Annotated in this window: 58 protein-coding genes and 1 riboswitch; of the genes, 14 read left to right on the top strand and 44 right to left on the bottom strand. The window is 58.8% G+C overall.

The annotated features are described in order from the left end of the window. The 3 genes from FHT29_RS05405 to FHT29_RS05395 all read left to right on the top strand — a co-directional run. Positions 1-270, top strand: a 270-nt coding sequence (locus tag FHT29_RS05405; RefSeq protein ID WP_168599277.1) for a TOBE domain-containing protein, incomplete at its 5' end; no start/stop codon positions are given. Positions 271-376: 106 nt separating this feature from the next. Then, a riboswitch (FMN riboswitch) is annotated at positions 377-521 on the top strand. A gap of 87 nt (positions 522-608) precedes the next feature. After that, entirely contained in the window at positions 609-1085 is a 477-nt protein-coding gene (locus tag FHT29_RS05400; RefSeq protein WP_047562899.1) for a 6,7-dimethyl-8-ribityllumazine synthase, read from the top strand. Between the two features lie 59 nt (positions 1086-1144). Next, positions 1145-1495 (top strand): VOC family protein, encoded by a 351-nt coding sequence (locus tag FHT29_RS05395; protein ID WP_047562897.1) that lies wholly within the window; start codon positions 1145-1147, stop codon positions 1493-1495. Positions 1496-1500: 5 nt separating this feature from the next. Here the strand turns inward: FHT29_RS05395 and phnF are convergent, their stop codons facing one another. The 4 genes from phnF to FHT29_RS05375 all read right to left on the bottom strand — a co-directional run bounded on the left by phnF (position 1501) and on the right by FHT29_RS05375 (position 3954). Further along, on the bottom strand, positions 1501-2229 hold the full coding sequence (phnF, locus tag FHT29_RS05390; protein WP_168599276.1) for a phosphonate metabolism transcriptional regulator PhnF: 729 nt from the start codon (positions 2227-2229) through the stop codon (positions 1501-1503). A gap of 4 nt (positions 2230-2233) precedes the next feature. Next, the gene (locus tag FHT29_RS05385) at positions 2234-2917 is read right to left on the bottom strand and encodes a methyltransferase domain-containing protein (protein ID WP_037200706.1); all 684 of its coding nucleotides are present in this window, start codon (positions 2915-2917) and stop codon (positions 2234-2236) included. 111 nt (positions 2918-3028) lie between these two features. After that, the gene (locus FHT29_RS05380; protein ID WP_047562892.1) at positions 3029-3427 is read right to left on the bottom strand and encodes a VOC family protein; all 399 of its coding nucleotides are present in this window, start codon (positions 3425-3427) and stop codon (positions 3029-3031) included. A gap of 101 nt (positions 3428-3528) precedes the next feature. Further along, entirely contained in the window at positions 3529-3954 is a 426-nt protein-coding gene (locus tag FHT29_RS05375) for a tautomerase family protein (protein ID WP_168599275.1), read from the bottom strand. 120 nt (positions 3955-4074) lie between these two features. Between FHT29_RS05375 and FHT29_RS05370 the strand changes: the two genes are divergently transcribed. Then, complete coding sequence (locus FHT29_RS05370) at positions 4075-4677, top strand: TetR/AcrR family transcriptional regulator (protein WP_047562890.1); 603 nt, start codon at positions 4075-4077, stop codon at positions 4675-4677. 79 nt (positions 4678-4756) lie between these two features. On the opposite strand, the gene FHT29_RS05365 is transcribed toward FHT29_RS05370, so the two are convergent. The 5 genes from FHT29_RS05365 to FHT29_RS05345 all read right to left on the bottom strand — a co-directional run bounded on the left by FHT29_RS05365 (position 4757) and on the right by FHT29_RS05345 (position 10090). Further along, complete coding sequence (locus FHT29_RS05365) at positions 4757-5761, bottom strand: ABC transporter ATP-binding protein (protein WP_037200700.1); 1005 nt, start codon at positions 5759-5761, stop codon at positions 4757-4759. Between the two features lie 12 nt (positions 5762-5773). Then, entirely contained in the window at positions 5774-6838 is a 1065-nt protein-coding gene (locus FHT29_RS05360) for a Gfo/Idh/MocA family oxidoreductase (RefSeq protein ID WP_047562889.1), read from the bottom strand. Continuing rightward, positions 6835-7674 carry a carbohydrate ABC transporter permease gene (locus FHT29_RS05355; RefSeq protein WP_047562887.1) on the bottom strand — a complete coding sequence of 280 codons (840 nt, stop codon included), beginning with the start codon at positions 7672-7674 and terminating at the stop codon, positions 6835-6837. Before FHT29_RS05355 ends, FHT29_RS05360 begins: the two co-directional genes overlap by 4 nt. Positions 7675-7686: 12 nt before the next feature. Further along, a complete protein-coding gene (locus FHT29_RS05350) occupies positions 7687-8640 on the bottom strand; it encodes a sugar ABC transporter permease (protein WP_168599274.1) in 954 nt (317 codons plus the stop codon). A 190-nt stretch (positions 8641-8830) separates the two neighbouring features. Then, positions 8831-10090 carry an ABC transporter substrate-binding protein gene (locus FHT29_RS05345; protein ID WP_047562882.1) on the bottom strand — a complete coding sequence of 420 codons (1260 nt, stop codon included), beginning with the start codon at positions 10088-10090 and terminating at the stop codon, positions 8831-8833. 546 nt (positions 10091-10636) lie between these two features. Here FHT29_RS05345 and FHT29_RS05340 point away from each other — a divergent pair. After that, positions 10637-11521, top strand: a complete 885-nt coding sequence (locus FHT29_RS05340) for a BadF/BadG/BcrA/BcrD ATPase family protein (protein ID WP_047562880.1) — start codon at positions 10637-10639, stop codon at positions 11519-11521. Then, entirely contained in the window at positions 11518-12282 is a 765-nt protein-coding gene (locus FHT29_RS05335; protein WP_037200687.1) for a GntR family transcriptional regulator, read from the top strand. The genes FHT29_RS05340 and FHT29_RS05335 overlap by 4 nt, the downstream gene beginning before the upstream one ends. 137 nt (positions 12283-12419) lie before the next feature. On the opposite strand, the gene metH is transcribed toward FHT29_RS05335, so the two are convergent. Beyond that, positions 12420-16196 (bottom strand): methionine synthase, encoded by a 3777-nt coding sequence (metH, locus tag FHT29_RS05330; RefSeq protein ID WP_047562878.1) that lies wholly within the window; start codon positions 16194-16196, stop codon positions 12420-12422. A gap of 264 nt (positions 16197-16460) precedes the next feature. Here metH and FHT29_RS05325 point away from each other — a divergent pair, with 264 nt between their 5' ends. Continuing rightward, entirely contained in the window at positions 16461-17717 is a 1257-nt protein-coding gene (locus FHT29_RS05325; protein WP_047562876.1) for an AGE family epimerase/isomerase, read from the top strand. 46 nt (positions 17718-17763) lie between these two features. On the opposite strand, the gene FHT29_RS05320 is transcribed toward FHT29_RS05325, so the two are convergent. Together FHT29_RS05320 and FHT29_RS05315 are read right to left on the bottom strand one after the other, a co-directional pair. Beyond that, positions 17764-18252 carry a heme-degrading domain-containing protein gene (locus FHT29_RS05320; protein WP_034504181.1) on the bottom strand — a complete coding sequence of 163 codons (489 nt, stop codon included), beginning with the start codon at positions 18250-18252 and terminating at the stop codon, positions 17764-17766. Positions 18253-18311: 59 nt separating this feature from the next. After that, positions 18312-19250 (bottom strand): ATP-grasp fold amidoligase family protein, encoded by a 939-nt coding sequence (locus FHT29_RS05315; RefSeq protein ID WP_047562986.1) that lies wholly within the window; start codon positions 19248-19250, stop codon positions 18312-18314. Between the two features lie 93 nt (positions 19251-19343). Between FHT29_RS05315 and FHT29_RS05310 the strand changes: the two genes are divergently transcribed. Next, entirely contained in the window at positions 19344-20852 is a 1509-nt protein-coding gene (locus FHT29_RS05310) for an oligosaccharide flippase family protein (protein ID WP_047562873.1), read from the top strand. 6 nt (positions 20853-20858) lie between these two features. On the opposite strand, the gene FHT29_RS05305 is transcribed toward FHT29_RS05310, so the two are convergent. Continuing rightward, positions 20859-22019 carry a polysaccharide biosynthesis protein GumK gene (locus tag FHT29_RS05305; RefSeq protein ID WP_112440432.1) on the bottom strand — a complete coding sequence of 387 codons (1161 nt, stop codon included), beginning with the start codon at positions 22017-22019 and terminating at the stop codon, positions 20859-20861. Between the two features lie 331 nt (positions 22020-22350). Between FHT29_RS05305 and FHT29_RS05300 the strand changes: the two genes are divergently transcribed. From FHT29_RS05300 to FHT29_RS05290, 3 genes are all read left to right on the top strand, one after another. Next, positions 22351-23328: a polysaccharide lyase gene (locus tag FHT29_RS05300; RefSeq protein ID WP_047562868.1), complete on the top strand. Its 978-nt coding sequence runs from the start codon at positions 22351-22353 to the stop codon at positions 23326-23328. Positions 23329-23465: 137 nt separating this feature from the next. Next, positions 23466-23762 carry a hypothetical protein gene (locus FHT29_RS05295; protein ID WP_037200679.1) on the top strand — a complete coding sequence of 99 codons (297 nt, stop codon included), beginning with the start codon at positions 23466-23468 and terminating at the stop codon, positions 23760-23762. Positions 23763-24071: 309 nt separating this feature from the next. Then, positions 24072-24278: a hypothetical protein gene (locus tag FHT29_RS05290; RefSeq protein ID WP_168599273.1), complete on the top strand. Its 207-nt coding sequence runs from the start codon at positions 24072-24074 to the stop codon at positions 24276-24278. A 111-nt stretch (positions 24279-24389) separates the two neighbouring features. Here the strand turns inward: FHT29_RS05290 and FHT29_RS05285 are convergent, their stop codons facing one another. The 12 genes from FHT29_RS05285 to FHT29_RS05230 form a co-directional block, all read right to left on the bottom strand. Beyond that, positions 24390-25247 carry a TIM barrel protein gene (locus tag FHT29_RS05285; RefSeq protein WP_168599272.1) on the bottom strand — a complete coding sequence of 286 codons (858 nt, stop codon included), beginning with the start codon at positions 25245-25247 and terminating at the stop codon, positions 24390-24392. Between the two features lie 155 nt (positions 25248-25402). Next, on the bottom strand, positions 25403-25732 hold the full coding sequence (locus tag FHT29_RS05280; RefSeq protein ID WP_037200675.1) for a hypothetical protein: 330 nt from the start codon (positions 25730-25732) through the stop codon (positions 25403-25405). Between the two features lie 59 nt (positions 25733-25791). Then, on the bottom strand, positions 25792-26043 hold the full coding sequence (locus tag FHT29_RS05275; RefSeq protein WP_168597940.1) for a hypothetical protein: 252 nt from the start codon (positions 26041-26043) through the stop codon (positions 25792-25794). 305 nt (positions 26044-26348) lie between these two features. Continuing rightward, entirely contained in the window at positions 26349-26981 is a 633-nt protein-coding gene (locus FHT29_RS05270) for a hypothetical protein (protein WP_037200672.1), read from the bottom strand. Between the two features lie 297 nt (positions 26982-27278). Beyond that, on the bottom strand, positions 27279-27935 hold the full coding sequence (locus tag FHT29_RS05265) for a DUF4376 domain-containing protein (protein WP_047562864.1): 657 nt from the start codon (positions 27933-27935) through the stop codon (positions 27279-27281). 18 nt (positions 27936-27953) lie between these two features. After that, positions 27954-28373, bottom strand: a complete 420-nt coding sequence (locus FHT29_RS05260; protein ID WP_047562862.1) for a hypothetical protein — start codon at positions 28371-28373, stop codon at positions 27954-27956. Continuing rightward, on the bottom strand, positions 28363-28794 hold the full coding sequence (locus tag FHT29_RS05255; RefSeq protein ID WP_131512312.1) for a hypothetical protein: 432 nt from the start codon (positions 28792-28794) through the stop codon (positions 28363-28365). Before FHT29_RS05255 ends, FHT29_RS05260 begins: the two co-directional genes overlap by 11 nt. A gap of 4 nt (positions 28795-28798) precedes the next feature. Then, positions 28799-34882 carry a phage tail protein gene (locus tag FHT29_RS05250; RefSeq protein ID WP_168599271.1) on the bottom strand — a complete coding sequence of 2028 codons (6084 nt, stop codon included), beginning with the start codon at positions 34880-34882 and terminating at the stop codon, positions 28799-28801. A 101-nt stretch (positions 34883-34983) separates the two neighbouring features. Beyond that, complete coding sequence (locus FHT29_RS05245; protein WP_168599270.1) at positions 34984-35412, bottom strand: hypothetical protein; 429 nt, start codon at positions 35410-35412, stop codon at positions 34984-34986. Beyond that, entirely contained in the window at positions 35409-36029 is a 621-nt protein-coding gene (locus FHT29_RS05240) for a hypothetical protein (protein WP_168599269.1), read from the bottom strand. Before FHT29_RS05240 ends, FHT29_RS05245 begins: the two co-directional genes overlap by 4 nt. 3 nt (positions 36030-36032) lie before the next feature. After that, complete coding sequence (locus FHT29_RS05235; RefSeq protein WP_168599268.1) at positions 36033-36677, bottom strand: hypothetical protein; 645 nt, start codon at positions 36675-36677, stop codon at positions 36033-36035. Continuing rightward, positions 36677-39088, bottom strand: a complete 2412-nt coding sequence (locus FHT29_RS05230; protein ID WP_131512308.1) for a hypothetical protein — start codon at positions 39086-39088, stop codon at positions 36677-36679. The genes FHT29_RS05235 and FHT29_RS05230 overlap by 1 nt, the downstream gene beginning before the upstream one ends. A 12-nt stretch (positions 39089-39100) precedes the next feature. On the opposite strand from FHT29_RS05230, the gene FHT29_RS05225 reads away from it, so the two are divergent. Together FHT29_RS05225 and FHT29_RS05220 are read left to right on the top strand one after the other, a co-directional pair. Then, positions 39101-39640, top strand: a complete 540-nt coding sequence (locus tag FHT29_RS05225) for a hypothetical protein (protein WP_047562850.1) — start codon at positions 39101-39103, stop codon at positions 39638-39640. Between the two features lie 30 nt (positions 39641-39670). Then, positions 39671-40213, top strand: a complete 543-nt coding sequence (locus FHT29_RS05220; protein ID WP_131512306.1) for a hypothetical protein — start codon at positions 39671-39673, stop codon at positions 40211-40213. Positions 40214-40238: 25 nt separating this feature from the next. Here FHT29_RS05220 and FHT29_RS34380 read toward each other — a convergent pair whose 3' ends face one another. The 14 genes from FHT29_RS34380 to FHT29_RS05150 all read right to left on the bottom strand — a co-directional run bounded on the left by FHT29_RS34380 (position 40239) and on the right by FHT29_RS05150 (position 49445). Further along, complete coding sequence (locus FHT29_RS34380; RefSeq protein WP_168597915.1) at positions 40239-40544, bottom strand: hypothetical protein; 306 nt, start codon at positions 40542-40544, stop codon at positions 40239-40241. Between the two features lie 23 nt (positions 40545-40567). Further along, on the bottom strand, positions 40568-40969 hold the full coding sequence (locus tag FHT29_RS05210; RefSeq protein ID WP_092577516.1) for a hypothetical protein: 402 nt from the start codon (positions 40967-40969) through the stop codon (positions 40568-40570). An 83-nt stretch (positions 40970-41052) separates the two neighbouring features. Then, complete coding sequence (locus tag FHT29_RS05205; RefSeq protein ID WP_068398185.1) at positions 41053-41538, bottom strand: hypothetical protein; 486 nt, start codon at positions 41536-41538, stop codon at positions 41053-41055. A 3-nt stretch (positions 41539-41541) separates the two neighbouring features. Next, complete coding sequence (locus tag FHT29_RS05200; protein WP_015340443.1) at positions 41542-41973, bottom strand: phage tail terminator-like protein; 432 nt, start codon at positions 41971-41973, stop codon at positions 41542-41544. Between the two features lie 37 nt (positions 41974-42010). After that, the gene (locus FHT29_RS05195; RefSeq protein ID WP_168599267.1) at positions 42011-42403 is read right to left on the bottom strand and encodes an HK97 gp10 family phage protein; all 393 of its coding nucleotides are present in this window, start codon (positions 42401-42403) and stop codon (positions 42011-42013) included. A gap of 21 nt (positions 42404-42424) precedes the next feature. Next, positions 42425-42652, bottom strand: coding sequence for a hypothetical protein (locus FHT29_RS05190; RefSeq protein ID WP_037194498.1), 228 nt, complete (start codon positions 42650-42652; stop codon positions 42425-42427). Further along, positions 42649-43005 (bottom strand): hypothetical protein, encoded by a 357-nt coding sequence (locus FHT29_RS05185; RefSeq protein ID WP_168599266.1) that lies wholly within the window; start codon positions 43003-43005, stop codon positions 42649-42651. Before FHT29_RS05185 ends, FHT29_RS05190 begins: the two co-directional genes overlap by 4 nt. Continuing rightward, entirely contained in the window at positions 43005-43502 is a 498-nt protein-coding gene (locus FHT29_RS05180; RefSeq protein ID WP_168599265.1) for a DnaT-like ssDNA-binding protein, read from the bottom strand. Before FHT29_RS05180 ends, FHT29_RS05185 begins: the two co-directional genes overlap by 1 nt. A gap of 72 nt (positions 43503-43574) precedes the next feature. Continuing rightward, a complete protein-coding gene (locus FHT29_RS05175; RefSeq protein ID WP_168599264.1) occupies positions 43575-44546 on the bottom strand; it encodes a DUF2184 domain-containing protein in 972 nt (323 codons plus the stop codon). A 3-nt stretch (positions 44547-44549) separates the two neighbouring features. Then, on the bottom strand, positions 44550-45020 hold the full coding sequence (locus FHT29_RS05170) for a DUF2190 family protein (protein WP_168597908.1): 471 nt from the start codon (positions 45018-45020) through the stop codon (positions 44550-44552). A gap of 27 nt (positions 45021-45047) precedes the next feature. Next, positions 45048-46163 carry a DUF2213 domain-containing protein gene (locus FHT29_RS05165; RefSeq protein ID WP_168599263.1) on the bottom strand — a complete coding sequence of 372 codons (1116 nt, stop codon included), beginning with the start codon at positions 46161-46163 and terminating at the stop codon, positions 45048-45050. Between the two features lie 81 nt (positions 46164-46244). Further along, positions 46245-47609, bottom strand: coding sequence for a phage portal protein (locus FHT29_RS05160; RefSeq protein ID WP_168599262.1), 1365 nt, complete (start codon positions 47607-47609; stop codon positions 46245-46247). Positions 47610-47656: 47 nt separating this feature from the next. Beyond that, complete coding sequence (gene terL, locus FHT29_RS05155) at positions 47657-49141, bottom strand: phage terminase large subunit (RefSeq protein ID WP_210255364.1); 1485 nt, start codon at positions 49139-49141, stop codon at positions 47657-47659. After that, positions 49098-49445, bottom strand: coding sequence for a hypothetical protein (locus FHT29_RS05150; protein WP_037194511.1), 348 nt, complete (start codon positions 49443-49445; stop codon positions 49098-49100). The genes terL and FHT29_RS05150 overlap by 44 nt, the downstream gene beginning before the upstream one ends. A gap of 296 nt (positions 49446-49741) precedes the next feature. Here FHT29_RS05150 and FHT29_RS05145 point away from each other — a divergent pair, with 296 nt between their 5' ends. Further along, a complete protein-coding gene (locus tag FHT29_RS05145; RefSeq protein ID WP_168599261.1) occupies positions 49742-50419 on the top strand; it encodes a 50S ribosomal protein L11 methyltransferase in 678 nt (225 codons plus the stop codon). A gap of 65 nt (positions 50420-50484) precedes the next feature. Here FHT29_RS05145 and FHT29_RS05140 read toward each other — a convergent pair whose 3' ends face one another. From FHT29_RS05140 to FHT29_RS05120, 5 genes are all read right to left on the bottom strand, one after another. Beyond that, on the bottom strand, positions 50485-51150 hold the full coding sequence (locus tag FHT29_RS05140) for a DUF6362 family protein (protein WP_037194513.1): 666 nt from the start codon (positions 51148-51150) through the stop codon (positions 50485-50487). Further along, positions 51125-51541 carry a hypothetical protein gene (locus FHT29_RS05135; protein WP_168599260.1) on the bottom strand — a complete coding sequence of 139 codons (417 nt, stop codon included), beginning with the start codon at positions 51539-51541 and terminating at the stop codon, positions 51125-51127. Before FHT29_RS05135 ends, FHT29_RS05140 begins: the two co-directional genes overlap by 26 nt. A 57-nt stretch (positions 51542-51598) precedes the next feature. Then, complete coding sequence (locus FHT29_RS05130) at positions 51599-51877, bottom strand: hypothetical protein (protein ID WP_092577543.1); 279 nt, start codon at positions 51875-51877, stop codon at positions 51599-51601. Positions 51878-51954: 77 nt separating this feature from the next. Next, a complete protein-coding gene (locus FHT29_RS05125; protein WP_168599259.1) occupies positions 51955-52173 on the bottom strand; it encodes a hypothetical protein in 219 nt (72 codons plus the stop codon). Beyond that, positions 52170-52343 (bottom strand): hypothetical protein, encoded by a 174-nt coding sequence (locus FHT29_RS05120; protein WP_168599258.1) that lies wholly within the window; start codon positions 52341-52343, stop codon positions 52170-52172. The genes FHT29_RS05125 and FHT29_RS05120 overlap by 4 nt, the downstream gene beginning before the upstream one ends. Positions 52344-52510: the final 167 nt, after the last annotated feature.

Raw genomic sequence — 52510 nt, 5'->3', positions numbered from 1 at the left:
GTCACCGCCTACAAGCCTGGTGACACGGTATCGCTGGCTTTGCGCCCGGAGGCAGGCTCACTGGCCGAATCGGCCAAGGGCGACACGGCCCTGACAGGCGAAGTTTCCTCGGCGCACTTCCTGGGTTCGGTCATCCGCACCCGCATGAACGTCGCCGGCAACACGATTTCCTTCGATATGTTCAACAGCCCGGGCATGCTGCCCCCGAGCGTCGGCGAAAAGGTCACGCTGCGTTTTGCATCATCCGATCTGCTGGTCATTCAGGATTGAGAATCTGCCCTGTGCTACAGGGCAATTTTGGAAAATTATTCGCAAACGCCGGGTCGAAAGCCCGGCGTTTTTCTTTGATTTCCTTGCTGAAATGCATTTATAGTCCATCCGTTCTCAGGGCGGGGTGCAATTCCCCACCGGCGGTATGGGGGTTTTCCCCGAGCCCGCGAGCGCCTTCCGGTTTCGGAAGGGTCAGCAGATCCGGTGCGAGGCCGGAGCCGACGGTATAGTCCGGATGGAAGAGAGCAAGCAGGTCGCCCCTCCTCGGCGAGAGGAGTGTCGCGTTCATGCATGTTCGCCCAAGGGATATTTGTACCAACCCTTGAAAGGCAGAATTCATGACCATTTCTATCTCCTCCCAACCGAGCCGCATCGCGATCATTCGGGCTCGCTGGCATGCCGATATCGTCGATCGCTCGGTTGATTCCTTCATTGCTGAATGGCAGACGACAGAAGGAGCATCGCCCATCGACATATTCGACGTGCCGGGCGCACTCGAAATTCCGCTCCATGCGCAGACGCTTGCCCGTAACGGCCGCTATTCCGCAATCGTCGCCACCGCTTTCGTTGTCGACGGCGGCATTTATCGCCATGAATTCGTTGCCAATACCGTTCTCGATGCAATGATGCGCGTGCAGCTCGACACTGGCGTGCCGGTCCTCTCGGCCGTTCTGACACCCCATCACTTTCAGGAATCGGAAGCCCATATCCAATTCTTCAAGGAGCATTTCATCATCAAGGGCCGCGAAGTGGCGAGCGCCTGCCGGCATATATTGACCGAGCGCGCCAAACTCCTGCCGTCGGTAACGGTCTGAGCGGGAGTATCCTGGAGGCGCGGCGCAAGCCCGCCTCCATTTCTCAAGGGAGGAAGTCGGTGACCGTTCTACGCATCATCTCTAACCTGCCCGCCGCCGATCCCGCCAGCGCTCGTCTGTTCTACAGTGAGTTGCTCGGCCTTGACATCGTCATGGATCACGGCTGGATTCTCACCTTCGCCTCCAAAGCCGCAACGGTCCCGCAGATCAGCGTTGCCAGCGAAGGCGGTTCGGGAACGATTGTCCCCGACCTCTCGATCGAAGTTGATGATGTCGAAGAGCTTTATCGGCGAGCCACGTCAATGGGCTTCGGCATCCTGTACGACCTGACGGACGAGCCCTGGGGCGTTCGTCGTTTCTACGTCCGCGACCCGTTCGGCAAGGTCGTCAACATCCTCTCGCATCGCTAATCCAGCTACCGCAATTCGACATTGAAAGTAATGCGCTCCGCCGGCCAAATCGATTCCGCGTAGGCTATAGGCACGCCATCGGTATCGACATCCACCTTGCGGGTCACGAGCAGCGGCGCTGATTTGGGCTGTCGCAACAGTCGCGCTTCCTCGGCCGTCGGCATGCGCGCATCGATCTCGGTCGACAACCGTTCATAGTCGGAGATGCCATAGCTGGCGAGTGCCGCCGTGATCGTCGGATATTGCAGCCGGACCTTGTCGAAATCGGGAAAGCGCTCCGCTGGATAATAGGTGTCACCCAGTTCGACCGGAACGCCATCGGCCGTCATCACGCCGCGGCGATGGATGACAGGCACGCCCGCCGCAAGTTTCAATTGCACGGCAACACGTTCCGTCGCCGGCACGACTTCATGAACCAGCAGTTCGCCGCCTGGCTCGAAGCCCTGCTCGATCAGGTTCTTGGAAAAGCGCGTTCGCTTCGAGAGCGTGTAGTCGAGCACACCCTTGTGTACGAAGGTCCCCCGTCCCTGCTCAGCGCGAACCAGCCCGCGCTGCTCCAAATGCCCAAGCGCCTGGCGAACGGTGAAACGGCTGACGCCGAAACGCTCCATCAGTTCAGGCTCGGTCGGCAATCTCGCCCCGGGGGCAAAGGTCCCGGCAGCGATATCAGCCGCCAGGATCTCGCCGATCCGATGCCAGAGGGTGCTGCCTCCGTTGCGATTGATCGTCTCCATATCATCAGCGCTTTTCGAGCCGGAACAGCAGCTTGTATTCGGCCGGATAGCTCAGCGCATCGAGAATGCTCGGATAATATTTCCGATCCTTGGTCGCCCGCACGAAGCCGTCATAACCGAAGCGCCTGACGGAAACATCGAAGCCGGCCGCCGCGAAGGCGTCGATATAATCCTGCGGCGAGCGATCCTGCACCGGCGCATTGCTGTTGCCGCCGATCAGCTCGCGCCATTTTGGCCAGAGCGGCATTTCATTGTGGCATCCGGTAACGGCATAGTAGACGCCGCCATTGCGCATGACCTGGAACATCTGTTCGGCATGCTGTCGCAGCTCCGGCAGCAGGTAGACGACCTCATAGCTGAAAGCCACGTCGAAGCTATCAACAAAGGGCGACAGGTCGGTCGTGACGTGAAACTGCAGCGGCATGTTGCCCACCGCAGCGACAGCTGCAGCCACCGATTCCGAGGCAATGTCGATGCCGACACCGCGACGAAACGGCCGCAGGGCATGAAGCAGTCGCAGGAAGCCGCCTCGATTGCAGCCGAAATCCAGCACTGTCTTCGATGAAAAATCCCGCTCCGGGACCGTTTCGATGAAATGCCGCCAGTAAGGACTATGCGATTCCGCCATCGCGATATCGCCCTGCGGCTCTGTATGCCAGGTTGCATAAATGGATGCTGCGTTTGTCATGATGCGCTCGCTGCTGGAGTGGACTGAGCCCGTGATAGCCCAGCTTCATGACAGTGGAGTGAATTCATCCGGACGACCGGACTATTTGATTCAAACCCGTACTATTCGAGATCACGATCGCACGCAGTCCACCATCCATTGAACGCCAAACCGATCCGTGAGCTTGCCGTAGTAGCTGCCCCATGGCTGGATGGCGAGCGGCGTCGTCACCGTGCCGCCTTCGGCCAGCAGAGAAAAAATCCTGTCGGTGCTGTCGCGGTCATCCATGACAAGCATATGGGCGGAGCCGCGCATCGGCTCGGCATCGTGATTGTCGGATGCGAAGAACAGCACGCCTGGCCCCTCGAAACGCGCGTGCATCACCCTGCCCCGCATCGCATCCGCAGCAAGCGGTATCCCATCGGCACCATGATGGATCAATAGCGTAACGCGGCCAAGCCCGCAGGCGGCATAGAAGGCAAGCGCCTCCTCGCAATGCGTTGTGAAGAACAGATAATTGGCCAGTTGCATGTCCTGTTTTCCTCTTGCGTCGGACCACGATGGCTCGGCACACGCCGGTCCGACACCCCTACGAACTCTGCCGATTCAGGCGGTATTGAGCCGAGGGTTACCTAGGACCCTGCGGCATTTTGAATAGCGCCGACCAAATCGGCATTGCTGTAGCTATGCCCTGCAATGCCCCAGGCTCCTTCCGGCGCGTAGACTATGTTCGACCAGATGTGCTCGCGCTTGATCCGCCCTCCGGCGGCCTGTTCGACGATATCGGTCGCCTTCTCGATGAAAGCCCGTTTGGCTTCCGGCGTCGCAAGCGCGATCTCGGGCAGCTTGAGCTCGATGAAGGCCGCCGCAACGGGCTTTCCCGCCGCCAATACATGTTCGGCCGGAAGCACGTTAATCGTGCCAATGACATTGGCCGTCATGAAGGCATTTCCGGTCAAGCCGGCAACATCGAGAACCGCTTCGGTCAAGCGGGCAAGAGCCTGCGCTTGCGCTTCAGGCGAAAGCAAACGTTCGGGGAGTGTAAGCGTAATAGGCATGTGACATCTCCTTGTTGGACCTGCGACGGCAATTAATATATACCGATCACTCTTTATCAATACACACAGATCGCTCTCTATGCAATCAATAAAGAGAGATCACTCTTAATGGGGGCACCAATGCGCTATAGCGCCGAACACAAGCAGGAGACCCGGGCGCGGGTGATCGCGGCCGCCGGGCAAGTATTTCGAAAGGAGGGTTATGGCGGGGCGGGCATCGATGCCCTGACGAAAGCCGCCGGCGTCACCAACGGCGCCTTCTACGGGCACTTCAAGTCCAAGGGCGAGGCATTTCGCACGGCTGTCGTGGAAGGGCTGGAAGAGCTCCGTCAAGGGATCGCGGCACTCAAGGAAAGCCAGCCGAAGAACTGGCTGAAGGCCTTCGCCAGCTACTATCTCGGCTACAAACGCACCTGCGATCTCGGCGATAGCTGCGCCCTGCCAAGTCTTTCACCCGATGTCATGCGTGCTGACGATGAAACGCGCAACATCTATACGGTGGAATTGAAAAAACTCATTGCGGCCGTGGCCACCGGCCTGCCGGAGAACAAGGGAGCGAACCTAACCAAAACGGCGGCCGAGGATCAGGCGATCCTTCTGCTCGCTATGCTCAGCGGCGGTGTCACGATTGCGCGGGCCGTTTCCGATCCCGCGCTTTCCGAGCGTATCGCAGAGGTCATCGAGAAGGCCGCGCTGACAATAGGCAGCCCCTCGAACCCCTGAGGCGAATGATCGACCACCACGCTCCCTGGGCAAGGGACGTCCGAAACGAAACACCCTGCTTCGCCTCGAGTGCAGCAGATTACGTGCGGATCGCTTTGTCGTTTGCATCGAAGCGATGCATGTGGGTCGCATCCGGCGTCGCATAAACCATTTCGTCCGGCTCGTATTGATGCTCGCCGAAAAGACGAACGGTCAAAAGACCGGTGACATCGGATTCGAGATAGATAATCGTGTCGGCACCGAGGTGTTCGACATGGATGACCTTGGCCGACCAGGTGCCCTGATCACGCGACAGAGTAATGTGCTCCGGGCGAATGCCAACGGTTTTTGCGCCGCTTTGCCCCAGTTTCTCGGCCGGAACGAAATTCATCTGTGGCGAACCGATGAAGCCGGCGACGAAGACATTGGCCGGACGGTTATAGAGCTCCATCGGCGAGCCGATCTGCTCGATCGCGCCGGCATTGAGCACGACGATCTTGTCGGCAAGGGTCATCGCCTCGACCTGGTCGTGGGTGACGTAGATCATCGTCGCCTTGAGGCTGCGGTGCAGACGAGCGATCTCCAGGCGCGTCTGTACGCGCAAGGCCGCATCGAGGTTCGACAGCGGTTCGTCGAAGAGAAAGAGCTCCGGCTCACGCACGATGGCGCGGCCGATGGCAACGCGCTGGCGCTGGCCGCCGGAAAGTTCGGCCGGCCGACGCGCGAGATAAGGCTCGAGCGACAGCATGCCGGAGGCCTTCCCGACGCGGCTTTCGATCTCGTCCTTCGCAGTGCCGGCCTGCTTCAGGCCCAATCCCATATTGTCCTTCACCGTCAGGTGCGGATAGAGCGCATAGGACTGGAAGACCATGGCGATGCCGCGCTTGGCGGGCGGCGTTACCGTCACATCCTGGCCGTTGATCAGGACAGCACCAGCAGTCACGTCTTCGAGGCCGGCGATGCTGCGCAGAAGGGTCGACTTGCCACAGCCAGAAGGGCCCACGAAGATGACGAACTCGCCGTCCTTCACCTCGAGATCGATGCCCTTCAGCACATCATGCGTGCCGTAGGCCTTGCGGATGGATTTCAGTTGAAGCGATCCCACAGTCTCTTATCCTTACAAATAAACGGGCTTGCCGGTGCGCACGCTCTCGTCGGCGGCGAGGCAGATGCGCAGCGATTGAACGGCGTCTGCCATGTGGCGGTCGAGGTCGATGTCTTCGCGGATGGCCTTCAGCATGAAGGCCTGTTCAAGATCGCAGAGCTCCTGATGGCCTGGCTCCCCGTCCATATGCAGATCCTGATCTGGTCGGATGAACTGGCCATTTGGCCCGGTTTCGGCATTATGCAACCGGATGACGGAGGTCTTGGTGTGCGTGTCGATGTCGTCGGACTTGGCGTTCGGATCCATGACGATCGACACCGCGCCATTTGGCGACATCACATCCTTCACGAAGAAGGCGGTCTCGGAAATCATCGGTCCCCAGCCGGCCTCATACCAGCCGACAGAACCATCCTCGAAGATCACCTGCAGATGGCCGTAATTATACATATCCGGCTTGATCTCGCTCGACAGGCGAAGGCCCATGCCGCGCACCTCGACAGGTTTGGCATCGGTGATCTGGCACATGACGTCGACATAGTGCACGCCGCAATCGACGATGGGCGATGTCGTGCGCATCAGCGCCTTGTGCGTCTCCCAGGTCGGGCCGCTCGACTGCTGATTGAGGTTCATGCGGAAGACATAGGGACCGCCAAGCTTGCGGGCCTCGGCAATCAAACGTTGCCATGATGGATGTTGACGCAGGATGTAGCCGATGACCAGCTTCTTGCCCGCCTTCTTCGCCGCTGTAACGACGCGCTCGGCATCGCCGACCGTCGTTGCCAATGGCTTCTCGACGAAAACATGGCAACCCGCCTCGAAGGCCATCACTGCGTAATCGGCATGGCTGTCGGAATAGGTATTGATGGAGCACAGATCCGGCTTCAATTCCTTCAACGCCGTTTCGAAATCCGGGTGGATCGCGTAGCCGCGCAACTCTTCCGCCAACTCCGGCTTGGAGCGATTGACGAGGCCGACAATCTCGAACCCAGGATTGTTATGATAGGCGAGCGCATGGCTGCGGCCCATATTGCCAAGGCCGGCGACGAGAACGCGGATCGGCTTTTCGGATACGCTCACTTGACTGCTCCGGAGGTGATGCCACGAATGAGTTGGCGCGAAAAGATGACGTAGAGGATAAGGATCGGCAGGATGGCAAGCGTCAGCGCCGCCAGCACGGCGTTCCAGTTTGTGACGAACTGACCGATAAAGATCTGCGACCCGAGCGTCACGGTTTTCGTCGCCTCGCTCGGTGCCAGGATCAGCGGGAACCAGAGGTCGTTCCAGATCGGTATCATCGTGAAAACGGCGACCGTCGCCATGGCCGGGCGAACCAGCGGCAAGACAAGGCGAAAGAAGATGGCATATTCGCTGAGGCCATCGATACGACCGGCATTTTTCAGGTCATCGGAAACGGTCCGCATGAACTCTGAGAGAATGAAGATCGCCAGAGGCAGGCCTTGAGCGGTATAAACGAGGATCAGCGCCGTCAACGTGTTGACGAGGCCGGCGGCAACCATCCCCTGCAGGATGGCGACCGTGCCGAGGCGGATCGGGATCATGATACCGATCGCCATATACAGACCCAGCATCATATTGCCACGGAAACGGTACTCCGACAGGGCGAAAGCGGACATCGCGCCGAACAGCAGCGTAAGGATGATCGAGACGATCGTCACCACGAAGCTGTTCTGGAAATAGGTCAGGAAATCGCCCTGCCTGAGGACGGTATCATAACCTATCATGCTGAATGAGGATGGCGTTGGAAGGCTTAACGGCGCACGGAAGATCGATGCGCGATCCTTGAACGAATTGATGATGGTCAGGAACACCGGGAAAAGGGCGACAAGCGTATACGCGATCAGCGCCAGATGCACGAAGCCGGTGCGGACAAGGGAAGTGCGGGCCTTGGACATGGTCGCCTCTCCTCAGAACTGGTAGCGGCGAATGCGCCGCTGGACGATGAAAAGATAGAACGAGACACCGGTCAGGATGATCAGGAACATGACAGTCGCGATCGTCGCCCCCATGGAACGGTCTCCGAGCTGAAGCTGGAAGCCGAAGAAGACGCGATAGAGAAGTGTGCCGAGAATATCGGTCGAGCCATCCGGCCCGGCCAGTGCACCCTGCACGGTGTAAACCAGATCGAACGCGTTGAAATTGCCGACGAATGTCAGGATCGAGATGATACCGATTGCGGGCAGCACCAGAGGCAGCTTGATCTTCCAGAATTGGCTCCACCCGGTAATACCGTCGCATTCGGCCGCTTCGATGACCTCTTCGGGAATGTTGAGCAAGGCCGCATAGATCAGCATCATCGGAATGCCGACATATTGCCAGACGGAAATGAGCGCGACGGTGATCAGCGCCGTGCTCGGCCTGCCGAGCCAAGGCGCGAAGAACGACTTGAGGCCGATCATGCTCAGCAATTCGGGCGCTACACCCCAGAGAGGGGACAGGATCAGCTTCCAGATGAAGCCGACGACGACAAAGGAAAGCAGCGTCGGCAGGAAAATAGCGGTACGATAGAAGGCAACAAAACGCAGCTTCGGCAGAGACAGGAGCGCTGCGAGTGCGACGCCGATCGGATTCTGCACGCACATATGGATGGCAAAGAAGATCAGATTGTTGCGTAGCGCATTCCAGAAATCATGCGCCCAACGTTCGTCGCCGAACAATATCTTGAAATTGTTCAGACCGACGAAAGCCGGTTGATTGTCGACGACATTGTAAAGCGACAGCCGCAGCGTCTCGATCAGAGGCAGGATCATGACCGCCGTATAGACGACAAAGGCCGGGAAAAGGAAAACGAGGATGTGCCAGCGTCTGGAGCGCCTGATCGGCGCAACCTCAAGGGCGTCTGATATCTCGGCGTCGCTCATGGCTTTCTGCCTGTTTTTGTTGGCTGCCCGGCGAAGCGGCAGCTCTGAGGTTCAAATTCACCCGCCATTCCGGCTCTAAACGACGTCGGGCGTGTCGCAATGCAATGGCGAGGCGATCGCCAATCCAATTATCCATGATCAAGAAAAAGGGAGAGGAGCCCGAAGGCCCCTCGCCCGTTTTATGCAATGATTACTTGCCAGGCTTGTACCAGCTGTCGAGGCCCTTCTGCAGCTTTGCAGCAGCCTGTTCCGGCGTATCCGTAGCATTGATCACGTTTGCGGATTCCGTCCAGGTTTCGTTTTCCAGGTTCGGCGTGCCGCGCGACAGGATCTGATACGTGGAGCGAACGGTCGACTTGTGATCCTTACGCCAGGAGACGAACTCCTGAGCAAGCGGATCGCTCATCTTCACCGGATGCGAATTCAGGCTGAAGAAGCCCGGCAGCGAATTGGCGTAGATGGTGGCGAACTCGTCGGAAGCGACCCAGCTCAGGAACTTCTTGGCTTCTTCCTGGTGCGTGCTCTTCGTATTCAGGCCGACGCCGATATCCGGATGGTCCGAGATATAGGCGGTGTCACCAGCCTTGGCGACCGGCGGCGGGAAGGCGCCCATCTTGAACTGCGCCTGGGTGTTGAAAAGAGCGATTTCCCAGGAGCCGGCCGGATAGATCGCAGCCTTGCCGAGCGTGAAGAGGTTCTGGCTGTCAGCGTAGCCCTGGGCCTCGAAACCGTCGCCGAGATAGGGCTTCCACTTGGCAAGTTCCTTGTAGGGATCGACCCACGGAGCGTCCGTCAGCTTTTCCTTGCCGGCGATAAGAGCCTCGCGGCCGTCCTCACCCTTCCAGTAGTTCGGGCCGATGTTCTGATAACCCATGGTTGCGGCCTCCCACAGGTCCTTGGTGCCCATGGCCATCGGAATATAAGTGCCGTCAGCCTTGATCTTGTCGAGAAGAGCAAAGAACTCGTCGCGGGTCGCCGGCACCTTCAGGCCGAGCTTGTCGAAGGCGTCTTTGTTGTAGATGAAGCCATGGATGACCGAAGCCATCGGCACGCAGAAGGTCGACTTGCCGTCATCGGTCGACCATGCGGCCTTGGCGACTGCCGAGAAGTTCTCCATGCCCTTCAAGCTCGTCAGATCAGCGAGATGCTTCTTGTTGAAGAGGTCGAGCGAGGCATCGAAAGGACGGCAGGTGATGATGTCACCCGCAGAGCCGGCGTCGAGCTTGGCGTTCAGCGATGCGTTGTATTCGGTGGGAGCCGTCGGCGAAAAAACGATTTTGATGCCGGGGTTCTTCGCTTCGAAAGCCGGGATGATCTTGTCCTGCCAAATCTGCAGGTCGTCGTTACGCCAGCTTTCGACCGTCAGCGTTACATCAGCCGCATGCGCGAAGCTGACCGAGGTCAGCAGGCTGGATGCAAGAAGCAAGCCTTTCAGAACATTATTTTTCATTTCCCTCTCCTGTTTTCGACGCCCGTAGCGAGGCGCTGTTTTCGATCTGAAAATCCGCTGGCCTGTCTGAAGAAACGGTCAGCGCTCCATAGGGACCGCCAATGCTGCCGGCCCCCAATACAAAGGGCTTCAGAGGCACTTCGCCTGATCGGCCCGTTCAATCGCCGTCTGCCGCCAACAGGGCAGAGACGCTGTAAACACCATGCGGGAAATTCATGACAAACGCCGAAGGACGGACCCTCCTGATCCAAACGGCTTGGGACAACGATGGAGGTTCAGCCTTCTGCTTAGCCCGCCGGCTGTTATTGTTCTGCCGGTTCCGCCGATGTCTGTTTGTATTGTTCCCTTGGCAAGAATTAAGGCCAAAAAAATACCAATTGTCCAGCCGAATTTAACCTTTGGACACAAAAAGAGCGGGCAAAAGAAATTTTACAATATATTTCAATAGGATATTGACGCGCAAAAATGGACACGTTGCCTATTGGTAAATGGTATTTTTTTGGTATTGTATAGGAAAATGGGGAACAGGTGGCATCCGGAGGCATGATGGGGCAGTTTGCAATAGGCATCGACGGCGGAGGAACGAGCTGCCGCGCTGCCGTGATAAACGGAACGGGCCAAGTTCTCGGCACGGGCAAAGCCGGCGCTGCAAACATTCTCTCCGACCTGGAAAACTCGCTGATCAATATCGTCGCTTCGGCCCGACATGCACTGACAAGCGCAGGGCTCGATCCCGAACAGGTTTACAAGTTGCCTGCGGTTATCGGCACGGCCGGCGCCAATGTCGGCAGCTATGGAAAACGGGTGGAAGGCGCCCTTCCCTTCGCGAGTTCTCGCGTGGTCACCGATGCGACGATCGCACTTCAGGGTGCGCTCGGTGATGCCGATGGAATCATCGGCGCTTTTGGCACCGGCTCCGTCTACAATGCCCGCCGTGACGGTGTGAGCTGGGGCATCGGCGGCTGGGGGTTTGTCATCGGCGATCAGGCCAGCGGCGCCCGCCTCGGCCGCGATCTCCTCGAACGCGCCCTTCTGGCGCATGACCGGGTGGCGGCAACGTCACCGCTGACGAATGCGATCATGGCCGAATATGGCAACGATCCGGAGCGGGTCGTCGAATTTGCCCATGCGTCCAAGCCAAAGGATTTCGGGCGCTATGCACCAATCGTGTTCGACTATGCCGGGATGAATGACCCCGTCGCCATCGATATCATCAAGACGGCTGCGAAGGCCATAACCGAAAGCCTGGATGCCCTGCTTTGGCCCGAATGCCCGTCGATCTGCCTCCTCGGCGGCCTTGCCCAGGCTTATCGCCCCTGGCTCGACGCACGCCACAAAGCACTCCTGGCCGAGCCCAAGGGCGACGTGCTGCGCGGAGCGGTGGAATTGGCGGCAAAATTGCTACGGGATGGGAAGGGAAGCTGGGCATGACCGAGGATTTGAGTGCCATCTTCTCGCCAGAACGCCTGTCAGGAGGCGGACCCGGCCCGCTCTACGTCAAGCTGCGACGCACACTCGAAGAAGCCGTAAAGATCGGAAGGTTGAAGCAGGGCGATGCGCTTCCACCCGAGCGCGATATTGCCGAATTTGCCGCCGTCAGCCGCGTCACCGTGCGCAAGGCGATCGACGACCTTGTCGCCGAAGGTATTCTCGTGCGCCGCCACGGGTCCGGCACCTTTGTCACAAAGCCCGTATCCAAGGTGGAACAACGGCTATCTCAGCTCACCTCCTTCACCGAGGACATGGCCCGACGCGGCATGACCGCACGTTCCGAATGGCTGCACAAAGGCATCCATACGCCGTCTCCCGATGAAATGATGATCCTCGGCCTTGCCGCCGGCACTAAGGTTTCCCGGCTCAGCCGCTTGCGCATCGCCGACGATCAGCCACTGGCGATCGAGCATGCCAGTGTCTCCGGCGAATTCCTGCCGGATCCAGCAGTCGTGACGACATCGCTTTATGCGGAACTCGAAAAGCGACAGGTCCGCCCCGTGCGCGCCGTACAGCGCATATCGGCAACCAACATGAAAGAGTCCGATGCGGGGTTGCTTGGCGTTCCCGTCGGAGCCGCCGGCCTTTCGATCGAACGCATTTCCTATCTCGGCTCGGGCCGGGCCGTGGAATTCACCAGGTCGCTTTATCGGGGAGATGCCTACGATTTCGTCGCGGAGCTAACGATCGGCGCAACTTAGGTTCACCCCGGTAGCGATCGAAGATTTATATTATTAATCAAATAGATATCGCCGCAAGATGAATCAAATTGCGGCGATGGCGGCGTGCGGAATCTGCCTATGAGCAAAACGCCCCAAGGCGTTGAAACGACTCATGATCAGGCTGCGTCATCGACCGCTGCTTCGGCCTTCGCCGGCACATAGTTCAGCACCGGACCCAACCAACGCTCCACCTCCGCAACGGGCATATCCTTGCGGGTCGCATAGTCCTCAACCTGATCGCGCTCGACTTTGGCGACGCCGAAATAATAAGCGTCGGGATGCGCGATATAAATGCCCGAGACGGAGGAACCGGGCCACATTGCATAGCTTTCCGTGAGCTTGACACCCGCTACCGCTTCGGCATCGAGCAGCCGGAACAGCGTTTCCTTTTCGGTATGGTCAGGTTGTGCCGGATAGCCGGGCGCTGGACGAATACCGGCGTAAGCTTCAGAAAGAAGCTCGTCGCTGGAAAGATGCTCATCTGTGGCGTAGCCCCAGAACTCGCGTCGCACCTGCTCATGCATCCGTTCGGCAAAGGCTTCGGCAAAACGGTCGGCAAGCGCCTTCACCAGGATCGACGAGTAGTCGTCATTCGCACGTTCGAAGCGCTCGGCAATAGCGATTTCCTCGATACCGGCAGTGACGACGAAGCCGCCGACATAGTCGGCCACACCGCTTGAAACCGGCGCAACGAAGTCCGAGAGGGCGACATTCGGACGGCCATCACGCTTCGACAGCTGCTGGCGCAAGGTGTAGAAGGTCGCAAGCTCGCGATCACGGCCTTCATCCGTGAACAGCCTGATATCGTCGCCAACGGCGCCCGCCGGCCAGAAGCCGATGACGGCGCGAGGGCGGAACCAGTTTTCCGCGATGATCTTTTCCAACATCGATTGAGCATCGGCGTAAAGCTGCCGTGCCGCCTCACCCTGCTTTTCATCTTCGAGGATCGCCGGGAAACGGCCCTTCAGCTCCCAGGTCTGGAAGAACGGCGTCCAGTCGATGTACCTGGCAAGCTCGGCCAGATCGTAGTTCTCGAACACCTTTGTCCCGAAGAACTGCGGCTTCACAGGCTTATAGCTCGCCCAATCGACCTTCTGGGCGTTCTCTCGAGCTCTCGCAATCGGCAGGCGCACTTTCTCAGCCTCACTACGGGCGTGAGCGGCCGCGACCTTGGCATATTCTGCCCTGATGGTGTCGACATAGCCCTGCTTGGCATCCGGCGACAGCAGCGCCGAAACGACGCCGACGGCGCGGCTGGCGTCGGTGACGTAGACCGTCTGCCCCTTCTCGTAGCGCGGATGGATCTTCACCGCAGTATGCACACGGCTGGTGGTCGCACCGCCGATCAACAGCGGAATATCAAAACCCTGCCGCTCCATTTCCGAGGCAACATGCACCATTTCGTCCAGGGAAGGCGTGATCAGGCCGGAAAGACCGATTATATCCACCTTCTGGGCGATGGCCGTTTCGAGAATCTTCGTCGCCGGCACCATGACGCCGAGATCGATGATTTCGTAGTTGTTGCAGGCAAGCACGACGCCGACGATGTTCTTGCCGATATCATGCACATCGCCCTTGACGGTCGCCATCAACACCTTGCCGGCAGCCTGACGCTCGCCGCTGCCGCCATTGGCCAGCTTCTCGGCCTCCATGTAAGGCAGCAGCACGGCAACGGCCTGTTTCATGACGCGAGCGGACTTCACCACCTGCGGCAGGAACATCTTGCCTGCACCGAAGAGATCGCCGACAACGTTCATGCCCGCCATCAGCGGACCTTCGATGACGTGCAGTGGCCGTTCGACGGTCTGACGCGCCTCCTCGGTATCCGCCTCGATATAGTCGGTGATGCCGTTGACCAGCGCATGCTCCAGCCGCTTTGCCACTGGCCATTCGCGCCAGGAAAGATCCTGCGCCTTGGCCTCCCTGCCGCCGGTTCCACGGAAGCGCTCTGCAACCTCAAGCAACCGTTCCGTGCCATCCGATCGACGATTGAGAACGACATCCTCGCAGGCCTCCCGCAATTCGGGATCGATATTGTCATAGACCGCGAGCTGACCCGCATTGACGATGCCCATGTCCATACCCGCCTGAATGGCGTGATAGAGGAAGACGGCATGCATGGCCTCGCGGACCGGTTCGTTGCCGCGGAAGGAGAAAGACAGGTTCGACACGCCACCGGAGATATGAACCAGCGGCATGGTCTGTCGGATCGTCCGCGTCGCTTCGATGAAGTCGACACCGTAATTGTTGTGCTCTTCGATGCCGGTCGCAACAGCGAAGATATTAGGATCGAAGATGATATCTTCCGGCTGCAAACCTGCCGTTTCCGTCAGCAGCTTGTAGGCGCGCGAGCAGATCTCGACCTTGCGTTCATAGCTGTCTGCCTGGCCCTGTTCATCGAAGGCCATCACGACGACGGCGGCGCCGTACATGCGCATCAATCGAGCTTGCTTGAGAAAATTCTCCTCGCCTTCCTTGAGCGAGATCGAATTGACGATCGGCTTGCCCTGCACGCATTTCAGGCCGGCTTCGATGATCGAGAATTTCGAGCTGTCGATCATCACCGGAACGCGGGCAATATCCGGCTCGGCGGCGATCAGATTCAGGAACTCGACCATTGCCCTTTCAGAATCGATCAGGCCCTCGTCCATGTTGATGTCGATGACCTGCGCGCCGTTCTCGACCTGATCGCGGGCAACGGCAAGTGCCGCCGTATAATCGGCATTGGTGATCAGCTTGCGGAATTTCGCGGAGCCAGTGACGTTGGTCCGCTCGCCGACGTTGACGAAGGGAATGTCTCTGGTCAGCTCAAACGGCTCGAGACCGGAAAGCGACATGAAAGGACGGTGCTCGGCAAGCTGGCGCGGCGGATATTTCGACACCGCCTCAGCGATCGCGGCAATGTGCTCTGGCGTGGAGCCGCAGCAGCCGCCGACGATGTTGACGAGACCCTCGCGTGCAAACTCCTCGACTTGAGCCGCCATCATATCAGGCGTTTCGTCATATTGGCCGAATTCGTTCGGCAGCCCGGCATTGGGATAAGCGCAAATGAAGGTATCCGCAGCAGCCGAAAGCTCCTGCAGGTGCGGACGCATGGCGTTTGCGCCGAGGGCACAGTTAAGGCCGATGGTGAAGGGGCTCGCATGGCGCACTGAATTCCAGAAAGCCGATGGCGTCTGCCCTGAAAGCGTGCGACCGGAAAGGTCTGTGATCGTGCCGGATATCATGACCGGCAGGCGTATGCCCTTGGCCTCGAAACGCTCCTCGCAGGCGAAGATGGCAGCCTTCGCGTTAAGCGTATCGAAAATCGTCTCGATCAGAATAATGTCGGCGCCCCCGTCGATGAGGCCATCTATCTGCTCGCCGTAAGCCAGACGCAGATCATCGAAGCTGACGGCGCGATAGCCAGGATTATTGACATCAGGGGAAATCGACGCTGTGCGGTTGGTCGGACCGATGGCACCGGCAACGAAACGGCGCTTGCCATCTTCCCGCTGCGCGCGGATCGCCGCACGGCGGACGATCTCGGCGCCTTCCTTATTGAGATCATAGACGGCACCTTCCATCTGATAATCCGCCTGCGCAATGCGGGTGGACGAGAAGGTGTTGGTCTCCAGGATATCGGCGCCTGCCTTGGCATAGCGATAATGAATCTCTTCGATCGCGTCGGGCTGAGTCAGAATGAGAAGGTCGTTATTGCCTTTTTGATGACAGGCACAGCCTATGAAACGGTGACCGCGAAACTGATCCTCGTCGAAACCGAGGCCCTGGATCTGCGTGCCCATGGCGCCGTCAAGCACGAGAATTCGCTCGCTCGCCGCCTTTCGCAAGGCGTCGAATATCTCGCTACCATCGCGCTTCGCTGTTTCGGAACCAAAAAGATTGTCAAACATAAGCGAATTCCTCTGGCCTGATTGCGACTCGACAATCAGATCACATAAAGATATCTTTATGTCAACATATCTATGCTCTGGTTGAGCGCAGCACAAGCATGCCGCTTCTATGGTTTGCTTCCTTTCCGAAAAATACAAACAAGACGAATTCCCGTGCCGGCCATGGACAAGGCGGAGCTGACGACACAGTTTCATCCCATTACGCCATGACAGCGCTTTTGGGCGGCGCTATAGGGCTTGTAGAAAGAATCCAAGGAGGATGGCATGAACATACAGGTTGAACCGGCAGCGCTCGGAAACTGGAGCACGCGCGCCTATCATCGGCATTGGCTGCTCGAACAGGCAAGCGCACTTTTTGACTTCTTCCAGTATCGCGCCGTCAATCCCAATGGCGGCTTTTACGACATGGACGATGTCGGCAAGCCGCTGGACGCGATCAATCCCACGCGCGGTATTCATTCGACGGCCCGCATGGTGCATTGCTTCTCGATCGGATCGCTACTCGGCCGCCCCGGCGCGAATGATATTGTCGACCACGGAATGAACTACCTCTGGAGCCACCATCGCGACACGAAGCATGGTGGTTATGTCTGGTCACTGAACAATGATGGTCCGGTCGATTCAAGCAAGCAGGGCTATGGCCACGCATTCGTACTGCTCGCAGCCTCCTCCGCCAAGACGATCGGCCATCCGCTGGCCGACGGCATGCTCGCCGACGTTACCGAAATTCTGAATACGAAGTTCTGGGAGGAAAAGCACGGCGCTATTGCCGAGGAATTCAACCAGGATTGGTCGCCGATCGACGGCGGCAGCTATCGCGGCCAGAACTCCAACATGCATCTAACGGAAGCGCTGATGGCTGCTTTCGAGGTCACCGGCGACAAGAGCTATCTTGAAAAGGCGGAAAGCATCGCCGATCTCGTCATTCGTCGCTCGGCCGGTTCGGTTGGCTGGCGAGTCGCGGAACACTTCAATGCCGATTGGGTACTCGACAAGAATTATCGCGGCAATGAGATGTTCCGCCCATCGGGCACGACGCCCGGGCATTGGCTGGAATGGGCGCGGCTCATCCTGCAGCTCTGGTCGCTGGGAGAAAAGCGGCACGACTGGATGCCGGAAGCAGCCAAGGGCCTCTTCTCCCAATCCATGTCATTGGGCTGGGATAACGAAAAGAGTGGCTTTTTCTATACCCTCGACTGGGAAGACGTTCCCGCCAAACGCAACAAGCTCTGGTGGCCCGCATGCGAGGGCGCCGGCGCCGCCCATTATCTGAACGAGCATGTTCCTAGCGATTTTCACGAGGAGAGCTACCGCAAGATTTGGAGCGTCATCGGCCGCTCGTTTATAGACCACGCCAATGGCGGCTGGCATGAGGAATTAACGGAAGATCTCGTTCCGGCCCACACACTGTTCCCAGGTAAGGGCGATATCTATCACGCATTGCAAGCCAGCCTGATTCCGCTCTTCCCGGCGACCGGCAGCTTGACCAAGGTCATCGCCGAAGCTGGCGGCAAAATCTGAGATTGCCGGCGGCGCCCCGCTTTGGGCTTGGCGCCGCCATAACCCTCTACGAGAGGCTGAGATTGTGAAGTTCGTGGCCGAGCGTCAGCGCGAGAGCCTCAACCACGAGATTGTGGTCTTCACGCTGCGGAAGGCCTGAAACCGTGACGGCGCCGATGCAGCCCGTGCCGTTGACGAAAATAGGGAAGCTGCCGCCGGATGCGGCGTAATCGGCGCCCGAAAGCCCGTTATCCTCGATCGTCTTCCCCTGCTGCTGGAGCCGTAAAGTACTGGCATAGCTGCTGCGGAAATACCGCAGCACCATATTGCGCTTGCGGCGTATCCAGTTGGAATTGTCGGGCGTCGATCCGGGCAAGGCAATGTAGAAAACCGGCATCGAATGCAGCGTGATATCGATGGCAACGCCCAGATTGCGCTCGCTGGCAAGGTCATGCAGCAGCTTGCCGAGCACCCAGGCGGTCGAGAGGTCGAAGGCGTCGAAACGCAGAGTCTCCTCCTGCAGTCCGATACGAGTGAGGTCCTGGTCGATCGTCATGGAAAACCTTCCCTAAAAATGGATCGACTTATGAAACGCGCAAAGAGTGATTTGTCCACCTATCTCTTCGGTATTTCGAAACCAAGCTGCCACTTCTGGCCGAGCAGGAGATCATGCTCTTCCGGCTCGAACGCTTCAAAGCCTCCACCCGGATAAAACGTCAATTCTCCCACACGAACCCACTCCGCCGACGCATAGAGATCGACGCGAACAAAATCGATGTCGCGAGCGACCGTTTCCGCGACATGGATCATCTCATCGAGCCGCGGCGGCCGTGCCACATGGCCCGGATAAAGGCCAAGATAATCCCGGTCGTAGAACGGTAGCTTCTTCCAATCGGGCGTGTAATTACAGGAATAGCCCTGGCCATTCTCGCGAATGTCGATCTCGATATGCGACACCTTGCCATTGAACGTGAAAAGCCTGTAATCCCACGGAACGCGCCCTTCGACGAGCAACATGCTTTCGATGAGAATACGGCGTTCGACCTGCCGATAGGCCCACTCCCTGTTGTAGAAGGCATGATCGATCGTCAGCCACTCGGCGGAGGGATTGTTCGTGAGGAGCCGATCCACATCGGCCTCTCCGTAAAGAAATCGCCCCACGCCACTCGCATGAGTCGGTTTGACAACGGCGGGCAAGGGAATTTCGGCCCAATCGACGGTAGCCAAATCCGTGCCGACCCAGAGCGTCGGAATGACGTATTGGCTGCCAACCCTCTCCGCGATCAGCACTTTGGCATCGGCCTTGTCGACGAAGCGCGGGAAGAGCGGATTGCGATCGTATAGTTTCCGGGCCTGAATCTTGTCCGTGAAGGTCTGAGGCGACCTCAAATCGGGAAACTTGCCACGAATGACGCGATATTTTAGTGCACAGTAAGATCTATCGGGCAGCGGCGACATAAGCCTCCATAGAAGATTATGCGCCCGCTCGCGCAAGCCCCTCTGCAGATATCCCGGAATGAGAAATCCATCTTGGTCGGCGGCTCTATCTGTCATGGCGGCCATCTCGAATTTCAACTAGAACGCAAGTGAAAATTATCAGCCTGCCTTTAACACAAGGTTATGCGACAGCCTTCTAGGAGGATTGCCATGAGTGCGACTACGTCCAATCTTCTTAGAAGCTCGCTGATCAGTCTGGCCGCGACGTCGATTTCGCTGGCTGCTGGCTTTGCGAGCAGCATCATAGCTGCGCGCCTGCTCGGCCCGGCAGGGTCCGGCAAAGTCGCTTACGCGTTATGGGTTGCGACCTCCGCAGCAGCATTGGCGGATATGGGCCTGCCGCAGACGTTGCTGCGCAATGCCGGCAGCCTCTCTGGCGATGGGGAAACCTGGAAAGCGCTGGTGCGCACGGCGCTACGCAGCTTCATGATTTCAGTCAGCATGGTAAGTGCGGCCATACTGGTGTTTGCCGCAATCACTTACGTTCAGCGCGACGCGCGACACGCCTGGTTCTGGATCGTCACCGGGCTGTTGTTCTTGAGCTACACATTTCACGTCTTCTCCACAGCAATCGCTCGCGGAAGAAATCGTTTCGGCCAAACCGCGCGTAGCACCGTTCTTGGCGGAATACTGCAGGTCCCACTCGTTTTTATCGGAGCCTGGCTGCTTGGTCCAACCGGCGTCCTGATCGGATATATCGCGCGCTACCTGCCGCAGGCGCTGAAATTGCGCGGCTACATCGATCGCGATATCAGGCCTTCTCGTGAAGCACTGACGCCGGAAATGCATCGCTATGGTCGCTATATATGGTTGAGCGACCTTATCGAAATTCTAGTCCTATCGCGCATTGAGTTCCTGTTTCTCGGCCTCGTCCTCTCTCCCACCAGCATTGGCTATTTTGCTGCAGGTCTCGGTCTGGCCGGTCTCATCGAACAGGTCATGCTCCAGATATCGCCTGCCTTGATCGTCAGCTTTACCGATGCCCAGGCCAAAGATGATCGCCAGATGCTTCAAGCCGCATATAGTCGCGTCATTCGCATAGTCGCTCTGATCATGCTGCCGATCAGCTTTGGCGGCGCAACCATCATGCCCGATCTTTTGCCGCTGATCTTTGGCGATGCCTTCAAGCCCGCGATTCCAGCAGCGGCAACGCTGCTCGCTTTTGTTTGGCCTGCCGGCCTGTCTGTCATCCCCTGGGGTATGATCGGCGCGTCCGGGCGCAGCGCTCTTTTGCTGCGCGTGCAGATCGTAAGCGGCATATTGACGATAATGCTCTTGACCGTTCTCGTACCACTGATGGGGCTAGAGGGAGCCGCGCTTGCTCGCGCGACGATTGTGACATTGACTTTTGCACTACTCGGCCGGACTGCTTGGAAATATGTCCGAGTTGCCATACCCATTGCTGCGTTGACAAAAACGATACTGGCTGCCCTTCTTTGCGCGGCCGCCGCAGGGCTCGGCATTTACAATTTCGACGGAGCAGCGGCCGTTGCGACGGCTATTCCCGCAGGGGCCGTCGCCTACGTGCTGGCAATCCGATTTCTGCGCTTGATTACGCCCGAAGACGTACGAATCCTGATGGATACTGCCGGCGGAAAATTGCCCCGAGCATCACGCCCGCTCGTCAACAGTCTGTTGAACCTCGTCGCACCGGCCTAAGCCCGATCATGGCGTTTCAAAAGCGGCAGCCAATGTCTGCCGGGCAACCTCGTCCCAGGTCATTATCCCATCGCGAAAAGTCGGCGAACGCCGCATCGCCAGCGCCGCGTCGACCTTCTCTCGCCAAGCGGTTTCGCCGTCAAGGCGATAGGCAATACCGTTCGCACGGGTAAAGGGAACGAGATCAGGCAGCAGGATCGGTAGACCGCAGTAGCTGTACTGCGCGAGTTTCAAGCTCGATTCCGCCAGGTAAATCTCATCTGCCGTCAGGCGATAGGGAGCGATGCCAAAATCGGCGTGCTGCAAGTATGGTACGATGCTCTCGAAATCCCTCTCACCGTAGATGGCGATGTTCGGCAGCGCCCAACCACTCCATTGCGCACCAAAGACATGGAAATTCACATCCGGAGCGGCCGCAGCCATGGCGGCGACAGATGGCTGGTCAAAGAGCATGTTACCGATCGAAACAGCATTGCGGCTACCAGCTTGATACGGCGACGGCTGGTCGCGATCGAACACGGCGGCATCGACACCCTGAGGAATGACCCGTACACGCCCACCCTGGGGAAGCAGCGCCCCGAGCCTTTCCGAAGGAACGCAAATTGCGTCGAAGCGACTAACCGCGGCAGCTTGAATATCTTGCAGCACAGGTGCTGCGCGTATGCTTCTCAGCAGGTCGCGACAAAAATACAGAGTTCGCGCCTTCGGATTGAGCCGCTTGATCCGGTCAAAGAAAGCAAGTGCTGAGCCGCTTTCGATCAACACCAGATCGGCAGCGGCTATGACATGACGGGCAAAGCGCGGCAGGTAGCTGCCATAAAGCCGAAAGAGCATCGCATTTGCCGCATTCAGAAAGCGGTTGTTCGAACTGAATGCATGGAGTGGCGGGAGATACGCGCCCGCCCTCAGATTGACGCCGATAGTCTGAAATCGATTCGCTTGGCTTCCCGACAAGGCTCGGAAGCGCGGGCGATCCTTGAGCAGAGTCAGCCAACTATGGCCAATGGTGAGAAAATGGACGTCGTGTCCCTGCTCGGCCCAGCGGGATGCAACGAAGTGGATCGACGCCTTGCGATAACCGCGTAAAAACGCATGCGACGTCAGAATGACGATTTTTCGTCGTGGCTCGGTCGCGTCCCCGGCCACCCCTGCTTCTCCGTTTGCCACGGGCGATCCCCAACAGCGATCTTCAGTCGGTTTCTCTCATGCCCGACATCAAAACGTCGATTAGGTTGCGGCGACGAACCGTCATGTCCGGGGCGCTGATAACCGCAACCAAAGCCCAGTTTGCGGCGATATGAACCGCAAAGCGTCTAACAGGCAGTTAAAGTTGGACAATCGGCCTATACATTGCAAATAATAAATGCAGAGAACGCCTCTGGATCTGCCGTGGTCGCTATCAACGCATCGTGAAACCGCATTGCGCTCGCTTGCCCGCACGAAGCGAACAGGTCATTGATTACGCTCCATGAATATCTCGCCAGAGGAATATCCCAGCATGAATGCAAAATACGCGCTGCCCGCTATCCTGGCATGCACTTGCACATGCGCCGTGACACCGGCCTTGGCCGACGACCCGGCTCAATTGGTGCTACGCGATGGCTTCGACGGCAGCGAGTTCGCGCCATCCGGTCATCTTTATTATCGCGACAACTCCGAGCAGAAAGCAGGCTCAGTCGAGTTTCAATCGGAAGTCAAACGCTCGGGCACCGGGGCGTTGAAGCTCAGCGTCAAACCATTGTGCCCGCCGGGCAAGGCGAACTGCAGCGAGAGAGCGGAAATCTGGGAGCGTACCAAATATCGCGTTCCATACAATAAGGGCGTCTGGTACGGCTTTGCCGTCAAGTTCGCCGATCCCATTCCCTCAGGCGATCATCGCTATCTCATAGCGCAGTGGAAGCGAGAGATCGGCCCAAAAGCACAAGGTGATTTCAGTCCCTTCCTGGCGTTCCGGCTCAACAACGGCAAGCTCTTCGCGACTGTCGAAACGAACTATGTCGCCCCAACTGCCAAGAAGGACGAGCTCGAGAGCACCGGCAAAGCTTGCAGCGATAACGAGACACCGGTCTGGTTTCGTCCGAACACCAATCAAATGCGTGCGCTGGTCGCCACAGATGGCAACTGGAGCAATGAAGACGGCACTGAGTTTACCGGTTGCACCAACGCTATTAAAGTAATCGATCGTGGTAACAAACTACCGACACCAGATTCCGGCTGGATAGACTTCGCCATTTACAGTAAGCCCGGCCCAGATGGCTCAGGGCATATCGAAATATTCGCCAATGATAAATGGATTGTCACGGTCACGGGACACATTGGACATGCAGACCAAGGGCTTGGAAAGAACCAATATTTCAAATTTGGCCCCTATCGCGCCGCAGATACAACGGTATGGACCCTCTACTATGATGATTTTCGTCGGTCGCCTCGCTGTACCGATGTATTGTCGGATCCCAAGCTTTGCCCGATGAAATGACAGGCAGGCGGATGCGTTTCGATGTCGACAAACATTGCAAGGGGAATGCTACGAGGATCTTGCGAGTTTTTTAATGAACTCGCCTGAACCTTTTTGCTTCTTGTTGGTTATGTCCTCTTAAAGAGGAGGCCACCGAAATGCTTACCACCCATCGCGATTGCAAGCATCATGTAAAGAGAAATGCAATTCCATCTCTAGGTGAGATAGAGGGCCGTGTTGCCGTTCTTGAAATCGTTGCTCAATCCGCCCTGACGCATGTCTTCGATGAAGGCGAGGTTGATATCGACGCCGTGCTTTTGTCACAAATTCGCAGAGCCATGCATCGCAAATGCACGGAATTGAAGTTGGACGGTGAAGACGTGGCATCTGCGCTTTCTTACGCAGAGGAGTTGATCGAGGCCGCGGTCAGGGCGTCGCATCCAACCCATCAATGATGCCTTCAGGGCCGAGATTAGTTTTGTCCATCATGGTGGCGCTAGCACTTACGCTTGGCGCCTTCCTTCTTGTCGCGCGCCATGATTCAAGAAGCAAACTTGCCGTGCACCCGGACCCGGCTCAGTCTGGATCGCATCAAACCCCGCAATAATGTGCCGCAAAGACGCTATGTCGCGTTAAGAGACAGGTCACGTGTATCATATCAGGCTGACGTTAACGTCGACCGACGAAGGCGATTGCAAATCTCAGAAATCAAAGCAGTGTGCGCTACATCCATCCGGTTCAAGCTTTCAACAATGGTGTAGCGAATGTCTATGATGGTCAGTGCGCCACTTTATGCCGACGACATCGATGTCCTTGCAAACGCGCTTTTTGCTTGGTGCGCCGAACGCAACATCAAGTTACAAAGCCAAGAGGGCCTGTCCGCGGCCAACGTGGCTATAAATCTTTACGACGCCGGCTATCAAACGCAGGACCGGCTTCTTGGCGCGCTGCATGACCATGAGTTTCATTGAGACCGACGTCATGCAATGTGGGCCGCATTGGAAACGGTCGACATAGTTCGCAAAAACAGACGCGTCAGACCGCTCCCAAACGACTGGATTTTAGTTCCGATAAACACGTCTTTATGCTGCTGTGACCTTTTGCAGGACACCTGCAATGCAATCGCGTTCTTCGAGAATCCCAGTCCATTCATCTTCATGGTATTGCGAATCATAGATCAGCGTGAAAGGGCCTCGGTAACCGGCAGCGTCGGAAAGTTCGGCGCAACGTGCGTAGTCCTCCGCGTCAAGACCTGCCGCTGAATAACGACCCTTGGCATGGCACAATTCGGCACGCCCCATGATCTTCGCTAGATCTTCATATTTGCCAGCGCGCTCCCAATTGCCGAAATCCCCGTTGAGACCGACTTTGCCATTCAAGGCATCAAGAACGCGATTGAGTTCCGCCGGGCCGGGCAGCAGATCAAACCAGTTTTCTATAACGAGACGTACACCCGCGTCGGCAGCCTCCTCAGCCAGTTGGCGAAGATGTATTTCTGCCCGATGTAAAGCTGCATCGCTTGGCTGAGCCTTGCCGGCAATCACGCGCATATTCTCGGCCCCGAGAGCCACTGCGGTATCGATCCAACCGGCCATCCATTTGGCGTCGCGTCGAGCCGTCTCGGGATTACTGAGATCACCATCCTCGATCAACAGTGTTTGCACCTTAACATCCGCTTCTTCGGCGGCGCTCCGCAAGTCGGCAACGTAGCTCGACAGACGGCTTGGCAAATGGAAAGAGCAAATCTCGAGCCGAAAGATATCGCGCTCAGCGCATTGGCGCGGCAAATCAATCAAGTCGACGATCCCCTCCCCATAAGCAGGCTGGCGGGTCGGTGTTTCGACACCATCGGGCCTATATGGATAAATGCCGCCGAGCGCACGGTGCAGGGACCATGTGGATACGGCAAAACGATCTGCAAGGTCGATCGCGAAGCTCATTTCATTCCCCTCCTTGATTCCTCAAACTCTCGTGAGAGCAGGTAAGAAGTAGATTGAACAGACCGGATATCAATCGAAATCCGGAGATCGATCACGTTGCCTTCGCGGACAACCCGATCCCACGCAGAAGGAACATTCGAAATATCAGGCACGGGTCACGGTACCCCACGGCCGCCGTTCACCCATCGGGAAATGGCGTCGAAGATCAAGTCGGCAATCCACATGGCGCATACGCCGACGACAAAAGCCGTCGCATTCATGGCTGCGACATCCTTTTGCGGCAGAGGCCAATTGATGGCACGCAGGTAAAAAAGCACCGGCTCCGTTAGATATGCTGCCGCCAGCGCTCCGCAGATCGGCGATGCAACAATCTCCCGCATTGTGTATCGACGCCTGGAAAGACCACGCAAGATGCCGCCGGAAAGGCCAGCAATGACGACCCCGGCTTTGATGCCCAACGCATCCAGAAATTCGTGCATCGTCATTGTTTTCTCTACTGGAAATCCGACGCCCTCGTTCGTCGAGGCGCGCTGCGGGAAAAGCCTTATTTGCCGACAGGCGGCTGAGGTTTTATCAACCCCGAGACCCCATCACGCATGATATTGACCGCGATCTTGAGAGCGCTCAGAGCGGCAACTGCAGCAGCGGTGTAGCTGGGGCCGACAAAGGACTGTGAACACTCTAACGTGCCATCAGCAAGCTGAGCACAACCTGTTGCCAACAGAATGGCAACGATCAGTGCCGACAGGGTGATGGATACATTGAGAAGATTATGCAAAGCATTGGTGTTGAACATCTTTTTCCTTTTTTCACATGGAGGGATGGGCGCGATCCGCGGACAACATTCACTAGGGTCGTTCATATGATATCGCCTGGCTTCATTGGCCGATTGGTCTGCCGATGAGAGTTTTTTGATTGAAGGGGCAATTGAACCTTGCCGAAGGTGATTGGCCATCCTTGGGTTGGTCGCAACGGAACTTAAGCCGGGCGTTTCGCTTTGATCCGTGAGTACCCTATGAATTCGTCAGCAAATTTGGGCCCATATTGGTCGCGACCCCCTGGCGGATGGCAGCGCCATCTGGGATCCAACCTGCGGCAAGACTATCGTGCGGCCTCGAGTGCCGCGGCAAATTTCTTGGCGTGACCGGCGATATCGACCGCGCGATCCGAACCATTGATGATTCTTCGCGCACCAATCCAATCGGTCGCAGTGGCAGTGAAGAAGTCCGACAATTTCTTACCGGTGAACCGGCCGTTGGTCATCCCGTCAAATAGGATTTCAATGGCCTTGATGGGATCAAGCGCCTTATCCGGATCATCGGCAATCCCGTATTTTGTATAATTGTCACGCCCGGTTATCTGTACCAGACCACGACCACGGTAGCGCCAGCCGTCGCCACTGGCTTCGTCCCGGTTGCCCATCCGGTTTGCATAGGCGCGGTTCGCAATCCGCTGTGGCTGCCGGGCATAGGCGCCGGCCTCCCCCACCGTGAAATATTTCGGGAAGGTCGCAAGCAGACCGGCGGCCGAGTAGTTTAGATTCTCCGAGATGGCGCACATAGTCTTGTCCGTCTCATGATACGTCGTCGCGAGTATGTAAGCCAGCCATCGGCTATCCAACGGTCTGGCCTCCAACTCAGACACGATTGCCTCGATACCATTGACCTGATTTGTCGACAGTCGCCCGCCAAACAGCGACAAGCGCAACCCCGCAAAAAACTTTGCGTGCTCCATGTCATTTTCCTTTATTGTCAAAAGTCCGGCCCGCATTCGCGGCGCCTTTGATTACGACCGGATTTTTTCAAGCTAGGCTTCAGCCGGCGGCGGTAAACGCCATCGATGCGAACAAGCTCGCCCCCAGTGTATTGTTCGCATCACGTGAGCCGTTTCCCGGTCACCAGGTTCTGCCTCTCCCCCAGCGCGGCGGAGCCGCATCTCTTGCAGAGCAGCCGTGCTGAGCCACATGGCGTGAAGAGTCTTGTATAACCCGCAAGCTCAGATCGTTGCTTAAGCGTTCTTTTGAAAATACACTTAGGCTGCAGTGTTTGCCGGCCACGCGAAGGCGTCGATTTCCGCCGTCGTAGTGATCGTGCCGGCGATGATCTGCTTGTCGACTTCACCTTCAGCGGCAAAGCTCGCCTGGACGTGAGCGCCGACCGTATTGGCGATAGCCGTCATCTGTGCCGCCGTTAGCTCGACAAAGCCGGCCGCCGTCTTGAACTTCACCGTCACCTCCGGGTTCGCCTGCACATAGTTGTAGGCTCCAGTGATCAGCGATTGGCTCTGCCGATCGGTCATGACGCGCATGCCATCGATGACGATGCCGCCCGTTTCGACGGCATAGCGCTTGGTCGCCGCATAGGCGTAGAGATCGACAGTGATCGGTTCCGGAGACCAGCTGGCAACAACGGCTTGAAGGCTCGACGGCATTTCCGGCCAATCACCGGCCGCGCTGACCAGGGCGGCTTCCTTGTTACTGAGCTGATCGAGGATTGCGTCCTTATCGGCGGCATCCAGTCCGGATGTGATCTTGGCGGCAAGTGCGAGCCAGTAATCCGGCACGTTATAGATCTGCTGTCGGCCGAGCCAGAAGGCGACGCAGGCCATCCAGCGATCGGCCCGGTTTTCCGAGCGAGCCGAAAGCAGCGCCTCGACCATCGGTTCATACATGCTGTCAATGCGGTACATGGCAGTCCTTTCCTGTGTTTAAGCTTGGGCGTAAGCGCGGACGTCCTGCCAATCGATGTCGGCGGCGGCGCGGATTTCGGGAGCGGAGTTGGCGGCGGCAAGAACGGCGTTTGCCGATCGGCGGACGGCTTCGATCATCTGCGATCCGACTGCCCAATGCTGGTCTCGCGTCAGGATCTCGACGGCCTTTTCGAATCGGCTAACGCCATGCTCTGCGGCCTCGGCCGTGATGTGCGGCGTCTCGCTCTCGGGCACATTTGCGCCCTGTTGCCGATCGGCGACAATCAGCAGCGCCTCGCGGCGCTTCAGCGCATAGACGGCCTCCTGACCGGGAATGACGGTGATGAACATCATGCGCGCCATCCTGACCTGACGATCGATGTCGGTCTGCGCTTGGAGACGTTCCAGAGCAAGATCAGCCGAAATGTTAAACAGCATGGATGGTCACCTCGAAATGATGGAAACCTGCTGGGGCGATGAAGGAAAAACGGTGGTCGCCAAGAACGTCGGTCGTAAACTCGAAGACGTTGTCCTCGATCGCGACGATCTCGCCGGCATGAAGGACCGAGGTGCCGGCCGGCAACGTAAGGCGCACCGTGTCAAAGCCATCTGCCCGGACGGTGTATTCGGTGACATCGAGCACGATGCTTTTGGAGGTGATGACGCCGTCCAGTACATAGCAGTGCGCGTCGATGTCTCGGCGATATTGGTCGGCCGGTACTTCAATTGCCTTGAAGCCCTCGCCGTAGATGCCGGCATAATGCGGCAACAGGCTCAAAGCGCAATCGCCGCTCTGGCGGATTGCGCCGTCTGGGCCATGGACGATGTAGTGGATTGTTCTGTCTTCTAACGCTGTCATGGAGTTACCTCTTGAAAGCTGTGGCGGTGATGTTGCTTTCGTTCCAGCCGATGGTGTTGCTGGGGCAATAGAGCTGCAGGATGTAGGTGTGATTGCCGGCACCGGGAGCGTCGTAGAGGCCAGAGACGGCGACGAGGCCCGCCGTATAAGTGGTTTGTGTCGTCGTGCCGTTGCTGCCTCCTGTTCCAGAGACAACGGTTTGGACCACGCCAAGATAATAGGTCTGGCTGAAGATCGCCGTTCCGTCGCGGAAGATGTTGCAGCCGATCGGCTGTGAGTTCTGACTGCCGCCGTTCTGGTTGAACTGACCGAGCGTCATGGCATCAATCACCACGCGGCCATCGCCGGCAACATTGACGACACAGCTTACGAGATTGACCGTGCCGTTTGCGCCGATGGTCTGCGTGCCGGCGACACGCCCAGCGCCCACTCCCGTAACAGCGCCACCTTGAATATTGGACGTGCCGACCTGCAGCGAGCCGATGACGGCCGAGCTGATATTGACCGCGCCGAGATTGGCGGTGATGGCGTCGAGGCTGTTGACCGAGATCTTGTTCGCGGTCACGGCACCGTCAACGATCAGCTCGGCCGAGACGGCGCGGCGCATGACCGGCTTCGACCAGTAGCAGGAACTGCCAGTTCCGGCCGTCTTCTCCACCTGAAGCAGCATCGAAAGTTTCGTATAGCCGCTTGGCACTGTGTAGCGGCCCTGCAGGCGCACCCATCCGTTTTTGGTGGAGGTGGAGGCTACAGCGTTGAATGCCCATGTGCCAGAAGGCGTCTGGATCGCGGCATAGATGTTCGCGGTGCCGGCATCAGTGTTGTAGACCCAGACATCGAAGGCATAGACCTCGCCCGCCGTCACGGTGATGAAGTTCGACCGCGCGCAGTCGCGGCCGAGGGACTGCAGCACCCAGCCGGCCGCATCTCCCGAACCTGTGTCGTTATAGAAGGCCTGCTGGTTCTGAACCGTCCAGCCATCCAGGGTTCCGGTCTGCCAGCCATTGTCGGCCATGTTGCTGAAATCGGTCAGGACGAGTTGTTTGGCGGTAATGGCATTTGCCGCGATCTGGCCTGCGCCGATCGTGTTGGCGGCAAGCTTGTCGCCGGTAATAGAGCCGCCCGCGATCGTGATGGCGGTGACCGCACCGGCCGCGATCGTGCCGGCCGTGACAGCATTGGCGGCGACCTTTCCGGCCGTGACGGCGTTCGCGGCGATCTTGTCGGCAGTCACCGCGTTAGAGACGATGTTGCCGCCAGCAATCATCGTGACGCCGCCGTCGCTCCATGGGCTCGGTTCTGTCTGATTGGGATGGGCCTCACCGAAATACATGCGCGCCAGCCAAAGAAAGCTGTCGTTCTGACCGGCAACGGTCCCCTTCATTCGGAAGAAGACTATGGCCCTGGCTGCGTTCGCCGGCATCTGAACCTTGGCCCAGAACCGCTGATAATTGGCGAGGTTCTTTTGCGGATCAATGTTCTGGGCTGCAGGGAAAACTCCCCAATTGGGATAGGCGAGAAGAGTGCCATTAGCGTCCAACACCGCAAGGTAAGGCTGCACGCCGTTGCAGCGATGGCCGAGATAGTAAACGGACAGCTCGTACCAGCCGTTTGGCTTGACGGCGAACTGCTGACCGCTGCCATCCGCATTGTAGGATGTCACGCCGTACTCGATCCCCTGATCGCCGCTGATCTGCCGAATTTCGATAGCGCCAGGAATGGGCGCGTAGGTGTCCGTGCGCAGTGAAAGCGTGAACTTGGAGGCAGAATTCGACCACTCAGGCCCCCATCCGGTGAGGCCCGCAGACAGGTCCGAATTCGAGAGATAATTGCCACCGTTGCCGACAGCAAGCGCTTGGCTGGAGATAGACCCAGCAGCCAGCTTATCCGTCGTGATGGCCCCGGCCGCGATCTGTCCAGCCGAGACCGCACCGGCCGCGATCGTACCGGCCGTCACGGCATTCGCGGCGATTGTTCCTGCCGTAACCGCGTTTGCGGCCACCTTGCCTGCTATGACCGCATTTGCCGCAATCTTATCGGCGGTGATTGCGCCATCAATGATCAGGCTGGCCGAAGCCTTTCGCAGGATGCTGATGCCACCAAACGAGATGTTACCATCCGTTTGCGTGGAGAGGGTCTGAACGTAGATGCGCACAAGTCCGCCAAATGCATTTGCCGGGGGGGTGACTGTGCTCGAGAAGGTCTGAACGCCGCCAACAGCGTTCGGGCCGCCAGTATTGGCGATGTCTCCCCAGACGTCAGGGCTGAGCGTCAGTCCATCGACTCCCGTCCAGTGGATGCGTGCCCATACGTTCAGCTTAGTGCCCGAGGTGCGCACCATCTGGATTGAGGCGAGGTACTGCTGACCTGCCGTGACAGGGAAGGATGTCGACTGAGCCGCGAGCTGATAGCCTCCGTTGCCGGCGTATGTGAACTCTAAGGAACCCTTGGATGTGAACGCCTGTGTGGTGATCGGCTGCACCGCGACGTTCGCAGGCCGGGACAACCAGGCCGACGCCGTCTGGAATTGGTTGTCGGGAACGAGGTTTTCCCAATCCTGCAGAACGAGGCTTTTCGCCGTGATGGCGTTCGCCGCAATCTTGTCGGCCGTGATCGCATTCGCGACAATGCCGCCGTTGGTGACGAGAACGATGCCGCCATCGCTCCAAGGCGTCGGCTCGGACGCTCCGAACGGAATGCGGCACAGCATTGGCTTGTTTACAAAGGCATAACTGTCTGCACCGCCCGCCTGCGTGTCGCGCTTGCGAATAAGGATGGAAGCTGCCACAGCGTTAGAGGGCGCAGCTGCTGCTACCCGCAAGCGCAGCCAAAGGTCCGGATTGTTCGCATCTCCTGAGATCGCATTATTGGTATTGGTTGCGCTCGAACTGTAGCCAACTTCAATGCCGTCCGCGCCCACCCAGGCAATATACAACTCGATTTGGCAACGGTGGGCGGAAGCATAGACCGTGGTTTCAAACCATTCCCCGGCCACGCAGGGGACGGAGTACTTCAAGGAGCCAGCAAGTGCGGCACCATCCGGACGCAGCCAACGGATGTCCGCATAGGTGTCTGCACCTGCTGGCCCGCTATTTTGCCACAACCTTAGTGTCGAATTGTTCCGTCCTGACCATGACCAGCCCACCGGATTGAGTGCTAAGGACAGGCCGGCAATGGTGCCCCAGGGGAGATAGGTCCAGCAATCCGTACCCATCGTGAAGCTCGAATTCTGGAGCAGGTTCGCGCCGGAACCGACCGCGAGTTTATTGGTACTGACGGAATTCGATGCGAGCTTGTCCGACGTGACTGCGCCAGCCGCAATTTGCGAGGCGGAAACCGCACCGGCAGCAATCTGACCGGCCGTGATACTGTTGGCCGCGATCCGGTCGGCAGTCACTGCGCCGGCCGCGAGCTTCGGCGTCGAAATCGCCCCATCGGAGATCTGCGTTCCGACGATTTGACCGGCAATATCACCAGCCGCTGTTGCCGATGTCCAGACGCTGCCGGTGTAGCGGTAAAGCTTGTCATCCGTGGTCAGGTAGACCGTGCGACCTTCGCCATTGCCCGTCGTCGGCAGGCTCGAGACGATTTCCACCGGCCGGATGCCGGAAGCAAACTTCGTCGCATCAATGGCGGAAGCCGCAAGTTTTGCATTCGTGACCGCCGCATCCGCGATCTGCGAGGAAACCATCGCCCCCGTCACCTTTGCCGCTGCAACGGCCGCGATCTGCGCATCCGTCATCTGGCCGGTGATGTCGGTTGCTGACGTTGCCGCAGTCCACACTCCGCCATGATAACGATAAAGCTTACCATCCGTCGTCAGGAAAACCTGCCGGCCTTCGACATTGCCTGAGGTGGGAAGATCAGAGACGACTTCGACGGCCTTGATGCTGCTCGCAAGGCTGGTCGCGTCCACCGCACCTTGGGCGAGCTTGGCGGCCGTCACCGCGCCATCGGCCAGTTTGGTGGAAATGACGGCACCGCTCGCCAGCACGTCGGCCGTGACCGCCGCCACTTCAAGCTTTGCGGTCGAAACGGCCTGGTCGGCGAGCTTCAGGTTGGTGACGGCCTCGTCCATGATCTTTGCGGCCGTAACGGCCGCGTCGGCGATCTTCGAGGCGATGATAGCGCCGTCGAGGACGTCGCCGGCCTGGATGAGGACGTTTGGCGTCTTGACGGTCAGCCATGCCGACCAATCGGTTGCGCGGTTCGATCTTGGGAGGTATCGGCCCCGCGCCTCATAGTCGGTATTGGAGATCATCCATTGTCCGGAAATGATCCAGGAATAGGGAGAGGCATAGGGATTGCTGTCGCTGTCGAACACGACATCGCCGGTCGCCTTGAGGCGAACCTGCACCCATACGCCCGTAACGTCATCGAGATCCTGCGCACAACTGATCTTGATTGCCGGACGGCGATCGATGCCACCGGCATCCTTCACCGTTGCCGGCTCGACGGTCCAGCCGATCATCGGCTGCGATGGCGGCGTGATAGGGCCGAGCCAGCCGGTGGCGGTGGGCAGCTGCAGGCCAGGATGCCAGTCATAGTCGGCGGGGTCGACTTCTTTCAGGGTAACGACGATCAGGAAACTGGATTGCGGCTCGACCTTGACGACGAGGAATTTCTTCTCGTCATAGCCGTTGCGCGCGGAAGACCAGGAAACGACATCGTTCGGCTCCAGCGGATAGGCATCCGGCGGCAGCGATACCTGATGCACACGAAAACGCCGATAATCCTGGATCATCGCCAGGCCGACACGCTGCACCTGATTGGCGAACGGAACGGTGAGCAGCTGGATCTGCGCCGGCAGGCGGCGATTGCCGTCCTGAACTTCCAAATCGGCATTGTAACGGCCCGGAGCATCCTTCGTCGCCCATTTTTCCGCAGGCTCGGGATAGGTCGCTTCAATGGCGTTATAAGTCGCCGAAAGCGAGGGGAATGGCTGGAAATCCTGCTCCTCTGTGACGATGATATCGTCATCCGTGAAAGAATAGACCGCCGCACCCGGCGTTCCCACAAGCATCTTGAAGATGCCGCCGACTTCCGCGATGCGGCCGTTGCAGCCCTTCAGCAGCTCCGAAATGGCATCGAGGGGTTCCTGATCGCATTGGATATCGTAGCCGGCACGGAAAGCTGGTTCGCTGCCACCGCCGTCGAGCTGGACGGACGCGTCGCAGGCATTCGCCGCTGCCATCCAGTTCGCCACCGGCAGGCAGAAGGCGCCGATGTTCTGGCCGCCGTAGACCCATTCCGACCCGTAGTAGACACCACGGGCAAGGTTGTAGGTCATCACAGCCGGGTTGGTGCTAGGCTCCCACGTCGAAGGATCGGCCCAGCGATGCGCACCGTTGCCGCCGACCGAGGAATCCTTGCGGACGTCGTAGAGCGGCAGCGGGTGCGGCTCGAAAAGGCCGGCAGGGACGCCCCTGAAAAGATCGGTATTATAGCGCGAGGTGAGAATGACCACCTGGCAGCCACGGCCGATCATCGTCGGCTTCCAGGGCCGCTCGGCATGGCCACCGAATTTGGCCGTCAGAAAGGGATCGGGGCTCGTCTGCGTACCGTCGAGGAATTTGATCCAGAGATAGTCCTTGCCCTTGACGCGATATTGCAGAACCGGGAAACCGCGACCGTCGGGGTGCGGCTCTTCCCAGAGAACGCCGACCTTCTGATCGTCGATCCAAAGGCTGCTCAGGCCGCGTTCGCCTGCGCGGTTAGGCAGGCTACCGATTTCGATGACGTCGGTGAAATAGGCATTCGGCGTCTTGCCGTCCTCGCCCCAGGTGCCGGCATATTTGCGCTTGCCGGCGGTCGCGTAGCTGCCGATGATGAAGGACATCGCATGATCGTCCCCCATGCTGATCTCGAGCTTCGTTCCGGCTGGCTGAGGCTTATCCTTCTTCGCCAGCGCCTTTTCGACCAGCGAAAGGCCGATATTGATGGCAACCGTCAGTATTAGTTTGCCGATGCTGATCGAGGAGAAGAAACTCGCAATCGAGCTGATCGCCAGGCTGAGCGGGTCGGCATGCGCCGCATCCGCCACCAGCCAGAAACTTAGGACGTTCAGAAGCAGGATGAGATATTTCATGGATCGGACGACCTCGATTGGCGCGTGGGAAAGGGCCGTCGCAACCAACGCTGCGCCGACTTATCACCGGTCAGGGATAAAATTGATATCGAGAGGCCGGATTAACCGACCTTGAAGGCCCGCTTGGCGTCGAGCAGGTCGACCGTGCCGAGCCCGCTCTCGCGCAGCACAAAAATGCGCTCGCCATTGACGACGCCGAGCGCGTAGCCGAAGGGCCCCTCGTGCGGGATAGCCGCGATATCGCCGATGCCGGCTTCGCTTGGGTGGATCTCGGGCAACATGCTGGCAACGAGATCGGCAAGATTGTCGAAGCCCGCCACCTTCATCGTCTTCAGCGCGCCGGCGGCGGTCGAATACTCCCCGCGAAACTGGGCGGCACAATCGACGCCGGTGATCGCCAGCACCAGATTGCCGGCAAGGCCCGGCCCGCAATCATGGCTGCCCCAGGCAAAGGGCGTGCGCTTCAGCCGATCGATTTCGGCGACGAAGCGGGCACGCCAGTTCTTGACCCTGACGAGATCGCTGTTCATTTCTGCCCCCAGGGGATCTGCCAATTGGCGACGGTGCTGGAATAAAGGCCGAATTCATCGCCGCTGCGGCGCTTCTGGCCTTCGTAGGAGGATTTGGCCGGGTTGGTGCGCTCCAGCATGGCGATGGCGGCGGAGATGGCCGAGATTTCGATATCGCCATCCTGCCCCACTGCCGGCGTCTTCACCGGCGCGCCATCGGCAATGCCGAGAAAGGCGATTTCCGGAGCAGCACTCGGCAGGCGCGTGCCGGTATCGAACGTCATGTCGTGGATTTCGATCGGCGCCAACCGCAGGTCATAGCCGCGCACGAGCTGCTGCACGGCGGGCGCGATCTGGCCGATGGTGATGGTCACGGTCTGGATCGTCAGATCCGCCGTGCGCGGGATCGGGCTCACCTGCAGATTGAGGCCGCCATAATAGGTGCGCGCCTCGGGCAAACCGGTGACGCCGGAGGTGACGGTTATGTTGATGTCGTCATCGCCGGTCCAGAGGCCGATCGAGGCCGGCGCGCCGCTGGTGAGATCCTTGCCGGTGATCCATACGAAACGACGGGGCACGAGCCCCTTGTCGCGCGCGCCGGTCAGCGCCGCGAAGAAAGCGGAAGTGATGTTCTTCATCGTCTATTTCTTTTGGATGATCTTGAAGGTGGCGCCGGAGGTGATCGGGCCGCTCGCGGTGCCGGGATTGTGGCTGCCCGGCATGACCAGGCATTTGCAGGCCGGCAGCAGAAGCGTCACGCCGAGACCGGCGGCAAAGCCCGCCGGCAGATGCGGGAAGACGCCGAAGACGGGCGTGATCCCCTGCCCGCTGGCAGCAACCGTTTCCGAGACTTCGAGAAAGGCGTAGCGGCCGCCATAGCCAATCTGCATCTTGTCGCCGACGGTCAGACGATAACCGGCCGGCAGGCCCTTGAGGCTGAGCGAGGCATTGTCGGCCCCGAGTGCTGCAACACTGACCGCAGCGCTCCCGAGCTTCGTCCCGTCGGGATCGGCCTGCGGATATTTCGACAGCGGATCATAAAGAAAAAGCGCCTCCTGGGCGCCGTGTAGCTTGCGGATGCGGGCGGCAATCTGTTTCGCCTCCGCATTGTACATGTCGGCCAGCGTCACCGTGCCAGTCCAGAGCGGCGGCGCCAGCTCCGCCTGCCAGACCCGGCCATCGCCGGAGCCGGAAAGCTCGTCATTGCGCTGAATATCCCAGACGATGCTGGAGATCTTCAGAAGATCGGCAAAGGCCGGCAGGCTGTAGGGATAGGAAACGGCCATCAGCGCCTCCGGGGATTGCGGTTGATCTGCGCGACGCGATCGGGAAGCTGCTGATTGAAATCATTCAGCCCCTGCCGCGTCGAACTCTGCGCTTCCGATTGCGCGACATTCTTCACATAGGCCTTGAGATTGCCGTCCTCATCGACGGAAACGCCGACCGTGACATGCACGCCGGAAGCGGAGCCGGAGGCATCGTTCTGATTGTCGGCCCTGAGGCGACGGACGGGAACGGCAGCATCCGGCTGCGCCCGCACCAATTGCGGCCCGCTCTCGCCGACCACGCCGCCATCGGCATAGCCACGCCGGCCAAGCCGCATCGCCTCGACGATGCCGACGCCGCCAGCTCGGGCAATATCCTTCTGGCTCCAGACGACCTCGCCGGCATGAACGATGCCGGCCGGCTCATTCTTGCCGCCAGGGCCGGTATAGCCGCCATCGGCCCAAAGGCCGGGAATGCCGCTCGCGACCGCTGCCGCCGCCTGCGGCGATCGCGCCAGAATGCCGAGATCCAGCCCGCCGCCTCCGCCGAAAAGCCCGCCAAGGATACCGCCCCCACCGAACAGCCCGCCGCCTGCGGCGGCACTGTTGACCTGGAACAGGCTGTTGAGCACATCGTTCAGCAACCTGTCGGAAATCTTGGTGAGCACGGAAATCGCCGCCTTCCCCAGGGATTTCCAAAGGCCCTCGCCATTGCGCAAGCCGCTGACCAGCGTCGAGGCGAAATCGCCGGCAAGCTCGCGGGCATATTTCAGCTGTTCATTATAGCGAATGATATTGGCCGAGGCCGAATTCATATCGACGGGCAGGCCATATTGCTTCTGTGTCGAAGCAACAGTCTGGTCGATGGTCGAGCGGCCCATTTGATCCTGCTGGAACTGGATATCGCCCGCCAATTTCTGCAGCGACTGCGCCTCAGCAACGCGCCGATAGGCATCAGCCTGATCGTTGGCCGCCTTGGTCAATTGCGGCATCTGCGCCAACTGCGCTGCACCGCTTTTCTGAAGATCGTCCTGACTTTGCTTCAGCGTGACAACCTTCGACTTCACATTGTCCGTCGCGGCAGCGGATTGAGTGGAGGTCTGTATTCCAACCATCGCTTGTTCCGTGTTGACCTTCGAGGATTTCGTAAGAGCGTCCATGGCTTGCTGAGTGCCGTGGAGTTCGTCCTTTTGGCTGTTTTGAACGCCAATACTGTTCGCGGTGGACTTCATTTCAATCGCAAGAGGACTGACGCGAGAGAAAGCAGAAATATTTGGAAGGAGCATATTCGCGCTGGCGCCGCCTTGGGGGAAAACGATTTGCTTTGCTGGATCGGCGGCGAGGCTTTGAGGCCTATTAGACAGTTCATGTTGCGCTTTCAAACCATTCGCGACAGTCAAGTCCTGTATGATTGATCCGAGAACGCCTTTGAAATTCTTGGAAAACTCAGCAAGTTCAGGATCATCGGGCATTTGCGCCGCCGTCTTGGACAACATTTTATCAAAGTTCTGCGCGTCCACTATTTGAGCGGTGCCCGCTTTAAGTTTATCATAGAAATCTAAATAGCTATTCCCCAGTTCGGAAAGCTGACTACCAGCCCTGCCTGCAGAGGCAGAAAGTAATACATCGAACTCACCCGCGACACTTTCGAACTTACCGAGAGCTTGACTAAATGTGCGGTCAGCGCTCTCACGAAATCCAACAGTTTGATTGAGAAGATCCTCTCTTGAGATTTTCTCAGCCGCAAATTTCTCAACTGCCGGATTGCTTTTCTGCCCCGGCAAAGATTGCACTTCCCTGGCAAGCTGAGCGTCAGACTTGATCTGTGCCGCAGATTTTTCACGCATTATCGCCGGGCTAAAGGACTCTATCCAATTACCTACCCACTCGCCAACTTCACCTACATAAGGAATTTTTTCATTAGCTATGCCTTTCACCGCGAAGCTCGTAGCGCTCAAAAGGATATCCGCTATGCCTTTACCTGTATCGTTCGCGAAATCCGCCCTATGTGCCAGAAAATAATCATAATCCTTGTCCCCGGTAGATGATACGTTTGCGGAAGCAGCGATGGTGTTCTGTGTCTCCGTAGCTGAAGCATAGGATAAGTGCGCACCGTTGTTTGGTCGAGCATCAAGGGCCATTAGCCCGCCCCTCAACTTATCCGCAGCGAGACCGTAGCTGGCTCCAAACTTTAGTACATTTGCGGCCGCCTTATCGACGGTTCCACCAGTCGTCTTCGCCTCGCCATTCATGGTCTTGAACGCGCGTGACGTTGCGCCAGAGCTACTTGTCACACGCCCCATCGCCGCAGCAAAACCATCTAAGTCACCAGTGGCCTTCCGCACATTCGAGCTATCAACAGAAATACCAAGAGTTGCAACATCAGCCACTAGCGTACCTTTCGAATAGATGGCAGAAATCACCCAGCGCATTCGGGGGATTTCATGAAGTTGTTTTCAAATATTGCGATCACGTCGTTTCTGTTGGCGCTGCTGAGCAGTTGCGGCGCCTTCGACCCGCCGATCGTGACGGCTTGTGAGGAAAATCTGAAACCGGCACTCGTGGTACCGTCAAGCTATGAGCGTAACAGCTTTATCCCCGGTGAGAGGCCCGCCACCAGAGCCGAACTTGACGAGGCATTTCGGCATCCCGATCTGAAAAAATTCTACCTGAAGGAGTTTGATAGGGGAGCGCTGAAGCCAGTAATTTATACCGGAATACTGAACTTCAGCGCATTGAACAGGAATGCTGATCACGTCACGACAACGGTTACTTGCCGATACTTCTCCACCGACGGCAGCACGTCCCAAATTGCGATTTGGTCGGTCGTCCCTTCGCCAGTGGATGCTTCCGCATTTTCCCAGATAATACGAGACATCGGCAACGATCCGCCTCCGACACCGGCAGAGGAGTTGCGATACTCAAAGCCAATCGCCCCTTATGCTGGTTGGATTCGCGACCAGCTTCGTCGTGTCTTCGGCTGAATGCTGCAAAGCTATTTCGCGGGAATTTTAATGAAATTGATTGTTAGCGTGATTGCAGTGCTTGCCGCGTTGCTGTTGATCTACAGCTTTGGCATCTTTGATCCGCCGATCGTGACCGCTTGCGAGGCCCGTCTCAAAGGGTATCTCGCGGCACCTTCCACCTATGAGCGCAACAGGTTCTTCTTTAACGAGAGGCCGGGTACCAGAGGTGACCTGGAAGAAGAGTACAAACAAAGCCCCGACATACGAAGCTTTTTTCTGGAGAGATTTGATGAAGGCTCGATAAAGCCTATGCTCTATACCGCAACCATAAACTTTAACGTGCTGAATACGAGAGCGGAAAAGGTTACCAGAGCAATTAATTGTCAATATCTTTCCATTGATGGCAGCATTTCCAAAGTATCAGCGGGCGGGGTTTCCATCTTTAAAACTGATTCCGCCAGTGATTCTGAGATACTTAGGGACTTTAGCTATGCCCCTTCCCGAACTGTGGAAGAATTGCGGAGAGAATTGAAACCAATTGCCCCTTATGCGGGATGGGTTCGCGATACATTCAGGTGGCTCTTTGGTTGATGCATTTGAAGTCGCTTCCTAAAACCTACCCCGCCTCCCGCGCCCTGATCGCCTCTGTCTCCTCCTCCACCGCTTGGCAATAGCGCCCGTCCATCGCCTTCAGCACGGCGATGTCCTCGCGGCGCAGGAGGTTGCCGGTCAGCTGCAGCCAGCCCAGCATTTCCTGGTGTGAGAGCGGCGCCGGGCCGGAAAATCCGGAAGCCTGCGTCGAGCGCAGGTCCCAGAACCAGTCCCAGAGCGCATGGCCGGCCTCCGGCACCTCGGCCTCCGGGCTTAAAAGCTCGAAGGCCTCGTTGCGCTCGCGCCGGGTCTCGCCGTTTGTATCGCGCACGCAATCATAGCGCGCAACGACCCCTACGGCTTCTGAAAGCCCTTCGGCAAGCTCTTCATAAAATTTGCGCGGTCCTCCGAGGCGCCGGCCACCTGATCGTAGATCCAGCCGGCGTCCTCGACGACTTCGCGGGCCTTCTCGAAGGAGAGCACCGGCTGCTCGCCCTTCCACTGCTGCTCGCCCCAGTTCCAGGAGGCGATAGCCGCGGCCGCCTTGTCGAGATATTCGGCCTCGACCTTGCTGGTGGTCAGCTTCTTCTTACGGCTGGCGAGGAAGCGGTCGCTATGCTGGCGAACGATCTTCTTCACCTCGTTGCTCTCGGCCGAGCGGATCATGAAGGAGATGCCGAGCGGCTCCTCGGTGGCCGGATGCAGGAGCTGCAGCTCGAAGAGATCTTCGGAATTGACGAGACTGGAGATATCCAAGGAAACACCTTATCGGTTGGGACATATTCGAGTGGCCGCGCGCCGCAGGAGAGCGACGCGCGCAAGGTTCCGTAAGATCGCGCTTACGGCGTGGTGACGGGGTCGACGCGGATCGGCAGCTGGTTGAGGCCGATCTTGAACTTCTCCAGATCGAAATCGTCGGAGCCGCCGCCCGGATAGAGCGGGCCGGAAACGACGCCGCGCGAATAGAACACCGTGTTGGTCTTGCCCTGCGGCGCGTCGTTGCGCTCGACCTTGATCGCCATGTTGTTGATGTTAAGCGGATCGCCGAAGACGCGCAGAATGTCCTGGCCGGGATCATCGGCGATGGAGGCAACTTCGAGCTCCGGATCGCCGGCGTTGGAAACGCCCTTCTGCTTCTGCTGCACCGGCTCATCCAGCGTATTGTAGTTGTTGATGGTGGATTCCGAGCCGAAATCGCCGACCTTGCCGACCTTGCCTACCTGCACCCAGGTCAGCGCGGCATAGGCCGTGGCCGTCAGGTCGGTATTCTGGGGCGTCTCGCATACATAGACTTTCGAGCCCTTCTTCGTGCTTTTATTCGCCATGGATCATGTCTCCGGTTCAAAGGCGGTGTAGGGAATGGTGACCGGTATCTGCACCCGGTCATCCTCTTGGATCGGGCCTGCGGCCCACGGCTCGCCACTGATCGTGATCTTCACGCCAGAGGCGAAGAGCGTCTTGTTGTTGAAATGGTCGATGACCTGGCCGGCGGCATCGAGTGGCTTGATCAGCCCGCCGCCGGCCTTCCAATAGACGGAAACCTGCAGAAGCCCGAGCTTCTGCTGCGGATCGTCGCCGAGCGTCACCTGCCGGGGACGGTTGGGCAGGTAGCTGACAGCCAGATAATTATCCGGCTTTTCTTGCCCCGCCGGCGGGAAGGCAATGCCCGGCTGCGCCACCGGCAATGGCGGCTGGAATTGGAGTGCGGCCAGATGGTCCAGCAGCGCAGCCAGAATGAGAGCGTCCGTCCCCGTCGCCATGCGTCACCCATGTCTATGATGTTGAAATTTAGAGAGATCAGTCCGCCGAGTCGCGTGCGGCGCTCTCGACGATGTCAGGCCATTGGCGCGCCGCAAGCCGCACCATGCCCTGCCCCGCCTGCCCATCCTTGCCATACTCGACTGCGGCGGCGTGCGGCGCGGTGAACCCCATATGGATCATCCCGCCTAATGGCACGCCGAGGCCGGCCAGATCGACCGGCTGGCCTTCATTGGATCCCTCCGCGTCCCTGCTTTGCCGTGGCGGGGCGGAGACCCGGAAGGAATTGACAAGTTCGCCGGAGGCCACAGGCGTTGCCTCGACGATCGCCCCGGCCAGCCGCTGCGCGGAGAGGTTCGCCACCTCTTCCATGCGCCTCTTGGTCCGCTCGGCCCAGGCGGCAATATCGGCGGAAAAATTAGAGGAAGCCATGTCGATTGCCCCTTGATAGCGTTATGGATCATCGGCGGCGTCGCCCGGCGAAGAGCCACGCCGCTCGAAATTCAAAAGGGTGAGATGACCGTAGCGGGCGCGAACCGCAGGTCTGGCGGTTTGGGATTCGGCCTTCGCTCCGCCACTCCTCTCAATTCCCGGCAACGGTGAAACCCGATTGAGCAGCAGGATGGTTCGCGACAGCAGCCAAAGCGTCAGGATCGTCTTGAAACGCACCAGCGCCGTCATCGCCGCACCTGCAGCTGCCAGAAGACGACGGTTCCGCCCGGCGACAGCGGTTGGATATCGACGATCGCATGCTCGACGCCGCCGATCAGCATCTTGTCGGCCAATGTCGGCGTGATCGAAAGCCCCTCGGTCGAGATATAGACCATGCGATCCCCGCGCTGGATCAGCGTGTCAGCAACATGCGCCTGGCTCTGATCGAGATCGACGAACGAACAGGGAAAGTCGTCGCTCGCCTGAACGGGGTCATAATCAGGGCCGGAATTGTTGATGCGCCGCAGACTGCCTTTTTGGCCGAACTTGGCGATCAGCCGCTCGGCAGTCGCCCGGGTCTTGCCATAATCGAAAGCCTCCATCACACCACCAGAATGCCCGGCAGAACCGGACGCAGGAGGGGATAAAGCAGGCCGTCGAGCTTGGTCAGCACCGGCCTTGCGGCAGCGATCATGTCGTCGCTCGTGTCAGCGACTGCATATTCCGTCTCAAGCGGCCCCACCTTCTCGCGCTTCACCGTGCGGGCCGCAACGATGACAGGCGTCAGGCTGCCGGGTTCCGAAAGCTCGAGCGCCGCCGCTTCATAGGCCGCATAAGTCACGGCCAGCGGCAATGCATCGTCAGCGATCACTTCACCATTCACCGTCGTCGCCTCGCTGCGAGGCCAGGACAAGGCTTGGTCATAGCCCCCGGTTCGCCGCCCGCTGAATTTGGGCTCGTAAAGGCTGTCGACCACCTGCGATCCGCGCACCAGCGCCGCCAGGCGATCGCCATCGCTGGCCAGCGCCCAGCCGGCATTGGCACGATCGGCGAAATAGGCATCGGCGGCAGCGAGCGTGCCGTAAAAGGATGCGGACATGAAAGCTCCGTATCGATCGTTGAGAAGACAGACGCCCTCTCCCCGCGCGAGGCGGAAAGAGGGCAATCAGCGTCAGGCCGCAGCCGTGATCTCGTCGCCATAGGCCATGGCGGCCGGCAGACGCACCTCGGTGCCGCCGGTGCGGGCGATGATGCCGGTTTCGAAGCTCATGATCGACTTCTGGCGCGGCTGCAGCACGCGGCGCGGCATCGGCAGATGGAAACGCAGTACCTCAGGATCACGGCGATAGACCACCATGCGGCCGCCGCCATCCTGCGATGCTGTGGCCAACTCACGCAGCGGCTGGATGTCCAGCGGCTGCCCGGTCTCGGCGGTGTAAACATTGCCGCGCCGCAGGAACTCCAGCACGGTGATGTAGCCGTCGCCATCGGCAAGCCGTTTGGTGGCGATCAGGCGGAAGGCTTCGGGCGGCAGACGCAGGCTGTCGACCCACTCGACCTCGCCCGTTCTCTTCCGCACGCCGCCGATAAGATCGTTGACGTCGCGCAAGATCTGGTCGGCCGTTTTGGCAGACCAGTGCGTCGAGCCGCTTGTGCCATCGGCAGCGACATCGACACGCGAGACGTTCGGATCGTTGACGAAACCGGTCCAGCCTTTTTCCGTCGAGCCGATCATGGCGACGGAATTCAGCAGGCGCTCGATCTTATCGGCGGCGAAAATGGCGTTGGATGCGTTGAGATCGAGACTGTAGAGCGCGGCCTGATTGACCTCCTCGAGATTCCATTCCCAGCCCGAGCCAAGCATCGCGAAGTCGTGGCTGGCGCTGTCGCGCGTTGACTGGTTGAACGGCATGTCCGTGCCGGCGGCGGAGAGGAACTTCGCCTCGCCGGCGCTGTCGACCGTAAAGAAGGTCGTGCCGGCAGCCCATTCGTTACCTTCAGTGACGACAGGAACATGGAGGCCATAGTTGAGGGTCGGATAGCGCCGCTGGTAGATACGGGTCTCGATATTGCGACCCTGCGCAATAACGAAGGAATAGGCCGCCTGGGCGTCCGCGAAATGCTGTCGAACGAATTGGTTCATGGATTAGGCGCTCCTGTGCTTGAGCGAGATTTCGACGATGTCGCCGTTGCTGCCGCTCGTGTCGAAGAAACAATCGGGGATGGGGCCGACGATGCCGGTGCCGGCTGCGTTGACATAGGCGTCGGCAGCGGAGCTGTAGTAGACAGCGTCACCATCGGCGACGGCGCCGCCTGCCCGCACATACATCTGACCGGAGGTCAGGAATGCGCCCGTGACGAACTGCGCAAAGCCGCCGGCTGGTGCTACATCCGGCAGCACGGTCGGCGTCAGCACGGCAATGCCGAGGAATTTGCCGCCGGCGGCGTAAGGCGCCACGCCGTGGTCGGCGAGGCCGCGCTGGACGGGCTGGCCGAACTTGATTCCGGCGGCATTCTCCACCGTACGGCTGATCTTGTTGGCCTGTTCCTCCGAAGCGATCTGCCCATGCAGGCCCTTCCGAGGAGCGTTTCCATAGGTGGTCTGATAAGTCGCCATTGAAGCGTCTCCTTTTCGTTGACCTGGTTAGGTGGGGTTGGCGGCCAGATGCGCGGACTGGAGGTCGCGAACCATGGCGGCATAGGCAGTGAAGGCTGAGGACATGGACGTCTGCGTCGAGTTGATGCCGTCCTTGACCGCACCGGCAAACAGATCCGGCTTTTCGCGCAGCCCCTCGGCCAGCATGTCGAAACGCGCGTCGATATAGGCATCCGATCGGCCTTGTACGGCACTCTCGCCTGCCTTGGCGATAACGACAGCCTTGCGGATCGCCGCATCGGTGAGGCCGGATGTCCTGATATTGCCGGCAATCGTCTTGGCAAGGCCGATCAAGTCGGCGCGCGCCTCGGCTTTCCGATCGATTTCGGCATCGCTCGGAAGTGCGGATTTGAGCGCATCGGGTTCCGCATCGCGAACGGCGATGGCCTTCTGGTGCGCAACCTCCGCATCCGCAAGTCGTTGCTGCAATGTCGTGATGATCTCCGCGGCCTGATCGCTGACCTCGATGTCGATGCCGTCGATCGTCATTGTCTTCGTGGGCATCATTCCTTCCTTGCTCTGATGATGATCGGAAATGGAACGTGGGGCTGCGAGAGGAGAGCAGCCCCACGGTGCGGCTGCATCGCCGATGCGGACTTTCGAGCCCGCTCGGCCACGGCGCACAATGGCGATATGGTTGATGCGAATATTTCGCTGAATGGCGTCATACGCTTCGCCTGCAGGCGTTACGCCCGCGGTAAAGTCGACGTCGCAGACATAGCCGGCCGAAAGCTCCTGCTTGCCGCTTTCAATGTCCTGAATGGCCGCTTCGTCGCTGACCATCAGCGGCACGCGGAGGAAGATGCCCTCGCCGGCGATCTCGTCACCGGTCTGGCCGACGGAGTATTTCTTCCAGTTCTCCGACGTGACCATTTCCGGCGGATGTTCGTTTGTCACCGGCCGGTGAGCGGCACTTTTCAGCGTATCGTCGGAAAAGACTTCCGTGCCCGGCCGATAGATCCGCACGGCGTGCATCTCGGGCCGGCCGATCTCGGCGCCGCTGTAGCTTTGAATGCCCGTGCGGGCGATCCGGGCGTCGGCGACAAGGTAGCCGTCTCCGGTCCGCCGCGTTCCCGCGACGGTGACAGTGTCTGTGAAATTCATGTTGGGATTTCTCCTGGTCGGAGCCTAATGGAGTTTAGAGTAAGGAGCTGCTGGCTATGACAAAGCCGGATGCTTGGGCGGTTACATCGACAGGACGTTGCGTTCTTCGATCGGGTCAGAAGCCAGTTTGGGCTGGGCGGCATGTTCCGATTGGTCGGATGCCTTCATGGCCGCCTCCAATCCGGGCAGCGATCCATCCTCGACGAAAGCATTCACCAACGCTTCGGAGAGCGCCTGTCGCGCGATAATCTCCCCGCCGGCAGTTGAGCCAAACAAGGCTCGCGCCGCTTCTGCCTTCGTCTTGAAGATATCGGCCCGCTCCTTCTCGCTCATCTGCTCCAAGGGCGCCCAGCTGGAATAGATCGCCGGATCGCGGGCACCGGTGGCAGAACGAATAAGGCATTCGTCGAGCCGCGCCATTGCGGGCGTATAGTCAAGCTCCTGGATTGCCTGGATCCGGTCGTGATAGTTCTTCATGTCGGCAGCGCCGGTGGCATTCAGGCCGGCGGGCGATTGGCCCAGCAAGCGTGTCACCGGAATATCAGCGGCACCAGCAACGATCTGCATGAAAGCCATCAGAATGTCGGTAAGACCGGAGAGCGGCGCACCCTTGCTGTCGTATTCCTCCTCAGCATCGAGGATCAGCGTTCCGTTGACACCCTTGATGGCATTGGCGAGCGTATAGCGGCGCAACACGGCGTCCTCATAGGCCTGATTGCCGATATTGGCAGAGAACTGCGGCACCCTGATGATATCGATCTTCGCTTCGAAGACGAGGCTGGCGATATTGGCCGCTGTGCTATCCGCATTCTTGATCGCGTCGAATGTCGCGGCCAGCACGCTTTCGCCCCAAGCATGATTGCCCATGCCGCCGAACTCTTCATTTGGCGTCATGACACCTCTGAAAATGACCAGTCGCGACGGATGGATAACCACCTGCGTCCCGTTGGCGCCGGTTAGCGTGTAGAATTTCGGTTTGCCATACCACTCGGACGCCGGATCGCCATCCATGTCACCGGCTGCAAGCTGGCGGCGTGTCAGCACGGTCAGATGCTTGAGGCCGCCTTTTCCAACTGCCTCCATGTCGAGCGGCAGTGCCGGATCGGAATCATCGGTACCGATGAACAAGGCAGCGCCACCGAACAGACGCGCTTTCGTGGACGCTTCAAGCACCTTGCCGCGCAGATTGAGCCGGCGCTCCTCCGCTTCGATCAATCCGATCTGGTCGCCCGCGGCCTGCCAGTTTCGCCACTTCCGGCAGCTATCCAATGCCGGGATGTCGATGATCTTTCGCGGCAGCCAGGAGCCACGATAGGCCGCGATAATCTGCTCGTCTGTCAGGATCGGTTGCGCGTAGAAAACCGAGGCCGCCTTGTCTCTTTCCGTGCCCATGCGGGATGCAAGGCTCACCAATCCGTCGCGAACCATCGAGAATATCTGCCCCATGGATTGTCCTTTGATATCGATGTGATGAAAGACCCGCGCCAGCGAGCCTAGAAATTCGTGAAGCTGAAGGAAGAGCTCAGCGCGAGCTCGTTCAGAGCGTCTGCAAAGGCATCGACCTGGTCATCAAACTGCCCGTTCGGAAAGGCGCAGATCTCGTCCAGAAATGCTTCGTTCCAGTCTCCGCGCAACAGCTTGACGTTCCCGGCTTCCGCCTGCGCCGACGCCGGCTTGGCGCGCGTCGCCTTGTCACCGGTCGCAGACAAGACTCTGATCGGAAAACCAGCCAGCAGCTTGATCTTCGTTTCCGCATCGGCCTTGCCGGCTGCGCCCGGATCTTGCGGCATACGGATCGTCACCGTCGGCCCGTCCTGCGACGCCATGTTTTTCAGATTGCGTTCCACCTCGGCGGCCGACCATCGTCCGCGGGCGATAGTCTCGACGTAGAAGACGCCGTCAGCCCATGCCATGCGCAGACCGACGGTCCAGTCCGGCTGACGGCCGGGACGCTCCTTTGAGGCAGCGAAATCCCAGGCGCGGCAGCGTTTCGCGCCGGCAGGCACCGCCTCGACGATTTCGAAATCGCCGCGTTGAAACAACCCGCCCGAGCGCGGTGAAGGTCGCTGCTGAAACTGACCGGCAACCGCATAGGATCCGAGCGGTATCTTGTCACGTTCCACCACCGCACGCGGAAAGCGCTGCGGAAAGAGCAGTTCGCCCTCTTCCATCCTCGGATCGACAAATCCGATCGATGTGCGACAACAGCGCTCCGGCTCGAACTCCATGGGCAGCATCAGATGCTCGTAACCGAGCCCAAGCGCCAGAATGGTGCCGGACACATCCGCCTCATGCAATCGCTGCATCACCACGACGATGGCCGAACGCTGCGGGTCGTTGAGCCGCGTCGGCACGGACTCGCGAAATGTCCGTACCGTCGACAGACGCTCCGCTTCGGATTCCGCACCATCGACTGAATGAGGATCATCGATGATGACCCGGTCACCGCGACCTCCGGTCAGCCTTGAAAACGGCACGCCCTGGCGCGATCCCGTGCGGGTATTGGCAAAGGCCATCTCGCCGGTTCGCGTCAGCTTGACCCGGTCCCCCCAGAGCGCCTGATACCATTCCGAGGCAACCAGATCGCGCATGCGTCTGTTGTCGCGCTTGGCGTAATGTTCCGAATAGGACGCGCCGAGATAGCGCAGTTGTGGTTTGTCTTTCGGTCCCCATTCCCATGCCGGCCAGAAGACGCCGCAGAGAAGCGACTTCATCGTGCCCGGCGGCACATTGATCAGCAACCGCGTGATTTCGCCTGAAGTGACTGCTTCAAGATGCCGGCAGATCGCGTCAATGTGCCAGCCATGGACATAGTCCGCAGATGGCTCGACGACATGCCAGGCTTCTCGGACGAAGCCGGCCAGCGACTGGCAATCGGCGCGAATCCGCTCGGCATCCGCGGCGATCTGTCTGTTACGCTCGGCCCGCTCACGCTCAACTGTCCGCTTCGCTTTCTCCTCTTGGATCGCCGCCATCATCGTCACCGGATCCGGCAAGCGGACCGAAGAGGGATTCGAGTGTCGCAAGCTGCTCATCCGTGGCATTGGTTAAATCGATCGTGAAAGCCCGGTTTCCCTTGGCCCCAGCTCCAGGGCGCTCGCTTGGCTTCTGGTGAACATAGGATGCTGCGATCTTCGCCATTTCATCGCGTCGCTTCTGATCCGCCTCATCATCACGCATCACCTTCAACATATAATCGAGCGGCGTATCGCCGGCCGGAACGGCTTTGCGCCGGCGCGCGCGCGGCTTTCGCTGCACGACCGGCTTGTCGGCATTGGACATGCTTGAAATTCCGATGGAGCCTTGAAAGGAAACAAGCGGTTTAAAACATCGCTTGCGGTCAACAGTGCGTCGCTGCAACTGTTCTCATCATGTCAAAACCAATACCCCAATTCGGCGCTGTTGGCGACACCCTTGAAGGATAACGGCTCTGCAAGGATTGACGAATCTTGACGAAGACGATGGATAATTACTTGAAATCCCTTGGGAATATCGCGCTCCGCAGTCCGACGAATTGATCAATATTCTCTCCGGAACTATCTGATGATAGTTCCCAAGAGACGAAGCAAGAGGAAGCATTGAGCCACAACTTGGAAAGCGCCCTAGGCCTCGACGGTGCACGGCAGTTCATCACCACCAATCTTCCGATTCTGCCCATTCCCGGCATTCCCGAGATTCGGCTGCACAAGGCAGGCCCGCATAGCGGTTTGCGACACCTCGCAGAGCGGGATCCGCAATTCGGCTCCCCCTATTGGGCACATTACTGGGGTGGAGGGTTGGTACTAGCACGCTATCTTCTGAATAGGCCAGAAACCGTCGCCGGTTGCCGCGTGCTCGACCTCGGTGCTGGCTCAGGAATTGTGGGCATTGCAGCCGCAAAGGCCGGAGCGGCGGACGTGCATGCCGCTGATATCGATCCCTATGCCATCGCAGCCATCGGGCTTAATGCGGCTCTGAATGACGTGGCTGTCCAGCCCGTCCTCGCAGATTTGACAAGAGGCGAACCTCCCGCAGTCGATGTCGTCTGTATCGGTGATCTCTTCTATGAAGCGGCCCTTGCAAAACGCGTCACCGCATTTCTGGATCGCTGTCTGGCAAAAGGCACAGTGGCTCTAATCGGCGACCCGTGGCGCGCTCACCTGCCGGCATCGCGACTTCGGCTTCTGGCAGAATATGCCGTGCCGGATTTTGGCGAGAACGCCGCAAGCCCTCGGCTAAGCGGCGTCTTTGCATTCGAAAGCAGCATGTCACCATAAGGTGAAAACGATCAAGGTCGACCACAGCGGCAAATACGGATTCGGACCGGAAATGCCGTCGCGATCTAGACCTTCATCTTGGCACGCCGGCGATTTCCGCGCTCAAGCCGCTTGGCAAGCTCCGCAAGTTCAGGGCTGGCCGCATCGAACACCGGCCGGGCGTCATCCGGCAACCAATGCGTTGCATGTTTGGTCATCGGCGGTTTAACCCGCTCGCAACCGCCGGCCGAATTCGGCATCATCGGCGATATGCGCGACCAGTCAGGCTCCTGCAATATCGGCGAAGTGGCGAGAAGTGCGCCGGCGACATTCTGAAATTCGCTCTGAATGCGCCGCTCCGCGGTGCGCCGCACACGCCCGGTTCGGGCGCAGAAATCCCGAAAAGATCCGGCGACGCGAGGTGCAGCAAGGCAAACGGACCAGCGCGAAAGCAGGATGCGGCGCTCCTCGTCCCGGACGTGGATCCGCAGCCAATCCTGCAACACCTCTTCGGCCCGACTGATGGCGGCAGCGCTCGGGCGATAACGGATGCGGAGATCGGCATGATCCATCGACTCGGGCAGGACATCCGGCCAGAGCGTGCGCATTCTGTCCGGGCGAACGCCGCGGACATCGAGGTGAACCATCGTATCGGCCGCCTCGATGAAGCGAGCACGAACGATCAGGCTCAAATCGGCGATCTCAGCCGCATGATGGGATAGATCGTCAAACTGCGAGGCGGGTCGGTGCATCAAGTCGTCTCTCCAATTCCCAATAGATTAGGGTTCGCAGCGTCGCGCGAACCGGCCAAGGCCGCCTCGCCACGGCATCCAAGCGCAGCGAAGCAAGTGCGATGTCGTCGAAGGCGTCAAGCAGGTCGCCCGGACGCTGCAGCGCCCAATCCTGACGCTGCATAAGAACATCGGAGACTGCTCCGATCGTATCCGACCAAAGCTCGTCGCGATTATTTCCGGTTTGACGGATGCAGCGCAGAACGAAGACCAGATGTCCGTCGCCATGTCGCCCCCGGATTTCCTGCATGGTCCCGCGAGCATGGCTCTGGGCCGGTGCGCGGCGGCGATGGACCGGAACGAGCTTGATGCCGAGGCCATCGAGAAGAAGATCAAGCTTGCCCTTGGTCATCGATCCTGCGGCTCCTTTCGCAAGAAAATGTATGCTTGTTCCACCGCGGCATATCGGTCACGCCATGTTCCCGGCCGCAACGCCGATCGGCTTGGGCTTAAAGAAAGCTTCCGCCTTGGAAATTGCCTCCACTCTCGCGCCATCGCGCAGCATGGGCGTGTTCAGATAGGCAACCATGGCCTCGCCAGCGGCGGCCTTTGCTGCGTCCTGCGTCGCAAAGACAATCGGTTCGCCGCTTCGATCCTTGAGGATCTCGTTCGTCGCGCGATGAACCTTGCGAATCCAGCCGAGATGACCGCCCGTAACCGCTTCTGTTCCGATTTGAAATTCATTCATAGCAACCTCCTCTGGCCGGCAAGGCCAAGTCTGTGAGTTGGATTCCGTGGTTTGATTTTTCGTGCAGAAGCCGATTTTCAGCTCGGTTTCGCGAAGCGTGTCGGCTTTGCCGCGCCGGCATCTTTGTCGCCGGTCATCCGGAAATGGATCTGGTCACCCTCAGGTGCACCGCAGGCGTCATCCTGATCGCCTGAATATTCTGATCTCCAGAAGACGGATTCTATCGCCGCCAGCGTACTGGCGAAGAAGAGCGCGGCGCCGATACACGCCAGAAAGCCTTGTAACATTTCGCTCATGGCATCTCCTCCGGATTCAGCGCCGGTGTCGCAGGCTCGGCATCGTCCATCTCCGCCGGCTCCACGGCTGCGTCGCAGTTTTCGCAATGCAGTTCGATGATCTCTGCGATCGACAAAGCCCGATGACAGCCTGGACAGTCCCAGAAGCGATCGAAATATCCCGTCTGCAAATATGATTTCCTGCCCCTCCAACTCGCGATCATGCCATCACCCCTAAAAACATCTTTCCATCGCACGCCGGTTAAGCCAGCGTACCGGCCACGGCGATTTGCACCGCAGGCCTCTTGATAAACACAAATTATGTTGATAATAATGCCGATGTCAACATGATTTATGT

Origin of the sequence: Rhizobium sp. SG741 (genome assembly GCF_012275435.1) — a bacterium.
Classification (GTDB): Bacteria; Pseudomonadota; Alphaproteobacteria; order Rhizobiales; family Rhizobiaceae; genus Rhizobium; species Rhizobium lusitanum.
Note: the sequence above shows the minus strand (reverse complement) of the source record. Positions and strands in the feature narration are given on the sequence as shown.

Bases quoted from the DNA above. Each gene is read 5' to 3' on its own strand.
- FHT29_RS05400 (WP_047562899.1), top strand. From the start codon at position 609: ATGACCATTTCTATCTCCTCCCAACCGAGCCGCATCGCGATCATTCGG.
- phnF (WP_168599276.1), bottom strand. From the start codon at position 2,229: ATGGAGACGATCAATCGCAACGGAGGCAGCACCCTCTGGCATCGGATC.
- FHT29_RS05385 (WP_037200706.1), bottom strand. From the start codon at position 2,917: ATGACAAACGCAGCATCCATTTATGCAACCTGGCATACAGAGCCGCAG.
- FHT29_RS05380 (WP_047562892.1), bottom strand. From the start codon at position 3,427: ATGCAACTGGCCAATTATCTGTTCTTCACAACGCATTGCGAGGAGGCG.
- FHT29_RS05375 (WP_168599275.1), bottom strand. From the start codon at position 3,954: ATGCCTATTACGCTTACACTCCCCGAACGTTTGCTTTCGCCTGAAGCG.
- FHT29_RS05370 (WP_047562890.1), top strand. From the start codon at position 4,075: ATGCGCTATAGCGCCGAACACAAGCAGGAGACCCGGGCGCGGGTGATC.
- FHT29_RS05355 (WP_047562887.1), bottom strand. From the start codon at position 7,674: ATGTCCAAGGCCCGCACTTCCCTTGTCCGCACCGGCTTCGTGCATCTG.
- FHT29_RS05350 (WP_168599274.1), bottom strand. From the start codon at position 8,640: ATGAGCGACGCCGAGATATCAGACGCCCTTGAGGTTGCGCCGATCAGG.
- FHT29_RS05345 (WP_047562882.1), bottom strand. From the start codon at position 10,090: ATGAAAAATAATGTTCTGAAAGGCTTGCTTCTTGCATCCAGCCTGCTG.
- FHT29_RS05340 (WP_047562880.1), top strand. From the start codon at position 10,637: ATGGGGCAGTTTGCAATAGGCATCGACGGCGGAGGAACGAGCTGCCGC.
- FHT29_RS05335 (WP_037200687.1), top strand. From the start codon at position 11,518: ATGACCGAGGATTTGAGTGCCATCTTCTCGCCAGAACGCCTGTCAGGA.
- metH (WP_047562878.1), bottom strand. From the start codon at position 16,196: ATGTTTGACAATCTTTTTGGTTCCGAAACAGCGAAGCGCGATGGTAGC.
- FHT29_RS05325 (WP_047562876.1), top strand. From the start codon at position 16,461: ATGAACATACAGGTTGAACCGGCAGCGCTCGGAAACTGGAGCACGCGC.
- FHT29_RS05320 (WP_034504181.1), bottom strand. From the start codon at position 18,252: ATGACGATCGACCAGGACCTCACTCGTATCGGACTGCAGGAGGAGACT.
- FHT29_RS05315 (WP_047562986.1), bottom strand. From the start codon at position 19,250: ATGACAGATAGAGCCGCCGACCAAGATGGATTTCTCATTCCGGGATAT.
- FHT29_RS05310 (WP_047562873.1), top strand. From the start codon at position 19,344: ATGAGTGCGACTACGTCCAATCTTCTTAGAAGCTCGCTGATCAGTCTG.
- FHT29_RS05300 (WP_047562868.1), top strand. From the start codon at position 22,351: ATGAATGCAAAATACGCGCTGCCCGCTATCCTGGCATGCACTTGCACA.
- FHT29_RS05295 (WP_037200679.1), top strand. From the start codon at position 23,466: ATGCTTACCACCCATCGCGATTGCAAGCATCATGTAAAGAGAAATGCA.
- FHT29_RS05290 (WP_168599273.1), top strand. From the start codon at position 24,072: ATGTCTATGATGGTCAGTGCGCCACTTTATGCCGACGACATCGATGTC.
- FHT29_RS05285 (WP_168599272.1), bottom strand. From the start codon at position 25,247: ATGAGCTTCGCGATCGACCTTGCAGATCGTTTTGCCGTATCCACATGG.
- FHT29_RS05280 (WP_037200675.1), bottom strand. From the start codon at position 25,732: ATGACGATGCACGAATTTCTGGATGCGTTGGGCATCAAAGCCGGGGTC.
- FHT29_RS05275 (WP_168597940.1), bottom strand. From the start codon at position 26,043: ATGTTCAACACCAATGCTTTGCATAATCTTCTCAATGTATCCATCACC.
- FHT29_RS05270 (WP_037200672.1), bottom strand. From the start codon at position 26,981: ATGGAGCACGCAAAGTTTTTTGCGGGGTTGCGCTTGTCGCTGTTTGGC.
- FHT29_RS05265 (WP_047562864.1), bottom strand. From the start codon at position 27,935: ATGTACCGCATTGACAGCATGTATGAACCGATGGTCGAGGCGCTGCTT.
- FHT29_RS05260 (WP_047562862.1), bottom strand. From the start codon at position 28,373: ATGCTGTTTAACATTTCGGCTGATCTTGCTCTGGAACGTCTCCAAGCG.
- FHT29_RS05255 (WP_131512312.1), bottom strand. From the start codon at position 28,794: ATGACAGCGTTAGAAGACAGAACAATCCACTACATCGTCCATGGCCCA.
- FHT29_RS05250 (WP_168599271.1), bottom strand. From the start codon at position 34,882: ATGAAATATCTCATCCTGCTTCTGAACGTCCTAAGTTTCTGGCTGGTG.
- FHT29_RS05245 (WP_168599270.1), bottom strand. From the start codon at position 35,412: ATGAACAGCGATCTCGTCAGGGTCAAGAACTGGCGTGCCCGCTTCGTC.
- FHT29_RS05240 (WP_168599269.1), bottom strand. From the start codon at position 36,029: ATGAAGAACATCACTTCCGCTTTCTTCGCGGCGCTGACCGGCGCGCGC.
- FHT29_RS05235 (WP_168599268.1), bottom strand. From the start codon at position 36,677: ATGGCCGTTTCCTATCCCTACAGCCTGCCGGCCTTTGCCGATCTTCTG.
- FHT29_RS05230 (WP_131512308.1), bottom strand. From the start codon at position 39,088: ATGCGCTGGGTGATTTCTGCCATCTATTCGAAAGGTACGCTAGTGGCT.
- FHT29_RS05225 (WP_047562850.1), top strand. From the start codon at position 39,101: ATGAAGTTGTTTTCAAATATTGCGATCACGTCGTTTCTGTTGGCGCTG.
- FHT29_RS05220 (WP_131512306.1), top strand. From the start codon at position 39,671: ATGAAATTGATTGTTAGCGTGATTGCAGTGCTTGCCGCGTTGCTGTTG.
- FHT29_RS05205 (WP_068398185.1), bottom strand. From the start codon at position 41,538: ATGGCGAATAAAAGCACGAAGAAGGGCTCGAAAGTCTATGTATGCGAG.
- FHT29_RS05200 (WP_015340443.1), bottom strand. From the start codon at position 41,973: ATGGCGACGGGGACGGACGCTCTCATTCTGGCTGCGCTGCTGGACCAT.
- FHT29_RS05195 (WP_168599267.1), bottom strand. From the start codon at position 42,403: ATGGCTTCCTCTAATTTTTCCGCCGATATTGCCGCCTGGGCCGAGCGG.
- FHT29_RS05190 (WP_037194498.1), bottom strand. From the start codon at position 42,652: ATGACGGCGCTGGTGCGTTTCAAGACGATCCTGACGCTTTGGCTGCTG.
- FHT29_RS05185 (WP_168599266.1), bottom strand. From the start codon at position 43,005: ATGGAGGCTTTCGATTATGGCAAGACCCGGGCGACTGCCGAGCGGCTG.
- FHT29_RS05180 (WP_168599265.1), bottom strand. From the start codon at position 43,502: ATGTCCGCATCCTTTTACGGCACGCTCGCTGCCGCCGATGCCTATTTC.
- FHT29_RS05175 (WP_168599264.1), bottom strand. From the start codon at position 44,546: ATGAACCAATTCGTTCGACAGCATTTCGCGGACGCCCAGGCGGCCTAT.
- FHT29_RS05170 (WP_168597908.1), bottom strand. From the start codon at position 45,020: ATGGCGACTTATCAGACCACCTATGGAAACGCTCCTCGGAAGGGCCTG.
- FHT29_RS05165 (WP_168599263.1), bottom strand. From the start codon at position 46,163: ATGAATTTCACAGACACTGTCACCGTCGCGGGAACGCGGCGGACCGGA.
- FHT29_RS05160 (WP_168599262.1), bottom strand. From the start codon at position 47,609: ATGGGGCAGATATTCTCGATGGTTCGCGACGGATTGGTGAGCCTTGCA.
- terL (WP_210255364.1), bottom strand. From the start codon at position 49,141: ATGATGGCGGCGATCCAAGAGGAGAAAGCGAAGCGGACAGTTGAGCGT.
- FHT29_RS05150 (WP_037194511.1), bottom strand. From the start codon at position 49,445: ATGTCCAATGCCGACAAGCCGGTCGTGCAGCGAAAGCCGCGCGCGCGC.
- FHT29_RS05140 (WP_037194513.1), bottom strand. From the start codon at position 51,150: ATGCACCGACCCGCCTCGCAGTTTGACGATCTATCCCATCATGCGGCT.
- FHT29_RS05135 (WP_168599260.1), bottom strand. From the start codon at position 51,541: ATGACCAAGGGCAAGCTTGATCTTCTTCTCGATGGCCTCGGCATCAAG.
- FHT29_RS05130 (WP_092577543.1), bottom strand. From the start codon at position 51,877: ATGAATGAATTTCAAATCGGAACAGAAGCGGTTACGGGCGGTCATCTC.
- FHT29_RS05125 (WP_168599259.1), bottom strand. From the start codon at position 52,173: ATGAGCGAAATGTTACAAGGCTTTCTGGCGTGTATCGGCGCCGCGCTC.